Origin of the sequence: Bacillus sp. FSL K6-1033 (assembly GCF_038630765.1) — a bacterium.
In the GTDB taxonomy this organism is placed as follows: Bacteria; Bacillota; Bacilli; order Bacillales; family Bacillaceae; genus Bacillus; species Bacillus altitudinis.
Genome location: NZ_CP152041.1, coordinates 1 through 57,671 on the forward strand (window position 1 = coordinate 1; position 57,671 = coordinate 57,671).

Genomic DNA, 57,671 nt, shown 5'->3' on the forward strand with positions numbered 1-57,671 from the left:
ATGGAAAATATTTTGGATCTGTGGAATAAAGCACTTCAAAAAATAGAGACAAAATTGAGCAAACCTAGTTTTGAAACATGGATGAAGTCCACTAAAGCCCATTCTCTTCAAGGAGATACGCTGACTATTACTGCACCTAATGAATTTGCGAGGGACTGGCTCGAGTCAAGATACCTTCACTTAATTGCAGATACCATCTATGAACTGACAGGCGAAGAGCTCAGCATCAAATTTATCATTCCTCAAAATCAGGACGAAGAGGAAGCCATGCCAAAATCTCCAATCAAAAAAATGTCGAAAGAAGAACCCGTTGAAATTCCACAAAATATGCTGAATCCAAAATATACATTTGATACTTTTGTTATTGGTTCAGGCAACCGTTTTGCTCATGCAGCTTCACTTGCAGTCGCAGAAGCACCAGCAAAAGCATATAACCCGCTTTTTATTTATGGGGGCGTTGGTTTAGGAAAGACTCACTTAATGCATGCGATCGGTCATTACGTCATCGACCATAATCCATCAGCAAAAGTGGTCTATCTATCATCTGAAAAATTTACAAATGAATTTATCAACTCAATCCGGGACAACAAAGCAGTCGATTTCCGTAATCGCTATCGGAATGTAGATGTGCTTTTGATAGATGATATTCAATTTTTAGCAGGAAAAGAACAAACACAAGAAGAGTTTTTCCATACATTCAACACACTTCACGAAGAAAGTAAGCAAATCGTCATTTCTAGTGACCGGCCGCCAAAGGAAATTCCGACACTTGAAGACAGATTACGCTCTCGATTCGAATGGGGCTTAATTACAGACATTACCCCGCCAGATCTAGAAACGCGTATTGCGATCTTACGTAAAAAAGCAAAAGCAGAAGGTTTAGACATTCCGAATGAAGTCATGCTTTATATTGCCAATCAAATCGACAGCAACATTCGGGAACTGGAAGGTGCTTTGATTCGTGTTGTTGCTTACTCTTCTTTAATTAATAAAGACATCAATGCAGATCTAGCAGCTGAAGCCCTAAAGGACATCATTCCTTCATCAAAACCTAAGGTGATTACAATTAAAGATATTCAAAGAATTGTAGGGCAGCAATTTAATATTCGATTAGAAGATTTCAAAGCGAAGAAACGTACGAAGTCAGTTGCTTATCCAAGACAAATTGCCATGTATCTCTCTAGAGAAATGACCGACTCCTCTCTGCCTAAAATAGGAGAAGAATTTGGAGGTCGTGATCATACGACTGTCATTCATGCTCATGAGAAGATTTCGAAATTAATGGTTGAGGATGAACAGCTTCAGCAGCATGTCAAAGAAATAAAAGAACAATTAAAATAACCTAGCTGATATAATAAGTACGGGAAAATGTGAATAACTAGAGCATAGTCATACACAGTCTGTCCACATGTGGATAGGCTGTCTTTCCTTTCTTTCTACTGACTTATCCACATATTCACAAGCCCTACTAGTACTTCTACGATTTTTATTAAATAAATATATATACATGTCATTAAGAAAAATTAGGAGGACCACTATGAAATTCACGATTCAAAAAGATCGTCTTGTTGAAAGTGTCCAAGATGTATTAAAGGCCGTATCCTCTAGAACAACGATTCCTATTTTGACAGGGATTAAAATTGTTGCATCTGATGAAGGGGTTTCTCTCACAGGGAGTGATTCTGATATCTCAATCGAATCTTTTATTCCTCAAAGAGATGGAGATTTAGAAGTCATTACAATTGATCGACCAGGAAGTATTGTGCTGCAAGCCCGCTTCTTTAGCGAAATCGTTAAGAAACTGCCTATGTCTACAGTCGAAATTGAGGTAGAACAAAATCATCTGACCATCATCCGCTCTGGTTCAGCAGAATTTAATTTAAACGGCTTAGATGCTGAAGAATATCCGCATCTGCCACAAATTGAAGAGCATCATGCTTTTCAAATTCCAACAGATTTGCTTAAAAACCTTATCCGTCAAACGGTTTTCGCAGTGTCCACCTCAGAAACACGACCTATCTTGACAGGTGTAAACTGGAAGGTTGAAAAAGGTCAATTAATATGCACAGCAACGGATAGCCATCGTCTTGCTTTAAGAAAAGCGAAGTTGGATATTAACGAGGAAAGCTCGTACAATGTTGTCATTCCAGGAAAGAGTTTAACAGAGCTAAGTAAAATTCTTGATGATGGACAAGATCTTGTGAGCATCGTCATTACGGAGACACAGGTTCTCTTTAAAGCACAGAACGTGCTATTCTTCTCAAGATTGCTGGATGGTAATTACCCAGATACAGCTCGCCTCATTCCGCAAGAAAGTAAAACGGATGTAGTGGTGAATACGAAAGAATTCCTTCAAGCGATTGATCGCGCGTCACTTTTAGCAAGAGAAGGGCGTAACAACGTTGTGAAGCTTTCTGCTGATCCTGCGCAAAGCCTTGAAATCTCTTCTAATTCGCCTGAAATCGGTAAAGTAGTTGAAACGGTGCAAGCAGATGACATTAAAGGGGAGGATCTCAAAATCTCTTTCAGCCCGAAATATATGCTTGATGCTTTAAAAGTATTAGAGGGAACAGAGATTCATGTCAGTTTCACTGGCGCAATGAGACCATTCCTATTACGCACGCCAAATGATGATTCCATTTTGCAATTGATTCTTCCAGTTAGAACGTATTAATTTGGTCTAAAATGGCTGCTGTGTGAGCGCACAGCAGCTTTTTTCCTCGTTTTCTCAGCTTTCTTTCATCCCAGTTCGCTTTCCCCCTTTCCTTCTTGTCTTGTTTTTTAGTACAATTAGATATTAGTGATATTGAAAGAGGTCGATACAATGCCTAATCTGATAACGATTGAAACAGAAATGATTACATTAGGGCAGTTTTTGAAATTAGCGGAAGTCATTCAATCTGGTGGAATGGCGAAGTGGTTTTTAAGTGAACATGAGGTGTTCATCAATCAAGAGCCAGATAATAGACGGGGACGCAAATTATACCCAGGTGATGTTGTCGAGATAGAAGGTCACGGCACATTTCAAGTTGTGAATTAGAAACGGGTGACAATACATGTACATTCAAAGTCTGGCGTTAACTTCGTACCGAAACTATGAACACACCGAGCTTCAATTCGACAATAAGGTGAATGTGATGATTGGTGAGAACGCCCAAGGTAAAACGAACCTGATGGAAGCGATCTATGTATTGTCGATGGCAAAGTCTCATCGTACGTCAAATGATAAAGAACTTATCCGATGGGACGAAGACTATGCTAAAATAGAAGGTAGAGTCATCAAAAAAAATGGTCCACTCCCCATGCAGCTCGTGATCTCAAAAAAAGGAAAAAAGGGCAAGGTCAATCACATTGAACAACAGAAACTCAGTCATTATGTTGGTGCCTTGAACACCATCATGTTTGCACCAGAGGATCTCAGCCTTGTGAAAGGTAGCCCGCAAATCCGCAGAAGATTCCTCGACATGGAGATTGGACAAGTGTCTGCTGTCTACTTGCATGATTTATCGCTCTATCAAAAAATCCTCACTCAGCGAAATCATTACTTGAAACAATTGCAAACAAGAAAGCAAACGGATCAAGCGATGCTGGAGATTTTAACAGAGCAGTTGATTGATGCGGCAGCGAAGGTTGTCAAAAGACGACTGACTTTTACGAAACAGCTCGAAAAATGGGCGCAGCCGCTGCATTTTGGGATTTCAAGAGAGCTGGAAACGCTCACGCTCCAATACCAGACGGCCATAGAGGTATCAGAAGCGTCAGACTTGTCGAAAATAAAAAATAGCTATGAAGAATCGTTTCAGAAACTAAGAGACAGAGAAATAGACCGAGGGGTGACGCTATGGGGGCCTCACAGAGATGATCTTCTTTTCTTTGTGAATGGTCGGGATGTTCAGACATATGGCTCTCAAGGGCAGCAAAGAACAACAGCTCTTTCACTAAAGCTGGCAGAAATTGATCTGATTCATGAAGAAATCGGTGAATACCCAATTCTTCTACTCGATGATGTTTTATCTGAACTTGATGATTACAGACAGTCTCATTTGCTCCATACCATTCAGGGACGTGTACAGACCTTCGTCACCACAACAAGTGTTGAAGGCATCGATCACGCCACCTTGAAAGAAGCGGAAATTTTCAGAGTAGCCAGTGGAAAAGTAATTGACTGATAAATGAGGTGTGGGTCTTGTATATTCATTTAGGTGATGATTGTGTTGTTTCTACACGAGAGATTGTCGCAATTGTTGATTACAAAATGAGGTCATCTTCTGTTGTAGAGGAATTTCTTCAAAAACAAGAAGAACAAATCATTTCGTTGTCACAAGGGACACCCAAATCCATCGTCGTCACAACTGAATCCGTGTATTACTCTCCTCTTTCCTCAAGCACGCTCAAAAAACGTGCTTCATTTGTGATTGAAATTGAAGTCTAAAAGCTCAATTCATATAAATATATCGTTTAAGAAAAGTGTAGGTGAATGTACGTGGCAATGGAACAGCAACATAATAGTTATGATGAAAATCAGATACAGGTGCTCGAAGGACTAGAAGCGGTTAGAAAACGTCCAGGAATGTACATTGGGTCAACCAGTGCAAAAGGACTTCACCATCTTGTATGGGAAATTGTCGACAACAGTATTGATGAGGCTTTAGCTGGTTATTGTACAGACATTACAGTGCAAATTGAAAAAGATAATAGCATCACAGTGAAAGATAACGGCCGCGGAATTCCTGTTGGGATTCATGAGAAAATGGGACGTCCTGCTGTAGAAGTGATTATGACGGTTCTTCACGCTGGTGGTAAATTTGACGGCAGCGGTTATAAAGTATCTGGCGGTTTGCATGGCGTAGGGGCATCTGTTGTTAATGCGTTATCTACGACCTTAGACGTGACTGTATATCGTGATGGGAAAATTCATTATCAACAATTCAAACGCGGTGTTCCAGTTGGAGATTTAGAGATCATTGGTGAAACAGATGTAACAGGGACAACCACTCATTTTGTGCCAGATCCAGAAATTTTCACTGAAACCATTGAATTTGATTACGACACACTTGCTAACCGTGTACGTGAGTTAGCTTTCTTAACAAAAGGCGTCAACATCATCATTGAAGACTTACGCGAAGGTAAAGAGCGAAGAAACGAATACTGCTATGAAGGCGGTATTAAGAGCTATGTAGAACATTTGAATCGCTCGAAGGAAGTCGTTCATGAAGAACCTGTTTACATCGAAGGCGAAAAAGACGGAATCACGGTTGAAGTGGCATTACAATATAACGATTCCTATACAAGCAACATCTATTCCTTCGCTAACAATATCAACACGTATGAAGGCGGAACACATGAAGCAGGCTTTAAAACAGGTCTGACGCGTGTGATCAATGATTATGCTCGTAAAAATGGCGTATTCAAAGATGGTGACTCGAATTTGAGCGGTGAAGATGTACGAGAAGGCTTAACAGCCATTATCTCTATCAAACATCCAGACCCTCAATTCGAAGGACAAACGAAGACAAAGCTCGGTAACTCAGAAGCAAGAACCATTACCGACTCCCTCTTCTCCGAAGCACTTGAGAAATTCCTCCTAGAGAACCCTGATGCTGCAAAGAAAATTGTGGAGAAAGGTGTGATGGCAGCTCGTGCAAGAATGGCTGCCAAAAAGGCACGTGAGCTGACAAGACGTAAAAGTGCACTGGAAGTCTCTAGCTTGCCTGGGAAACTGGCAGACTGTTCTTCTAAAGATCCTTCCATCTCTGAGCTTTATATCGTAGAGGGAGATTCTGCGGGCGGATCTGCTAAGCAAGGTCGTGATCGACATTTCCAAGCGATCTTACCGTTAAGAGGGAAGATCCTAAACGTTGAAAAAGCCCGACTAGATAAAATTTTATCCAACAACGAGGTTCGTTCAATGATTACAGCGCTAGGGACTGGAATCGGAGAAGACTTCACTTTAGAGAAAGCACGTTATCACAAAATTGTGATCATGACTGATGCTGATGTTGATGGAGCGCATATTCGGACGCTACTCCTAACATTCTTCTATCGCTACATGCGTGAAATCATTGAAAACGGTTATGTGTATATTGCACAGCCGCCTTTATATAAAGTGCAACAAGGAAAGCGTGTTGAATACGTGTATAACGATAAACAGCTTGATGAACTGTTAAAAACACTGCCTCAAACACCGAAACCTGGACTTCAGCGTTATAAAGGTCTTGGAGAGATGAATGCTACTCAGCTTTGGGAAACAACAATGGATCCTGATGCGAGAACACTTCTTCAAGTGACACTTGAGGATGCAATCGATGCTGATGAGACTTTTGAAATGCTAATGGGAGATAAAGTAGAGCCGAGACGTAACTTTATCGAAGAAAATGCACAATACGTAAAAAATCTTGATATTTAGATAGGTATTCCCCCTTGAGAGCAACCTTATTTCTTGTTTGGAATAAGGTTGTTTTTCAAGAAACAGGGGCGTGAAACGAATGTCCTGGTTTTCTGCGTTTCGTTGATTTTCTAGTAAATAAATGTGTATAAAGGCAAGATTATTGATATAATGGAGAATAGTCTTGTGAAGATAAATACATATTTTACTCCCACATAATTTATTTCATGTGATACGTAAAGGGAGGTTCTTATAGTGAGTGAACAACATACACCAAATGTACGCGAAGTGAATATTAGCCATGAAATGCGTACGTCCTTTTTAGATTATGCAATGAGTGTTATTGTTTCGCGTGCATTACCAGATGTGCGAGACGGATTGAAGCCCGTGCATCGAAGAATTTTGTATGCGATGAATGACCTAGGTATGACAAGTGATAAACCATTTAAGAAATCTGCACGTATCGTTGGGGAAGTTATCGGTAAGTACCACCCTCACGGTGATAGCGCTGTATATGAAGCGATGGTTCGAATGGCGCAAGATTTCAACTATCGTAATATGCTGGTTGAAGGGCACGGGAACTTTGGTTCTGTCGATGGAGACGGTGCAGCAGCCATGCGTTATACCGAGGCACGTCTTTCTAAAATTTCGATGGAGATCCTGCGTGATATCACAAAGGACACCATTGATTATCAAGATAACTACGATGGCAGTGAAAGAGAGCCAGTCGTTATGCCTGCTAGGTTCCCGAACTTATTAGTGAACGGGGCAACTGGAATCGCTGTAGGGATGGCAACGAATATCCCGCCTCACCAACTAGGTGAAGTGATTGATGGGGTATTGGCAATTAGTCAAAATCCTGATATGACGACACAGGAACTAATGGACATCATTCCAGGTCCAGACTTCCCAACTGCGGGACAAATCATTGGCCGAAGCGGTATTCGTAAAGCGTATGAAACAGGACGCGGCTCTATTACATTACGTGCAAAGTCAAATATCGAAGAAACATCTAGTGGTAAGCAGCGCATTATCATCAACGAGATTCCTTACCAGGTTAATAAAGCTCGTTTGATCGAAAAAATCGCTGATCTTGTCCGTGATAAAAAGATTGATGGCATTACAGATCTTCGTGATGAATCTGACCGTAATGGAATGAGAATTGTCATTGAACTACGAAGAGACGCAAACGTCCATGTTCTATTAAACAATCTTTATAAACAAACGACACTTCAAACGTCCTTCGGTATTAACTTGCTTGCACTTGTTGATGGACAGCCGAAAGTGTTGTCTCTCAAACAATGTCTTGAATATTACCTTGAGCATCAGAAAGTGATCATTCGTCGAAGAACGGCGTATGAATTGCGTAAAGCGGAAGCAAGAGCTCATATTTTAGAAGGCTTAAGAATTGCGCTTGATCACTTAGATGAGGTCATTGCCTTAATTAGAGGCTCTCAAACTGCTGAAATTGCAAGAAATGGTTTGATGGAAAACTATAGCTTGTCTGAAAAACAAGCACAGGCCATTCTCGATATGCGACTCCAGCGTTTGACTGGTTTAGAAAGAGAGAAAATAGAAGATGAATACAAAGGGCTTGTTGAATTGATTGCTGAATTGAAAGCCATTCTAGCAGACAATGAGAAAGTTCTAGAAATCATTAGAGAAGAATTAACAGAAATCAAAGAACGCTTCAATGATACGCGCCGCACAGAAATTGTGACAGCGGGTATAGAAACAATCGAAGACGAAGATTTGATTCCTGTTGAAAATATAGTGATCACACTGACTCATAATGGTTATATTAAGCGCCTGCCTGCATCAACATACCGCAGTCAAAAAAGAGGCGGTAAAGGTGTACAAGGAATGGGAACCAACGAAGATGATTTCGTTGAACAGCTGATCTCAACATCTACGCACGATACGATTCTCTTCTTCTCTAATAAAGGGAAGGTCTATCGAGCGAAGGGCTATGAGATCCCTGAATTTGGACGAACAGCGAAAGGGATTCCGATTATTAACCTTCTTGAAGTAGAAAAGGGAGAGTGGATAAACGCCATTATTCCAGTCAGCGAATTTGATGAAGATTCGTATCTCTTCTTTACAACAAGACACGGTGTATCGAAACGAACGTCATTGTCTCAATTTGCAAACATCCGTAACAACGGTTTGATTGCACTCAGCCTGCGTGATGAAGATGAATTGATGGCTGTTCGTTTAACCAATGGTGAAAAACAAATCATCATCGGAACGAAAAAAGGAATGCTCATTCGTTTCGACGAGACAGATGTTCGTGAAATGGGACGTACAGCAGCTGGAGTTAAAGGGATCACACTTTCTGAGGATGACATCGTCGTTGGAATGGAAATCCTTGAGCCAGATGCAAACGTATTGATCGTAACTGAAAAAGGTTATGGTAAATTAACGCCTGAAAAAGAATATCGTGTCCAAAGCCGTGGTGGTAAAGGTCTGAAAACTTGCAAGATCACTGACAACAACGGTCCGCTTGTTGCAGTGAAGGCGACTAACGCTGAAGCTGAAGAAGACTTGATGATTATCACAGGCAGTGGTGTCATCATCCGTATGGCCGTTTCAGATATCTCCACAACAGGCCGAGTCACTCAAGGTGTCCGCCTGATCCGTCTAGGTGATGATGAACATGTCGCTACAGTGGCATTAGTAGAACAATCACCAGGAGACGATGAAGAGAATAGTGAAGAAAACGTAGAAAATGTAGAGTCAGATCAAGAGCAATCTGAGTAAAGATAAAGCCGGTTTTTCACCGGCTTTATTTTTTTTTGAAAAAACATGATTTTTTTTGAAGTTTATAATGCTTTTTTCATAGATATGTGTTAATCTTTCAAAGGAGCAAAAAGAGGCTCTATTTTTTATCTCTTTCATAACAAAAACTTCTTAAAAAAATAAAATGTTTTTCAAGAAAAATGTTGACTATTGATAGAGATATATGATATATTTAAGTGGTCGCTTTGAGAGAGTGACAAACAAGTTCTTTGAAAACTAAACAAGACAAAACGTACCTGTTAATTCGAGTTTTTATAAAAAAATCCTATGATACATCATAGGTAGTCAGTCAAACTGGCGAAAAGCAAAACTTCGGTTTTGTACTTTTTCGGAGAGTTTGATCCTGGCTCAGGACGAACGCTGGCGGCGTGCCTAATACATGCAAGTCGAGCGGACAGAAGGGAGCTTGCTCCCGGATGTTAGCGGCGGACGGGTGAGTAACACGTGGGTAACCTGCCTGTAAGACTGGGATAACTCCGGGAAACCGGAGCTAATACCGGATAGTTCCTTGAACCGCATGGTTCAAGGATGAAAGACGGTTTCGGCTGTCACTTACAGATGGACCCGCGGCGCATTAGCTAGTTGGTGAGGTAACGGCTCACCAAGGCGACGATGCGTAGCCGACCTGAGAGGGTGATCGGCCACACTGGGACTGAGACACGGCCCAGACTCCTACGGGAGGCAGCAGTAGGGAATCTTCCGCAATGGACGAAAGTCTGACGGAGCAACGCCGCGTGAGTGATGAAGGTTTTCGGATCGTAAAGCTCTGTTGTTAGGGAAGAACAAGTGCAAGAGTAACTGCTTGCACCTTGACGGTACCTAACCAGAAAGCCACGGCTAACTACGTGCCAGCAGCCGCGGTAATACGTAGGTGGCAAGCGTTGTCCGGAATTATTGGGCGTAAAGGGCTCGCAGGCGGTTTCTTAAGTCTGATGTGAAAGCCCCCGGCTCAACCGGGGAGGGTCATTGGAAACTGGGAAACTTGAGTGCAGAAGAGGAGAGTGGAATTCCACGTGTAGCGGTGAAATGCGTAGAGATGTGGAGGAACACCAGTGGCGAAGGCGACTCTCTGGTCTGTAACTGACGCTGAGGAGCGAAAGCGTGGGGAGCGAACAGGATTAGATACCCTGGTAGTCCACGCCGTAAACGATGAGTGCTAAGTGTTAGGGGGTTTCCGCCCCTTAGTGCTGCAGCTAACGCATTAAGCACTCCGCCTGGGGAGTACGGTCGCAAGACTGAAACTCAAAGGAATTGACGGGGGCCCGCACAAGCGGTGGAGCATGTGGTTTAATTCGAAGCAACGCGAAGAACCTTACCAGGTCTTGACATCCTCTGACAACCCTAGAGATAGGGCTTTCCCTTCGGGGACAGAGTGACAGGTGGTGCATGGTTGTCGTCAGCTCGTGTCGTGAGATGTTGGGTTAAGTCCCGCAACGAGCGCAACCCTTGATCTTAGTTGCCAGCATTTAGTTGGGCACTCTAAGGTGACTGCCGGTGACAAACCGGAGGAAGGTGGGGATGACGTCAAATCATCATGCCCCTTATGACCTGGGCTACACACGTGCTACAATGGACAGAACAAAGGGCTGCGAGACCGCAAGGTTTAGCCAATCCCACAAATCTGTTCTCAGTTCGGATCGCAGTCTGCAACTCGACTGCGTGAAGCTGGAATCGCTAGTAATCGCGGATCAGCATGCCGCGGTGAATACGTTCCCGGGCCTTGTACACACCGCCCGTCACACCACGAGAGTTTGCAACACCCGAAGTCGGTGAGGTAACCTTTATGGAGCCAGCCGCCGAAGGTGGGGCAGATGATTGGGGTGAAGTCGTAACAAGGTAGCCGTATCGGAAGGTGCGGCTGGATCACCTCCTTTCTAAGGATATATGGAGCAGCGTACGTTTTTCGTCTTGTTTAGTTTTGAAGGAACTTGCAAAAGATCCTACAACATCATATCTTCGATATGAAAGATGGGCCTGTAGCTCAGCTGGTTAGAGCGCACGCCTGATAAGCGTGAGGTCGGTGGTTCGAGTCCACTCAGGCCCACCATCTTCTATTAAATCGGGGCCTTAGCTCAGCTGGGAGAGCGCCTGCCTTGCACGCAGGAGGTCAGCGGTTCGATCCCGCTAGGCTCCACCAACGTGTTCTTTGAAAACTAGATAACAATAAGTAATACATTCACATTGAATGCAATGCAAAGTTCATCACACATAGTGATTCTTTCTAAAGTAAGAAATGGTTAAGTTAGAAAGGGCGCACGGTGGATGCCTTGGCACTAGGAGCCGATGAAGGACGGGACGAACACCGATATGCTTCGGGGAGCTGTAAGCAAGCTTTGATCCGGAGATTTCCGAATGGGGAAACCCACTGCTCGTAATGGAGTAGTATCCATACTTGAATACATAGAGTATGAGAAGGCATACCCGGGGAACTGAAACATCTAAGTACCCGGAGGAAGAGAAAGCAAATGCGATTCCCTGAGTAGCGGCGAGCGAAACGGGAACAGCCCAAACCAAGAGGCTTGCCTCTTGGGGTTGTAGGACACTCTATACGGAGTTACAAAGGAACGATATAAGCGAAGAGGTCTGGAAAGGCCCGCCAAAGAAGGTAACAGCCCTGTAACTGAAATGTTGTTCTCTCCAGAGTGGATCCTGAGTACGGCGGAACACGTGAAATTCCGTCGGAATCCGGGAGGACCATCTCCCAAGGCTAAATACTCCCTAGTGACCGATAGTGAACCAGTACCGTGAGGGAAAGGTGAAAAGCACCCCGGAAGGGGAGTGAAATAGATCCTGAAACCGTGTGCCTACAAGTAGTCAGAGCCCGTTAACGGGTGATGGCGTGCCTTTTGTAGAATGAACCGGCGAGTTACGATCCCGTGCAAGGTTAAGCAGAAGATGCGGAGCCGCAGCGAAAGCGAGTCTGAATAGGGCGCATGAGTACGTGGTCGTAGACCCGAAACCAGGTGATCTACCCATGTCCAGGGTGAAGTTCAGGTAACACTGAATGGAGGCCCGAACCCACGCACGTTGAAAAGTGCGGGGATGAGGTGTGGGTAGGGGTGAAATGCCAATCGAACCTGGAGATAGCTGGTTCTCTCCGAAATAGCTTTAGGGCTAGCCTCAAGGTAAGAGTCTCGGAGGTAGAGCACTGATTGGACTAGGGGCCCCTACCGGGTTACCGAATTCAGTCAAACTCCGAATGCCGATGACTTATCCTTGGGAGTCAGACTGCGAGTGATAAGATCCGTAGTCGAAAGGGAAACAGCCCAGACCGCCAGCTAAGGTCCCAAAGTATACGTTAAGTGGAAAAGGATGTGGAGTTGCTTAGACAACCAGGATGTTGGCTTAGAAGCAGCCACCATTTAAAGAGTGCGTAATAGCTCACTGGTCGAGTGACTCTGCGCCGAAAATGTACCGGGGCTAAACGTATCACCGAAGCTGCGGACTGTTCTTACGAACAGTGGTAGGAGAGCGTTCTAAGTGCAGTGAAGTCAGACCGGAAGGACTGGTGGAGCGCTTAGAAGTGAGAATGCCGGTATGAGTAGCGAAAGACGGGTGAGAATCCCGTCCACCGAATGCCTAAGGTTTCCTGAGGAAGGCTCGTCCGCTCAGGGTTAGTCGGGACCTAAGCCGAGGCCGAAAGGCGTAGGCGATGGACAACAGGTTGATATTCCTGTACCACCTCCTCACCATTTGAGCAATGGGGGGACGCAGGAGGATAGGGTAAGCGCGGTATTGGATATCCGCGTCCAAGCAGTTAGGCTGGGAAATAGGCAAATCCGTTTCCCGTGAAGGCTGAGCTGTGATGGCGAGCGAAATTTAGTAGCGAAGTTCCTGATTCCACACTGCCAAGAAAAGCCTCTAGCGAGGTGAGAGGTGCCCGTACCGCAAACCGACACAGGTAGGCGAGGAGAGAATCCTAAGGTGATCGAGAGAACTCTCGTTAAGGAACTCGGCAAAATGACCCCGTAACTTCGGGAGAAGGGGTGCTTCTTAGGGTGTTAAAGCCCCGAGAAGCCGCAGTGAATAGGCCCAGGCGACTGTTTAGCAAAAACACAGGTCTCTGCGAAGCCGTAAGGCGAAGTATAGGGGCTGACGCCTGCCCGGTGCTGGAAGGTTAAGAGGAGCGCTTAGCGTAAGCGAAGGTGCGAATTGAAGCCCCAGTAAACGGCGGCCGTAACTATAACGGTCCTAAGGTAGCGAAATTCCTTGTCGGGTAAGTTCCGACCCGCACGAAAGGCGCAACGATCTGGGCACTGTCTCAACGAGAGACTCGGTGAAATTATAGTACCTGTGAAGATGCAGGTTACCCGCGACAGGACGGAAAGACCCCGTGGAGCTTTACTGCAGCCTGATATTGAATGTTGGTACAGCTTGTACAGGATAGGTAGGAGCCTTGGAAACCGGAGCGCTAGCTTCGGTGGAGGCATCGGTGGGATACTACCCTGGCTGTATTGACCTTCTAACCCGCTGCCCTTATCGGGCAGGGAGACAGTGTCAGGTGGGCAGTTTGACTGGGGCGGTCGCCTCCTAAAATGTAACGGAGGCGCCCAAAGGTTCCCTCAGAATGGTTGGAAATCATTCGCAGAGTGTAAAGGCACAAGGGAGCTTGACTGCGAGACCTACAAGTCGAGCAGGGACGAAAGTCGGGCTTAGTGATCCGGTGGTTCCGCATGGAAGGGCCATCGCTCAACGGATAAAAGCTACCCCGGGGATAACAGGCTTATCTCCCCCAAGAGTCCACATCGACGGGGAGGTTTGGCACCTCGATGTCGGCTCATCGCATCCTGGGGCTGTAGTCGGTCCCAAGGGTTGGGCTGTTCGCCCATTAAAGCGGTACGCGAGCTGGGTTCAGAACGTCGTGAGACAGTTCGGTCCCTATCCGTCGCGGGCGCAGGAAATTTGAGAGGAGCTGTCCTTAGTACGAGAGGACCGGGATGGACGCACCGCTGGTGTACCAGTTGTTCTGCCAAGGGCATCGCTGGGTAGCTATGTGCGGACGGGATAAGTGCTGAAAGCATCTAAGCATGAAGCCCCCCTCAAGATGAGATTTCCCATTCCGCAAGGAAGTAAGATCCCTGAAAGATGATCAGGTTGATAGGTCTGAGGTGGAAGCGTGGTGACACGTGGAGCTGACAGATACTAATAGATCGAGGACTTAACCTATATTCTAATGTGAAAAATGAACATTGTTATCTAGTTTTGAGAGAACATTCTCTCCATCAGGTTTGGTGGCGATAGCGAAGAGGTCACACCCGTTCCCATACCGAACACGGAAGTTAAGCTCTTCAGCGCCGATGGTAGTTGGGGGTTTCCCCCTGTGAGAGTAGGACGCCGCCAAGCTTTTCAAAGGATCAGTTCCAATCGGAACTGGTCTTTTTTGTGTTTTCTTCTAGCAGCATCATGATATAAGCCGGAAACTTGTCCTCGGCAATCTCCATATAACGTTCAATCATGACATAATCATCACTAATGTATTGAGATAAAAGCTCGTACCACCATTCTGTTTCGTAGCGGGCAATCATACTGAGATTATACATTAACAAGTAATGGCTGATGATCTCAGGAATCCCTAAAAAGGCATCTCGCGTTGATGGAATGAACCATTGATTCATTTCTAAATCATAATGAAGATGAGTAGCAAGAGCAGGGTTTTCTTCTGAAAATACATCAAATGTTAGTTTTTTAGCTTCTCGTTGCTTAAGCTTCCAAGTTGTATGGAACTCAAAATATTCAATAAAACGTTCGGCAGACATGTTATAGAGCAAGGGAATATGATCTTGAATCAACATGCCATTTGCTTGTTCTATTTTCACTAAAGTAGAGGGTTGTTTTTGAAACTCCAGAATATGACCCATTTCAGGTATTTTTGAAAGGAGATTGATCATCGTAAATCGTTCATCTTCAAGACCATTTAAATGAAATAAGTGCTTTAATACATGCATACATAATCCGTTTCGCTGAATCTTGACTTCATCCTCACTAAAACGATAATGTTGCTTCTTTCTTTTTCTTGAGGTGACACCATGAGCTAAGACAGAGGTTTGAGAAGGATAGTCGGGATCCACTGTCAGCAAACATGCCTTTAACAGCTGTGCCATTCCATAAAACAATAAAATCGGTTTTAGTTCAAGCGGAGCTGATGCGGCTTGGTCATAAAATGTATGACCGTGCTTTAAAAAGTAAATAAATCGTTCACAGTTTTTATAGGCCTGCTGGTTTGCCTCCTGAATGTTCCGTTTCTCGTACTGTTGAAATAGAAACTTTTGGGAAGTTTCAAGTGAGTAAAAACGTTTTAAATCCTTCCATCCTGAACTTTTCATCTTCTTCCTCAACTCTCTTTATATTTTCTAAAAATTGCAACTGTTTGTTGCTTCCTTGACATGCTGTTTCCTAGTTGATAATCTACATATAATATTTTGCCGAAAAGAGGGGGATTTACTAATGTGGGAAAGTAAATTTTCAAAAGAAGGTTTGACGTTTGACGATGTGTTGCTTGTTCCAGCAAAGTCTGAGGTGCTTCCGCGTGATGTCAATTTATCAGTTGAGTTAACAAGCACTTTAAAGCTGAACATTCCAATTATTAGTGCAGGAATGGATACTGTGACGGAATCGCAAATGGCGATTGCAATGGCACGTCAAGGTGGTCTTGGAATCATCCATAAGAACATGTCTATTGAGCAGCAAGCTGAACAAGTGGACAAAGTAAAACGTTCAGAGCGTGGTGTTATTACAAATCCATTTTTCTTAACACCGGATCATCAAGTATTCGATGCAGAACATTTAATGGGTAAATATCGTATTTCTGGTGTACCGATTGTTAATAACGAACAAGATCAAAAGCTTGTTGGGATTATTACGAACCGTGACCTTCGTTTTATTTCGGATTATTCAATGAAGATTAGCGACGTGATGACAAAAGAGGAACTTGTGACAGCTTCTGTTGGAACAACATTAGAAGAAGCTGAAAAAATCCTTCAGCAATATAAAATTGAAAAATTACCTCTTTTAGATGACGAAGGAACATTAAAAGGTCTCATCACCATCAAAGATATTGAAAAAGTGATTGAATTCCCTAACTCCTCTAAAGATGCACATGGCCGTTTAATTGTTGGTGCCGCTGTAGGTGTCACTGGCGATACAATGACTCGTGTGAAAAAATTAGTAGAAGCCAATGTTGATGTGATCGTCATTGATACAGCACACGGTCATTCTCAAGGTGTTCTAGACACTGTATCGAAAATCCGTGAAACGTATCCTTCTCTTAACATCATTGCTGGTAACGTTGCAACAGCTGAAGCAACAAAAGCATTGTTTGAAGCTGGAGCAGATATTGTAAAAGTGGGTATTGGACCAGGATCGATTTGTACAACACGTGTTGTTGCAGGGGTCGGTGTACCACAAATCACAGCGATTTATGACTGTGCAACAGAAGCAAGAAAACATGGTAAATCTATTATTGCAGATGGTGGAATTAAATATTCAGGTGATATCGTGAAAGCATTAGCTTCTGGTGGACATGCTGTTATGCTGGGAAGCCTTCTTGCTGGTACATCTGAAAGCCCAGGAGAAACAGAAATTTTCCAAGGTAGACGTTTCAAAGTATATCGTGGTATGGGTTCTGTTGCTGCAATGGAAAAAGGAAGTAAAGATCGTTACTTCCAAGAAGATAATAAAAAATTCGTTCCAGAAGGTATCGAAGGACGTACACCGTATAAAGGACCAGTTGTTGACACTGTTTATCAACTTGTTGGCGGTATTCGCTCTGGTATGGGCTACTGTGGAACACAGGACTTACGTACTCTTAGAGAAGAAGCACAATTCATTCGCATGACAGGTGCAGGTCTTCGTGAGAGCCATCCACATGATGTACAAATTACAAAAGAATCACCAAACTACACAATTTCTTGATAAATTGTGACAATCAAATTACATTTGACAGGGTCTATGACTCTGTCTATTTTTTTTGTCTTTATTGTGATAAAATTTATACTGTTGTGTCGAAATAAGCCCTTGTGGATTAAATATATATGAAAAACGTCGAAAAAAGATGAATACGGAGGTATGACGATTGAACAGCAAGATGTTGAAACAGCTTATGGTCTCTATCCTTGCATTGGCATTGATTGTTACTGCATTTACCCCAATGTCCAAAGCAAAAGCGGCTGAAGATCCATTCAATGTGAATGCGAAAGCAGCCATCCTTATTGAAGCTTCTACAGGTAAAATTCTTTATAGTAAAAACGCAGAACAAAGACTGCCTATTGCAAGTATGGCAAAGATGATGACAGAGTATCTATTACTAGAGGCAATTGCTGAAGGCAAAGTGAAATGGGATCAAACATATACGCCAGATGATTACGTGTACGAAATTTCTCAGGACCGCAGTTTATCCAATGTTCCATTGAGAAAAGATGGTTCGTATACTGTCAAAGAACTTTATCAAGCAACGGCTATTTATTCAGCAAATGCAGCAGCAATTGGTCTAGCAGAGGTAATCGCTGGATCAGAATCAAAGTTTGTTGAAAAAATGAATGCAAAAGCAAAAGAACTTGGCTTAACCAATTACAAATTCGTGAATGCAACTGGATTAGAAAATAAAGACTTACATGGCAAACAGCCTAAAGGTACGGGACCTGATGAAGAAAGCGAAGTTTCCGCAAAGGATATGGCTTTGCTTGCACAGCATCTCATCAAAGATCATCCAGAAATTCTTGAAACAGCAAGCATCGCGAAAACAAAGTTCAGAGAAGGCACAGATGACGAAATGGACATGCCAAACTGGAACTTTATGCTTAAAGGACTTGTGAAAGAATATGAAGGCGTAGACGGTCTGAAAACGGGATCTACTGATTCAGCTGGTTCTAGCTTCACAGGTACAGCAAAACGTGGTGACATGCGTGTGATCGCAGTTGTCCTGAATGCTAAAGGAAATCTTCATACAGCTCGTTTTGATGTGGCGAAAAAATTGTTCGATTATGCCTTTAAAAACTTCACGATGAAAGAAATGTACAAAAAAGGCCAACAAATCAAGGGACATGAAAACATCGAAGTCGATAAAGGGAAAGATAAAGAAGTACCCGTCGTGACGAAAGAAGCTTTCTCTGTACCGGTTAAAAATGGTGACGAGAAGAGCTATAAAGCGAAAGTAAATATTGATAAAAAGAACCTAGAAGCTCCTATTAAAAAAGGAACAAAGGTTGGCATGCTGACGACTTCTTATTCTGGTGATGAGAAGGACTACGGCTATTTGAGTAAAGACCAATCAGGTGTTGAGCTTGTGACGAAAACAGGTGATGAAAAAGCAAACTGGTTCATCCTTGCAATGCGTGGTGTAGGTGGATTCTTCGCTGGCATTTGGGGCGGAATCGTCGACACAGTAAAAGGTTGGTTCTAATAAAAAAACTGCTCTCTATATATGAGAGCAGTTTTTTTATCGTTAAAAGAAAAGAGATTGTTTGTGGTTTTGAGGTGAAGACAATGCCTGCTGAAAAATACCACATAACTTTTCCATACCTTCCGTCAGTGCCTTTTCATTCACATAAGAAAAACTGAGACGTATATAATTCTGCTTCGGCTCCCCAGGATAGCAGACAGAGCCAGGCAGGAAGGTGATTTGTTGCTTCCGTGCCTCATGTAATAGGGCACGTGTATCGACCCAGGAAGGAAAGCTAAGCCACAAATTGAGCCCGCCCTGTGGGATTTGCCACGTGACGTCCTTTGGCGCATGCTTTGTCAACACATCCATCATCAAATCGCGTCTCACCTTCAAGGCAGTTCTTAATTTTTTCGTATGATCGATCATTTTCTTGGAAGTGAGAAACGGTAAGATCGCTTTTTGAGTGAGAAGTGGGCTCCCTAAATCATTATTGGCTTTTGCAGCTAATAAACGGTTAAATATAGAGCCTGACGCTGTAATAATTCCAATTCTGCATCCTGGAGCCAGTGTCTTGCTTAATCCTCGTAAATAAATGACGTGTCCATCGTGATCTAGGCTTTTAATGGGTGCCGGCGGTTTCTTTTCAAAATAAAGCTCACGATAAGGATCATCTTCTACAATGAGACAATCAATGCTTTGTGCCAGTAAAAGCAGCTGTTTTCTTCGTTTCATCGACATACTAGCACCTGTAGGACTGTGAAAAGTAGGAATGGTATAGATGAGCTTTGGTTTATATTTATCACAAATGCTTTGAAGCTGTTTCATGTTCATTCCTTCATGATCGACAGGAACCGTAATAATTCGTGCCCCCCTCCCCATAAAGACATCAATTGCGCCTGGATAAGTGGGCGCCTCCATGACAACTACATCATCCGGCCCGATAAATGTACGTGCCACTAAATCAAGTCCTTGCTGAGAACCGCTAGTGACAAGGATATTTTCAGGAGTAGAAGGAACATCTAATTTTTCTAGAAATGATTGAATGACCTGACGAAGCTGAAGGTCACCTTGGATTTCACCGTATTTTGACATGATTTGAGGATGCCGGGCTAGGACATGCTGCATTTCTTTTTCTAAATACCGGTTAGGTAAAAGACCAGGATCAATCATAGAGGAAGAAAGATTAATGGCTTCTTCGACATAGTGATACTGAGCGAATTGAGACCTCGGTAAATAATCTGGGATCGATAACTGCCAATCGTAAGAAGTAGATGATTGAACCGGGATGTCGGTTTGCTCATGCTGCTTATTCACAAATGTACCTTTCCCTTGTACAGTCGTTAAAAATCCGTCGTCCTTAAGCCGTGTATATGCTTTTGCTGCTGTGACAAGACTTACATTCAGCTGTTTCGCTAGATCACGTACAGTCGGCAGCTTATCGCCTTGCTGAAGCAGACCTGATTGAATGTGATCAACGATGGAAAAGTAAATCTGATTCGAAAGAGATGTATCTGAATGTCGATGGATATCAATATGCATGAAAATCCTCCAATGGGTGTGGAATTGTTATAGATGGTTTCAGATTGTTATAGATGTATTATAACATGTTAATAACACTTAAAAGAGGGAGTGATGCTTTTTTAACTATGAAACCTTGATATATAAGGGTTTCTTCTTTTTTATGAGCTAATTGAATTGTTATACTATTCTCTTTATTGTTATACTCTATCGCTTGTATGATAAAGGTGTTGAATCAATCGAATAGACAAATGGGAGGAAACAATTGTGAGCAATAAGGGAACTGAACGAGTAAAACGTGGAATGGCAGAAATGCAAAAAGGTGGCGTCATTATGGATGTCGTCAATGCTGAGCAGGCAAAAATCGCAGAAGAAGCAGGCGCAGTGGCAGTAATGGCACTAGAACGGGTACCAGCTGATATCCGTGCAGCAGGCGGTGTTGCCCGTATGGCAGATCCAAGAATCGTAGAAGAAGTACAAAATGCAGTAACGATTCCAGTCATGGCAAAAGCACGTATCGGCCACATCGTGGAAGCTCGTGTTCTTGAAGCACTTGGTGTTGATTATATTGATGAGAGTGAAGTGCTGACGCCCGCAGATGAGGAATTCCATTTAAATAAAAATGAATACACGGTTCCTTTCGTATGTGGCTGCCGTGATCTAGGTGAAGCGACTCGTCGTATTGCAGAAGGTGCATCTATGTTGCGTACAAAAGGTGAGCCTGGTACAGGAAATATTGTAGAAGCTGTTCGTCATATGAGAAAGGTCAATGCTCAAATTCGTAAAGTGGCGGCAATGAGTGAAGATGAATTGATGACAGAAGCCAAAAATTTAGGCGCACCTTATGAATTATTGCTTCAAATTAAAAAAGAAGGCAAATTGCCAGTTGTAAACTTTGCTGCTGGAGGTGTTGCGACACCAGCAGATGCAGCATTAATGATGCAGCTTGGAGCAGATGGTGTATTTGTCGGCTCTGGTATCTTCAAATCAGACAATCCAGCTAAATTTGCAAAAGCGATTGTAGAAGCAACGACTCATTTCACAGATTACCGTCTAATTGCAGAGCTTTCTAAAGAGCTTGGAACAGCGATGAAAGGAATTGAAATTTCAAATCTATTGCCAGAAGAGCGTATGCAAGAGCGTGGCTGGTAATTAAGGGAGCGCAAACGAACATGCTAACAATTGGTGTACTAGGGCTTCAAGGAGCGGTGAGAGAGCATATTCAATCGATTGAAGCTTGTGGCGCAGCGGGAAAGATCATCAAGCGGGTAGAGGAGTTAGAAATTGTTGACGGTCTCATTATCCCTGGTGGTGAAAGTACGACGATGAGAAGACTCATGGATACGTACCAATTCATTGAACCGATTAAAGCGTTCGCTGCTCAAGGTAAACCGATATTTGGGACTTGTGCCGGTTTGATTATGCTGGCAAAGCATATAGAAGATCGAGAAGATGCTCATCTTGGACTGTTAAATGTATCTGTTGCACGTAATTCGTTTGGCAGACAGGTAGACAGCTTTGAAGCAGATGTAGAAGTGAAAGGACTGGATGCGCCGTTTACAGGAGTGTTCATCCGTGCGCCTCATATCATCAGCGCAGATGAGAGCGTAGAGGTCATGGCTGAGTATGACGGCAGGATTGTGATGGCGAAAGAAAACAATATCTTAGGTTGTTCTTTTCATCCAGAGCTGACAGACGACCATCGGTTAACACAGCTGTTTGTTGAGATGGTGGAGTCCTATAAAACGAAGCTTGCTGTATAAAACGGTTGAAAAGAGATAAAACTTATAGTACATTAAAATCACAATCAAAGATCGAAAAAGCGTTGACGGGAAATAGTAAGAAGCCCCTCTTTCTCAGAGAGCCGATGGTTGGTGAGAATCGGTGAAAGATGCATTCTGAATCCATCCTTGAGCGAAATGCTGAAACACGAAGTAAGCATTTACGGTGATGCCGTTACAGAGGAAAGAGGAAAGCATGCTTTTGGCGTGTTTTCAATCAGGGTGGCAACGCGAGAGCTCTCGTCCCTTTCATGGGATGAGGGCTCTTTTTATTTTTCGATAAAAAAGGAGTGTTACACATGCTGGATATTAAACAACTGCGCACGGATTTTGATCAAATCAAAGAAAAATTAGCCCATCGAGGCGAAGATTTAGCGGATTTTGATAAGTTTGGTGAACTGGATCAAAAAAGAAGAGAATTAATCGGCAAAACAGAAGTATTAAAGAGCCGAAGAAATGAAGTATCACAGCAAGTGGCTGTTCTAAAAAGAGAAAAGAAAGAAGCCGATCACATTATTCAAGAAATGCGTGAGGTAGGCGATGAGATTAAGAAGTTAGATGATGAATTAAGAACAGTAGAGGAAAGCCTGCAAACCATCCTATTCTCAATTCCAAACATCCCTCATGACTCTGTACCAGTCGGTGAAACAGAAGATGACAACATTGAAGTGAGAAAATGGGGCGAACAGCCAGCCTTCTCATTTGAACCAAAGCCGCATTGGGATGTAGCGGATGAACTGAAAATTTTGGATTTTGAACGTGCAGGAAAAGTGACAGGAAGCCGTTTCGTTTTTTATAAAGGGCTAGGAGCACGGCTAGAGCGTGCACTTTATAACTTTATGCTGGATTTACACGTAGATGAATTTGGTTTTACTGAAGTACTACCACCTTATATGGTCAACAGAGCAAGCATGACAGGAACTGGACAGCTTCCAAAGTTTGAAGAGGATGCTTTTAAAATTCGAGAAGAAGATTATTTCCTCATTCCAACGGCTGAAGTGCCAATTACGAATATGCACCGTGACGAAATTCTTGAAGGAGAGCAGCTGCCAATCAATTATGCAGCGTTTAGTGCTTGCTTTAGATCAGAAGCTGGTTCTGCTGGCAGAGATACGCGCGGACTCATCCGTCAGCACCAATTTAACAAAGTAGAGCTTGTGAAATTTGTCAGACCAGAAGATTCTTATGAAGAATTAGAAAAACTAACAAACCAAGCAGAAAAAGTTCTTCAATTATTGAACCTGCCATACCGTGTCATGAGCATGTGTACAGGAGATTTAGGCTTTACGGCTGCGAAGAAATACGATATCGAAGTATGGATTCCAAGCCAAAATACGTATCGTGAAATTTCTTCTTGCAGTAACTTTGAAGCGTTCCAAGCGAGACGAGCAAACATTCGTTTCCGCCCTGAGCCTAAAGCCAAGCCAGAACATGTGCACACATTAAATGGATCTGGTTTAGCAGTAGGAAGAACTGTTGCAGCCATTTTAGAAAACTATCAACAAGAGGATGGAACAGTGATCATTCCTGAGGTGTTACGTCCTTATATGGGAAATAAAGAAGTGATAAAATAAGATGCCGTCATGGCATCTTATTCTTTTTACCTAAACTTCTACAGCTTTTCTAAAATAAGCCGATAAAAGAACTAAAAGCATCTAGGAAAGAAGGAATAACCTTGAATAGGCTTGACTATTATGTTGAAATGGCTCAATTACTCAGAAAAGTTCTAGATGAAAGTGTTCTTTTCGGCATCACTGATACAGAAAAGGTACTTTGCTATTATCCATCGACCACAGTAGATTTTGGCATTAAAGTAGGGGACGCTTTAAACCCAGAGGACCAAAACGTGGCGACGACATTAAGAGGACAAGAATATGATGGGCATTTGCCAGAGTCTTTATATGGTTATGAAATTGCTGTAAAAGGTTATCCGATTTTTGATGAAGATAGAAAAGTGATTGGCTCTTTTTTAGTGGCTTTTTCACATCATCGTGAGAAGAAATTAAGCGGCTATATGGAACATATCAATAAAGTAGCGAAAGAATTACAAGGTGGAATCGAGCAAATTGCTGCTCATTCTCAAGAACTGGCTGCGACAAGCTTAGAAATTAGTGAGCAGGCCGGAAGAGCAGAAGAGAAATCCGCAAACATTGAAGAAGTCGTCAAAACCATTGGCGGTATTGCGAGACAAACAAACCTGTTAGGACTCAATGCTGCAATTGAAGCGGCAAGAGCAGGTGAAAATGGAAAAGGCTTTGCTGTTGTTGCAGACGAGGTACGTAAGTTATCAGATGGATCAAAGGAAGCAGCTGAAACCATTAATGCATTTTTAAAAGAAATCCAAGACAGCATTGGCACTTTATCTGAAAATATCTCACAAATCAGCAGTTCAACAAACGAACAAGCTAAACAAGTGACAGACTTTACAAAGATTATTGAGTCATTAAATGATTTTAAAGAAGAGATGAATCTTTTTATAGAAGAAATTAGACAGGATACGTAATAGATGAAGAGCAGCCGATAATCGGCTGCTTTTTATAGGCTAAACATCATACCAAAATCAAATGTTGAAAATTTTTTCGAAAAGATGTTGACTTAAAATAAGATGATATGATATATTAATTCTTGTCGATACGGAGGAATACCCAAGTCCGGCTGAAGGGATCGGTCTTGAAAACCGACAGGGGTGTCAAAGCCCGCGGGGGTTCGAATCCCTCTTCCTCCGCCATATTGATTTTACCTTAGTTGAATTGAAACGCATAAAAATTGGAAATTGTCAAACCGCTGCATTCGAGAAATGCAGCGGTTTTTTTTATTTTGTGTTAGAGCGATTTTTTTGAATAACAGAAGCAATTTCATGAAGAATTGGATCAAGTGAGCTTTCATCATGAAGTAAGTCATAATCTTCAATATTAATTTTAATCACAGGGCACAGATCAAATTGTTCAATCCATTCTGTATATCGAGTGTACATTTCTTCCCAATATGCTCGATCGGTTTGAGTTTCCATCTCTCTCCCGCGCTCTTCTATACGATGTAATATATGATCTAAATCCCCATGTAAGTAAATGAGGACATCTGGGTGAGGGAAGTAAGGTGTCATCACCATCGCCTCAAATAGACTCGTATACGTTTCATAGTCCACCTCTGACATGGTACCTTTGTCTGCGTGCATTTTAGCAAAAATACCAGTGTCCTCATAAATGGACCGATCTTGTACATAACCTCCACCAGACTCGAAGATTCGTTTCTGCTCCTTAAAACGTTCAGCTAGAAAATAGACCTGTAAATGAAAGCTCCATCTTTGGAAATCTGAATAAAAAGGCTCTAAGTATGGATTATCATCTACTTTTTCGAGAGAAGTTTGAAATCCTAGCTTGTCCGCTATTGTTTTCGTCATGGTCGATTTTCCGACACCAACTGTCCCTGCAATTGTAATGACAGCATCCTTTGGTATTTCAATATTTTTCATAGTACTTGCTCCTTTATGTTCTGTACAATTTGCTGGTAATCTTGCTGTGAGGAAACGAAGTCTGTATGATCGCCTTCAATTGTAATGATAGAAAGACCTGGGTCAGTTTGTTTTAAATGCTCGATGGCTAACTCATAATCTTCAATCAGGGTTTTTAAATATGCTGGATCAATGTCTTCTTCAAAAGATCGGCCTCTCATCTTTATTCTATCAAGTAAGGTGGGAAGGCTGGCTTTTATATAGATCATGGCATTTGGTTTAGGAAGATCATCTGTCAGCAAGTGATAGATCTTTCTGTATTTATCCATGTGCTTTTTAGATAAGGTTCTTTCTGCAAAGATCATATTTTTATAGACATGATAATCAGTGACAATCGGCTGCTGTTTTTTGACATAGTTCTCTTCAATAGATTCTAACTGTTTAAACCGATTGCATAGAAAGAACATCTCAAGCTGAAAGCTCCATTGTTCCATATCTTCATAAAATTTATCTAAGAATGGATTTTCTTCTACAATTTCTTTTACTAAAGGAAATTGAAATTCCTTTGAAAGCATTGTAGCCAAGGTTGTTTTTCCGGCTCCAATTGGGCCTTCCACTGCAATAAAAGGGGCAGGATACATAGGCGTTCTCCTCTATCTATAAAGTTGTCAAACCAATGTATATTGTACCATACCCCTTCTGAGAGATAGAGCGTATGAATTACGATGTCGTTCTTTTTTCAATATTAAATTGATCTGATAACAACAACCAGTTTTGTGGGAAGGATAGACCTAATTTCCAGTAAGCAATTCCATTTAGGTTTAACTCTTTAATGAGATTAAATTTGGCTTGAATGGATCTTGCATCTTCAAACCAAACCTCGTGTTCTTTGTTGTTAGCATCTGTATAACGGAAATAAGGTGCTTGTGCTGTTTCGTCATATAAAATGGATACATTATTCTCTCTAGCAATGGCGATCGCTTGTTGAGGGCTGACGGCTTTGGCGATAGGGCCTCCTTGAACATAAGGGAGTGTCCAATCATATCCATATAAATTCTGCCCCATCACAATTTTATTGGCAGGTATGACAGTCAGTGCATATTCAATGACTTGGCGGACAGGGCCGATCGGAGAGACGGCTTGTGCAGGCCCGCCGCTGTAGCCCCACTCATAAGTCATTAGCACAACATGATCAACAATCTTTCCAATTGCTTCATAGTCATGCGCCTCATACCATTTTCCTTTCTGTTCACTGCTTGTTTTAGGAGCGAGTGCCACAGAAATAGTCCAACCCTGTTGATGAAAACGAGTTGTTGCTTCTCTTAAAAATTGAAGGTAGGCTTCTTTATCAACTGGGCGTAAATATTCAAAGTCAAAATGGATTTCTTTTAATTGATACTTTTGAGCAACGCGGACGATTTCATTTAATAATGTCGTTTTGACAGATTGATTTGTTAAAAGGATTCGCCCGAGTTCATCACTAAATTTATCATTCTCTAGATTTGTGACTACCATGGATAAAACCGTTCTGCTTTGAGCGGCAATCTGAGGCAATTGATCTAATGGTGGCTCGCGAAGTGTTCCGTCTCTTTGCGCTTGAAAACTAAAAGCGCCGAGATGTGTTAAGTATGGAGATGCCTCTCTGGCTGCTTGCTTTAAATTTTCGCTGACTTGGTTTCCGCGTGGTTCTATATAAGCATTAGAATTAATATTTCTTTTCGGTCTTTGTGGAATATAAAGCAAGAAGCGAATAGGCAATATAGCTTCAGGTCGAATCCGATTCACACGTGCCAATTCTTCTACCGAAATTTGAAATTTTCTTCCAATTTGATAAAGTGTATCATTTTGTTTGACCTCATAAAATTGACCTCTAATAGGGATGACAATTGTTTGTCCAACGACTAGTTGATTTGGTGTTTCGATGTCGTTGGTCCGAATGATTTCATTTACCGTTGTTTTAAAACGCATGGCAATCTCATTTAACGTATCTCCTCTTTTGACAACATAAATTTGAATGGTCAACGCCCCCTTTGTTATTGCTAACAATTTATGAGGGTGTTGGATAAATCATGTTTGATTTTCATCCGTGATCTCTTTAGTGATTGTGATTTTGGCGAGAAGAACGTTCTCCATCATCGTTAAAGCGTACTCGTTGTCCCTATCATCATTTGAAGCAATACAATCTTTAGGTACAGTGAGGTTGTACTCTCGCATGTAAGCGTCATTTGCAGTGAACAGGACACAGATGTTTCCGGCAATTCCAGTTAAAATAAGTTCTTGCACACCTAATTCATTTAGGAGTGTCTCTAGTGCTGTTCCGTAAAAAGCAGAGTGCTTAGGTTTAATTAAGAAGTAATCATCTTTAGATGGTGCCATTTGCTCTAAAATAGGGGCACTTCTTTCGTTTTTACATGTTTCCATAACAGCTTTGATATCAGCCTTCCAGAGTCCATAGTGGTCGTTGATATAGATAATTGGCCAATTTTTCTTGAAAGCGTGTTGTTTAAGGGCTAAAATTTTATTGGTCATTTGCTCTGTTTTTTCAGCGAGCACATGTCCCATTTCGAAATCAAAATTATTGATCATGTCAATAATAAGCAGTGCCTTTGGTTGTTTTGGCAAATCAAGACCCCCTTTAAAAGATTGTGATAATATGTTAACCTCAATATCCTTTAAAAAAACATGAAAAGAGAGCCGTGCTATGACGAAAGATGAACAGTTTATGCAAGAAGCTATTTCTGAAGCTTTGAAAGCAAAACAAATAGGAGAAGTTCCAATCGGTGCCGTCATCGTTGTTGATGATCAAATTGTAAGCCGTGCTCACAATTTAAGGGAAAGTGAACAGCGATCAATTGCTCATGCGGAATTACTTGCTATTGATGAAGCGTGTAAAATGACTGGTAGCTGGCGTTTAGAAGATGCTGTACTTTATGTTACACTCGAACCGTGCCCAATGTGTGCAGGCGCTATTGTACTTTCAAGAGTGAAAAAGGTCGTTTTTGGTGCCTATGATCCTAAAGGTGGATGTGCTGGTACTTTAATGAATTTATTGGACGATGAGCGGTTCAATCATCAGTCTGAAGTCATTGGCGGTGTGCTTGAAAATGAGTGTGGTGAGCTGTTAAGTCAGTTCTTTCGAGACCTCCGTCAGCGGAAGAAGCAAGCGAAAAGTAAATGAATGGATGTCGTTTGCAATTTTATCACTTAGAAGGTATACTTATGTCTGCGTCACCAACAATTTAATATTCATTTTGCCGTGCTAAGCGGGGAGGTAGCGGTGCCCTGTACTCGCAATCCGCTCTAGCGAGGCCGAATCCCTTCTCAAGGTTCGTTTACTTCAAGGTCTGCCTTAAATAAGTGGTGTTGACGTCTGGGTCCTGCGCAATGGGAATTCATGAACCATGTCAGGTCCGGAAGGAAGCAGCATTAAGTGAAACCTCTCATGTGCCGCAGGGTTGCCTGGGCCGAGCTAACTGTTTAAGTAACGCTTGGGGTAGCGAATCGACAGAAGGTGCACGGTAAATCAATATTAAATGTAACTCATCTAGTTTATCTAGGTGAGTTTTTTGTTGCTATTGAAAGAATATATCAGTTGTTTTGTTTATACAAATAGCAAAAAAGCCATTTTCAGGGTGAGTTTTTTTGAATTAATTCATAGAGGGAATGAATGTTCTTGTTGATCTGACAGACATTTTCAGAAAGCAGGAAAACACGTTTTTTAATCAAGAAAAGTAAAAAGTTTTTAAAGGAAATGCCCTTTTTCGTTTATTAGAAAATAAAGGTGTACTTTTGAATTGATCGTTGCATCATGTATAATGAACATGATGATAAATGGAGGAGGGCGTATTTGTGAGTTATCAAGCTTTATACCGAGTGTTCAGACCTCAAGTTTTTGAGGATGTTGTTGGACAAGAACACATCACAAAAACGTTGCAAAATGCCCTTTTGCAGAAAAAGTTTTCTCATGCTTACTTATTTTCAGGTCCTAGAGGAACAGGTAAAACAAGTGCTGCCAAGATTTTTGCGAAAGCAGTGAACTGTGAAAAGTCACCTGTTAGTGAGCCGTGTAATGAGTGTGATGCCTGTAGAGGGATTACGACCGGTTCGATTTCAGACGTGATTGAAATAGATGCTGCCTCAAATAACGGGGTAGATGAAATTCGGGATATACGTGATAAAGTGAAATTTGCTCCTTCAGCGGTTACATATAAGGTTTATATTATAGATGAGGTACATATGCTCTCTATCGGGGCATTTAATGCACTTCTTAAAACGCTAGAGGAACCACCTGCTCATTGTATCTTTATTTTGGCTACCACAGAGCCTCATAAGATTCCTCTTACCATCATATCAAGATGTCAGAGATTTGATTTTAAACGGATCACGACAAAAGATATTGTTGGACGAATGGAGAAAATTGTAGATGCAGAAAGCCTAAATATACAAGAGGGTTCACTCGAGATTATCGCTAGTGCGGCAGATGGAGGCATGCGTGACGCACTCAGTCTCCTTGACCAAGCGATCTCATTTAGTGGTGAACAGCTCACAATTGATGATGCACTGCTCATTACAGGTGCTGTATCTCAGCATTTCATTAGTCAGCTTGCTGAAGCCATTTTTGAGCAAAATATTGCGATAGCGCTGGATACGTTAAATGAATTGCTTCAACAGGGGAAAGATGCCGCAAAATTAATAGAGGATATGATCTTCTACTTTAGAGATATGCTTCTTTACAAAACAGCACCGGATCTTGAAGGTGTCCTTGAAAAAGTCAAAGTCGACGATAAGTTTGTGGCTCTTTCAGAACGTGTGGCACCTCAGTTTCTTTATGAAACGATTGAAGTGCTGAATAAAAGCCATCAGGAAATGAAATGGACAAACCATCCTAGAATTTTCTTTGAAGTAGCTGTGGTTAAGCTCTGTCAGTCAACGGCTGGTGCTGTATCATCTCCGGCTGATTCCGACCTAACAGCGTTAACGAATAAAATAGACAGGCTGGAACAGGAGCTATCTAGGCTAAAAGCTGAGGGTGTTCCAATGACTCAGTCTCAGAGTCCTCAAGCCAAAACGGAAGCACCTCGACCTCAAACGAGTAATAAAAATGGTTATCGTACACCTGTCGGTCGAATTCATGAGATTTTAAAAGAAGCGAAGCGACCGGAACTAGAAAAAATAAAAGGCAAATGGGGAGAGCTTCTTGCCCAATTAAAACAGCAAAATAAGGTATCTCACGCTGCGCTATTAACAGATAGTGAACCAGTTGCGGCGGCAACTCATGCCTTTGTTTTAAAATTCAAATTTGAAATACATTGTAAGATGGTGGCCGAAGATAAAAGTGGTGTTCGAACCAATCTTGAGCAACTGCTAGAATCTATGCTAGGAAAAAGAGTGGAATTAGTTGGCGTTCCTGACGCTCAATGGGGTAAAATAAGAGAAGAATTTTTAAGAGATCATCAGCCTGAAGAACAAGCAGATGGTCAGGCAGCTTCTGCTGAAGAAGATCCATTAATTGCAGAAGCAAAGAAGTTAGTAGGAACCGATTTAATTGAAATTAAAGATTAACAATTTGAAAGAGAGTGGTGTTCATATGCGCGGTGGAATGGGAAATATGCAAAAAATGATGAAACAAATGCAAAAAATGCAGAAGGATATGGCTAAGGCTCAAGAAGAGCTTGCAGAAAAAGTCCTTGAAGGTACGGCAGGTGGCGGCATGGTCACTGTAAAAGTAAATGGACAAAAAGAAGTCGTTGATGTGGCGATTAATGAAGAAGTTGTTGATCCTGAAGACATCGATATGCTTCAAGATCTTGTACTTGCAGCAACAAATGATGCATTGAAAAAAGTTGATGAACTAACAAATGAAACAATGGGTCAATTCACAAAAGGAATGAACATGCCAGGTTTATTCTAGGAGGAATAACTGAAGATGCAATATCCTGAACCAATATCAAAGCTGATTGATAGCTTTATGAAATTGCCAGGAATCGGACCTAAAACTGCGGTCCGTCTGGCTTTTTTTGTTCTTAGTATGCAAGAAGATGTCGTGCTGGATTTTGCGAAGGCACTTGTTAATGCAAAGCGTAATTTAACTTATTGTTCTGTTTGCGGACATATCACCGATCAGGATCCTTGTTATATTTGTGAAGATACAAGAAGAGATCAATCTGTGATCTGTGTGGTGCAGGATCCAAAAGATGTGATCGCAATGGAAAAAATGAAAGAATACAACGGCTTATATCATGTGCTTCATGGTGCTATTTCACCAATGGACGGAATTGGACCAGAGGATATTAAAATTCCTGACCTATTAAAAAGATTGCAAGACGATCAAGTCACAGAGGTCATTCTTGCAACCAACCCAAACATTGAGGGTGAAGCGACAGCTATGTATATCTCTAGATTGTTGAAACCATCAGGAATTAAACTCTCTCGCATTGCTCACGGACTCCCAGTAGGTGGAGACTTAGAGTATGCGGATGAAGTCACACTTTCTAAGGCTCTAGAAGGCAGACGTGAGATGTAGGAAGGAGAAGTACGGTACATGGGTTTTCTTCGCAGAAAATCAATTCGAAAAGAATTCGATGAGATATTAATTCAACAGCTTTTTAAGCAAAAGGAAGAATGGAACAGACAAAAAAAGCTTGTCGCAAATAGCGTTGAGCCTTCACCGGACATTCTATTCGAATTAAAGCTTGCTCAAGCGAAGTACTTTTTCTATCTGAGAGAAGCGAAAAAGAGAAATTTACGTTTAAACAACTGGAGATAGCAGGTCTATTTTCCATAATCCTCTCATATGCTTGTACTATTCATATGAAGAGGAGATGAGAGGATTATGGAACCTGTTATTGTGATTGGTTCAATTTTGTTAGCTGTTTTATTGTTGTTTATGTCGGGTGTTCAAGCGAATCCATTCAAATGGTTAGGGCTTATCGGAATAAAATTTGTCGCAGGTGCTCTTTTTTTATTTTGTCTCAATTTATTCGGCGAGAGTTTAGGGCTTCATGTTTCCATTAACCCTGTAACGAGCGGAATTAGTGGTTTGTTGGGCATTCCAGGTGTAGCAGCTTTAGTCGTAATTGAAAAGTTTATTATTTAATGCAAAATATTGTTGACTTTGATTATATATGGTGGTAAATTAATATACGTCGCTGATGACGAAGAAACGAAAAAACATAATAACAAAAAAGTTGTTGACACTAACAACTTGGATGTGATAAGATGTTCTAGTCGCTTCTGAAGCGGTAAACAAGTTCTTTGAAAACTAAACAAGACAAAACGTACCTGTTAATTCGAGTTTTTATAAAAAAATCCTATGATACATCATAGGTAGTCAGTCAAACTGGCGAAAAGCAAAACTTCGGTTTTGTACTTTTTCGGAGAGTTTGATCCTGGCTCAGGACGAACGCTGGCGGCGTGCCTAATACATGCAAGTCGAGCGGACAGAAGGGAGCTTGCTCCCGGATGTTAGCGGCGGACGGGTGAGTAACACGTGGGTAACCTGCCTGTAAGACTGGGATAACTCCGGGAAACCGGAGCTAATACCGGATAGTTCCTTGAACCGCATGGTTCAAGGATGAAAGACGGTTTCGGCTGTCACTTACAGATGGACCCGCGGCGCATTAGCTAGTTGGTGAGGTAACGGCTCACCAAGGCGACGATGCGTAGCCGACCTGAGAGGGTGATCGGCCACACTGGGACTGAGACACGGCCCAGACTCCTACGGGAGGCAGCAGTAGGGAATCTTCCGCAATGGACGAAAGTCTGACGGAGCAACGCCGCGTGAGTGATGAAGGTTTTCGGATCGTAAAGCTCTGTTGTTAGGGAAGAACAAGTGCAAGAGTAACTGCTTGCACCTTGACGGTACCTAACCAGAAAGCCACGGCTAACTACGTGCCAGCAGCCGCGGTAATACGTAGGTGGCAAGCGTTGTCCGGAATTATTGGGCGTAAAGGGCTCGCAGGCGGTTTCTTAAGTCTGATGTGAAAGCCCCCGGCTCAACCGGGGAGGGTCATTGGAAACTGGGAAACTTGAGTGCAGAAGAGGAGAGTGGAATTCCACGTGTAGCGGTGAAATGCGTAGAGATGTGGAGGAACACCAGTGGCGAAGGCGACTCTCTGGTCTGTAACTGACGCTGAGGAGCGAAAGCGTGGGGAGCGAACAGGATTAGATACCCTGGTAGTCCACGCCGTAAACGATGAGTGCTAAGTGTTAGGGGGTTTCCGCCCCTTAGTGCTGCAGCTAACGCATTAAGCACTCCGCCTGGGGAGTACGGTCGCAAGACTGAAACTCAAAGGAATTGACGGGGGCCCGCACAAGCGGTGGAGCATGTGGTTTAATTCGAAGCAACGCGAAGAACCTTACCAGGTCTTGACATCCTCTGACAACCCTAGAGATAGGGCTTTCCCTTCGGGGACAGAGTGACAGGTGGTGCATGGTTGTCGTCAGCTCGTGTCGTGAGATGTTGGGTTAAGTCCCGCAACGAGCGCAACCCTTGATCTTAGTTGCCAGCATTTAGTTGGGCACTCTAAGGTGACTGCCGGTGACAAACCGGAGGAAGGTGGGGATGACGTCAAATCATCATGCCCCTTATGACCTGGGCTACACACGTGCTACAATGGACAGAACAAAGGGCTGCGAGACCGCAAGGTTTAGCCAATCCCACAAATCTGTTCTCAGTTCGGATCGCAGTCTGCAACTCGACTGCGTGAAGCTGGAATCGCTAGTAATCGCGGATCAGCATGCCGCGGTGAATACGTTCCCGGGCCTTGTACACACCGCCCGTCACACCACGAGAGTTTGCAACACCCGAAGTCGGTGAGGTAACCTTTATGGAGCCAGCCGCCGAAGGTGGGGCAGATGATTGGGGTGAAGTCGTAACAAGGTAGCCGTATCGGAAGGTGCGGCTGGATCACCTCCTTTCTAAGGATATATGGAGCAGCGTACGTTTTTCGTCTTGTTTAGTTTTGAAGGAACTTGCAAAAGATCCTACAACATCATATCTTCGATATGAAAGATGGGCCTGTAGCTCAGCTGGTTAGAGCGCACGCCTGATAAGCGTGAGGTCGGTGGTTCGAGTCCACTCAGGCCCACCATCTTCTATTAAATCGGGGCCTTAGCTCAGCTGGGAGAGCGCCTGCCTTGCACGCAGGAGGTCAGCGGTTCGATCCCGCTAGGCTCCACCAACGTGTTCTTTGAAAACTAGATAACAATAAGTAATACATTCACATTGAATGCAATGCAAAGTTCATCACACATAGTGATTCTTTCTAAAGTAAGAAATGGTTAAGTTAGAAAGGGCGCACGGTGGATGCCTTGGCACTAGGAGCCGATGAAGGACGGGACGAACACCGATATGCTTCGGGGAGCTGTAAGCAAGCTTTGATCCGGAGATTTCCGAATGGGGAAACCCACTGCTCGTAATGGAGTAGTATCCATACTTGAATACATAGAGTATGAGAAGGCATACCCGGGGAACTGAAACATCTAAGTACCCGGAGGAAGAGAAAGCAAATGCGATTCCCTGAGTAGCGGCGAGCGAAACGGGAACAGCCCAAACCAAGAGGCTTGCCTCTTGGGGTTGTAGGACACTCTATACGGAGTTACAAAGGAACGATATAAGCGAAGAGGTCTGGAAAGGCCCGCCAAAGAAGGTAACAGCCCTGTAACTGAAATGTTGTTCTCTCCAGAGTGGATCCTGAGTACGGCGGAACACGTGAAATTCCGTCGGAATCCGGGAGGACCATCTCCCAAGGCTAAATACTCCCTAGTGACCGATAGTGAACCAGTACCGTGAGGGAAAGGTGAAAAGCACCCCGGAAGGGGAGTGAAATAGATCCTGAAACCGTGTGCCTACAAGTAGTCAGAGCCCGTTAACGGGTGATGGCGTGCCTTTTGTAGAATGAACCGGCGAGTTACGATCCCGTGCAAGGTTAAGCAGAAGATGCGGAGCCGCAGCGAAAGCGAGTCTGAATAGGGCGCATGAGTACGTGGTCGTAGACCCGAAACCAGGTGATCTACCCATGTCCAGGGTGAAGTTCAGGTAACACTGAATGGAGGCCCGAACCCACGCACGTTGAAAAGTGCGGGGATGAGGTGTGGGTAGGGGTGAAATGCCAATCGAACCTGGAGATAGCTGGTTCTCTCCGAAATAGCTTTAGGGCTAGCCTCAAGGTAAGAGTCTCGGAGGTAGAGCACTGATTGGACTAGGGGCCCCTACCGGGTTACCGAATTCAGTCAAACTCCGAATGCCGATGACTTATCCTTGGGAGTCAGACTGCGAGTGATAAGATCCGTAGTCGAAAGGGAAACAGCCCAGACCGCCAGCTAAGGTCCCAAAGTATACGTTAAGTGGAAAAGGATGTGGAGTTGCTTAGACAACCAGGATGTTGGCTTAGAAGCAGCCACCATTTAAAGAGTGCGTAATAGCTCACTGGTCGAGTGACTCTGCGCCGAAAATGTACCGGGGCTAAACGTATCACCGAAGCTGCGGACTGTTCTTACGAACAGTGGTAGGAGAGCGTTCTAAGTGCAGTGAAGTCAGACCGGAAGGACTGGTGGAGCGCTTAGAAGTGAGAATGCCGGTATGAGTAGCGAAAGACGGGTGAGAATCCCGTCCACCGAATGCCTAAGGTTTCCTGAGGAAGGCTCGTCCGCTCAGGGTTAGTCGGGACCTAAGCCGAGGCCGAAAGGCGTAGGCGATGGACAACAGGTTGATATTCCTGTACCACCTCCTCACCATTTGAGCAATGGGGGGACGCAGGAGGATAGGGTAAGCGCGGTATTGGATATCCGCGTCCAAGCAGTTAGGCTGGGAAATAGGCAAATCCGTTTCCCGTGAAGGCTGAGCTGTGATGGCGAGCGAAATTTAGTAGCGAAGTTCCTGATTCCACACTGCCAAGAAAAGCCTCTAGCGAGGTGAGAGGTGCCCGTACCGCAAACCGACACAGGTAGGCGAGGAGAGAATCCTAAGGTGATCGAGAGAACTCTCGTTAAGGAACTCGGCAAAATGACCCCGTAACTTCGGGAGAAGGGGTGCTTCTTAGGGTGTTAAAGCCCCGAGAAGCCGCAGTGAATAGGCCCAGGCGACTGTTTAGCAAAAACACAGGTCTCTGCGAAGCCGTAAGGCGAAGTATAGGGGCTGACGCCTGCCCGGTGCTGGAAGGTTAAGAGGAGCGCTTAGCGTAAGCGAAGGTGCGAATTGAAGCCCCAGTAAACGGCGGCCGTAACTATAACGGTCCTAAGGTAGCGAAATTCCTTGTCGGGTAAGTTCCGACCCGCACGAAAGGCGCAACGATCTGGGCACTGTCTCAACGAGAGACTCGGTGAAATTATAGTACCTGTGAAGATGCAGGTTACCCGCGACAGGACGGAAAGACCCCGTGGAGCTTTACTGCAGCCTGATATTGAATGTTGGTACAGCTTGTACAGGATAGGTAGGAGCCTTGGAAACCGGAGCGCTAGCTTCGGTGGAGGCATCGGTGGGATACTACCCTGGCTGTATTGACCTTCTAACCCGCTGCCCTTATCGGGCAGGGAGACAGTGTCAGGTGGGCAGTTTGACTGGGGCGGTCGCCTCCTAAAATGTAACGGAGGCGCCCAAAGGTTCCCTCAGAATGGTTGGAAATCATTCGCAGAGTGTAAAGGCACAAGGGAGCTTGACTGCGAGACCTACAAGTCGAGCAGGGACGAAAGTCGGGCTTAGTGATCCGGTGGTTCCGCATGGAAGGGCCATCGCTCAACGGATAAAAGCTACCCCGGGGATAACAGGCTTATCTCCCCCAAGAGTCCACATCGACGGGGAGGTTTGGCACCTCGATGTCGGCTCATCGCATCCTGGGGCTGTAGTCGGTCCCAAGGGTTGGGCTGTTCGCCCATTAAAGCGGTACGCGAGCTGGGTTCAGAACGTCGTGAGACAGTTCGGTCCCTATCCGTCGCGGGCGCAGGAAATTTGAGAGGAGCTGTCCTTAGTACGAGAGGACCGGGATGGACGCACCGCTGGTGTACCAGTTGTTCTGCCAAGGGCATCGCTGGGTAGCTATGTGCGGACGGGATAAGTGCTGAAAGCATCTAAGCATGAAGCCCCCCTCAAGATGAGATTTCCCATTCCGCAAGGAAGTAAGATCCCTGAAAGATGATCAGGTTGATAGGTCTGAGGTGGAAGCGTGGTGACACGTGGAGCTGACAGATACTAATAGATCGAGGACTTAACCTATATTCTAATGTGAAAAATGAACATTGTTATCTAGTTTTGAGAGAACATTCTCTCCATCAGGTTTGGTGGCGATAGCGAAGAGGTCACACCCGTTCCCATACCGAACACGGAAGTTAAGCTCTTCAGCGCCGATGGTAGTTGGGGGTTTCCCCCTGTGAGAGTAGGACGCCGCCAAGCTTTTCAAAGGACCAGTTCCAATCGGAATTGGTCTTTTTTGTATTTTAAAAAAGGAACAAACACTCGATCTGGCATGGATACATATACTAAACTATCATCTAAAACATTCTTAATTTTGTATACAATTGAAAGCGCTAGGGCATACTGAAGCTATAAGTGGAGGTGTCACAATGAGCAAAAAAGAGCGAGAAGCAATTTGTTTGATTTGTGAAGAGAAAAAAACAAAGGGAATTTATTTATATCATCAGTTTTTATGCCGAGATTGTGAACGGAAGTTAATTTCTACATCAACCTCGGATCCTAGTTATGCTGATTATGTAAGAAAGCTTAAAAATCTTCATACGCCGCCTTTGTATTCATAGACCATTAGATGGTCTTTTTTTATGGGCAATCGGGGATTGGGCCTGTTTTTTGGAACTTAGTTTGGACTTCAACCGTAATAAATAATAAGATAAACAGAGAGCCTGATTATTCATAGGAGTCGATGAACATGAAATCAATTTTTTACACATTTGTATGGGCCGTTCTCTCTACTCTTTTTTCGCTGGTGATTTTAACTGTCAGTATTGGTGTTTTCCATCATCATGTTGGATTGTCGATACTGTATGCGATGATTGGGTGGGGTGTGATGTTTGCAGGAAGCCGATGGGCTGCCTTCCAGTTGTTTTTGAAGAAACACGGACTGTCTCGCAGTGATTATGTATATATTAAACAGCACTTAAAAGAAGCCGCGCAAAAGCTGGTTCGTTTGAAGAAAGCTTTATTTGCTGTGAAGAACGTACAGACGATCAAGCATAATTATGAAATTCTTCGGCTTGCCAGACGCATCTATACGATAACAAAAAAGGAACCGAACCGGTTTTATGATGCACAGCGGTTTTATTTTGAGAGTTTGGATTCTGTTGTTGAATTAACTGAGAAATATGCACTGCTGTATAATCAGCCGAATCGTAGCCATGAGCTTGAAATGACATTAAGCCAAACTCGAGTCACGCTGACTGAACTGCAAAAGCAATTAACGAATGATTTACAGCAAGTTTTAGGAAGAGATATAGAAGCACTTCATATTGAACTTGAAGTGGCCGATAAAATGATTAAAAAATAGATATGAAAGGAGTCAAACTCGATGAAACCAGAAGATCCAGTCATACCACCAGCCCCATCTACTACAGATCTTCCGTTTCGGGTGTTTGATACCTTATCTGATGAGGAAAAGCAGGAGGCGCTACAGCGAGCTGAGAAGATCCCTGACCATCCACAAAAACTGCTTTTCTATGGCACACGTGTGCAGGAACGATTGTTAGAACAATCAAAACAAATGATGCAATATGTGGAGAAAAAAGATATTGACCAAATCGGAGACGTTCTAGAAGCTTTTTTACAGCAACTGCATTTAGTGGAGCCAGAGGATTTATTGCCAAAGAAGCGAGGCTTTTTTTTAAGGTTATTTCAGCGAGAAAAGCGTTCTACTCAGGAGATCATATCTCGTTTTAAACAAGCAGAAGCACAGATAGAGAGATTGTCAGCAAGGCTTCGTTACGCAAGAGGCGTGTTAATTTCGGACCATAAGTTATTGGAGCGTTTATTTGAAGAAAATCAATCATACTTTCAAGAGATGACGTTACAGGTTGCAGCAGTTGAAGCAAAATTGTCGCTGTTAGAGCAACATGCAGAATCACAGTCACATGATCGGACATTAGAGGAACAATTGATGAGTCGGGAAGTCGATGAAGAAGAATATATGGAGAGATTAAAAGAACGGAAGTATGATTTGTTGTTGAGCCGTCAAATCGCACTGCAATGTAATGCCCAAATTCGAATGATTCAGCATACAAACCATACATTAGCCAATCATATTCAATCAACTGTTTCCGCATCAATTCCTTTATGGATCAACCAAATGTCGATTGCGTTCAATCATATTCAGCAGCGAGCCAATTCAGCGCTTGAGCAGCGTATCCAGCAAACATATGAACAGGTATCGAAGCAGCAAGGACAGCTGCTTGAAGATGCATCCTTAACGCCTATAGATACGTTGAAAAAGCTTCAGCACCAATTGGCCGAAACATTGCAGGAAACGTTGCAGGTAAAAGAACATGGGAGCCAAGAACGAGCTCAATTAAAAAGTAGCATGCATGAGGCAGAGCAGAAGCTGGTGAATCATAAACCAATAAAGGAATGAGAATCCACCTTTCAGTTCACTTGTTTGAACGTTATAATAGATATAAGATATCGTTTAAGTGAAAAGGGTCGATTTGTTTGAAAACACCTTTATATACAGCATTATCACAACATGCGGAAAAGAAGCCCTATTCTTTTCACGTTCCGGGACATCACAATGGAGATGTCTTTTTTGATGAGGCACGGTCCTATTATGCATCCATTCTTCAGCTGGATGTGACAGAACTTGAAGGTCTAGATGATCTTCACCATCCGACTGGGGTGATTCAAGAGGCAGAGGATTTATTGGCAAAGCTATATGGAGCTAAACAAAGTTTTTTCCTTGTGAATGGCACAACCGTTGGCAATTTGGCGATGGTGATGTCTGCGTGTCAGGCTGGGGAGGGCATTTTCGTTCAGCGAAATTGTCATAAGTCTGTGTTCCATGCGATTGAGCTTGCGGGAGCGACGCCTATTATGTTAGAAACTGAGAGTGATCCGCACTTGCACGTCCCAACTCATGTGACGGAGGAAACAGTCAAACAAGCTATGGCGACACATCCTAACTGCCGGGCAATCGTTTTGACATATCCGAACTACTACGGACATGCAGCTGATTTATCAGGACTCATTCAAATGTGTCATGAAGCTGGCATCATTGTATTAGTTGATGAGGCACATGGTGCTCATTTTGTATTAGGCGGTGCCTTTCCTCCATCTGCCCTTTCCTATGGAGCAGACGTGGTGGTACAATCAGCACATAAAACCCTTCCGGCAATGACAATGGGGTCTTATCTCCATCTTCAAGGAGACCGAATTGATATGAAGCGGATAAAGACGTTATTAACGATGCTTCAAAGCAGTTCACCTTCCTATCCAATTATGGCTTCGTTAGATGTGGCGAGAGCTTATGTGGAGGAGTTGAAGGGAAAAGGGTTAATGGACGAAATCCTGAGAGACTTGGCAAAGCTGAAAGCACAGTTCAATATGATCTCCAATCTCGAAGTGGTTGAGTCTGACTCTTTACCTATGGATCCATTAAAATGTGTCATTCGTTCAACAAAAGGGCTGACAGGCTATGAACTCAAAAAGGTGCTTGAGTCGGTGGAGGTTCACCCAGAACTTGCGGATGAACATCAAGTCTTACTCGTTTTTGGTCTAAGGCAGACAAAGGACGTTCCTTTTACAGCTATAGAGCAGGCTCTTCAGCAAAGTGATTCATTGCTTGTAAAAAAAGAGCCTCGAACGAGATCGCTCTTCTTAGAGGACGATCAGCAAAAGCGAGATGTAGAAGCTGTTCCATTCGAAAAAGCAGCTGGCCGGATTAGTGCAGAATCGGTCATTCCCTATCCGCCTGGTATTCCTTTGATGATTAAAGGAGAACCGATTGAATCAGATCAAATTGCGACGTTAAGCCGTTTGCTTGGGCATCAAGTTCATGTGCAAGCAAGTCAGGTGATTCACCAGAGAAAATTATATGTTTATATAGAAGAGGAGACACTATGAGCGGTATGTTTATTACGTTTGAAGGGCCTGAGGGTGCTGGAAAAACGACAGTGATTCGAAAAGTGTACGAAGAAATGGAACGTCAAGGCTATGCAGTGATGGCGACACGTGAGCCTGGAGGCATTGACATTGCAGAGCAAATTCGTGAAGTCATTTTAAATGAAAAAAATACAAAAATGGACGCAAAAACAGAGGCATTGCTTTATGCAGCAGCTAGAAGGCAGCATTTGGCTGAAAAAGTAGAACCGGCATTGAAGCGGGGGGAAACTGTTTTATGTGATCGTTTTGTCGACAGCTCCCTTGCTTATCAGGGCTATGCGAGAGGGCTTGGGATTGAAGAAGTCAAATCCATTAATGATTTTGCCATTGATGGCACGATGCCGCAAATGACCATTTACTTTTCCATTACACCAGAGGAAGGTCTAAAGCGAATTGATGCCAATCAAGGAAGAGAAAAAAATCGATTAGACATGGAAACACTGAATTTTCATCAAATGGTCAGAGAAGGATATGAGCTGCTGATTGCGCAATCACCAGAACGATTCCGTGTAGTAGATGCGTCTCAGCCTGTTCAGGATGTCTTTAATGAAGTGTTTCAGCTGATTCAGGACACATTAAAGAAAAATCAAATATGACCTCATTCCCAATCGTTGTTATAATATAGAGGAAGACATCGGCATGTCACCTGTGCCTAAAATGAAGGAGGCCAATCAAATGAAATTAATTGTTGCCGTTGTACAGGATCAAGATAGCAGCAAGTTATTGAAAATATTGACCGAACATCAATTCGGCGTGACAAAATTAGCTTCGACTGGTGGATTTCTAAAGTCTGGGAATACGACTTTTATCATTGGTTGCGATGATGTCCGAGTGGATAAAGCGTTACAGCTAATCAAGGAAAATTGCCGTAAACGAGATCAAATGATCGCGCCTGTATCACCAATGGGTGGAAATGCAGATTCATATGTACCATACCCTGTTGAGGTTGAAGTTGGTGGAGCTACCGTCTTTATTCTGCCAGTTGAACAATTTCATCAATTTTAAGGATGGGTTGCTGTGAAAATTAATCAAGATATGCGGCTGCTTTTAGAAAAGCGTGAACTTCAAGCGATGAAAGGAAGCCAAACTTCAGCATCGTTTAAATCATCGATGGAGACACAAAGTGGAAAAATGCGTTTAGAGCAGCTGACAGTCATGCTGAGCGATATCGAAGTCTTCGGCAAAAAACTGACAAAGTCACGAAACCTTAAAGATTTGGCTAGGTTTAAAGGACTTGTGAAACGCTTTGTAAAAGAAACAGTCGATAATGGATTAAATATAGAGACATCAAGGAGCTTTGACATTTATGGCAACACACGAACACTCGCTTTAGTCAAAGCATTAGATGAAAAGCTGATTGAGTTAACAGAGGATATGATGAATCAAGAGAAACCCTCGATTGATTTGCTTGAACGTATTGGAGAAATAAAAGGTTTATTGATTAACCTTTACACATAGAGAGTGATAACATGGCAATTAGCTGGGATGACATGAATGATCTACAGCCGCGCGTCATGCGGCTGATTTTTAATAGTATTGATAAAGACCGACTGGCTCATGCTTACTTATTTGAAGGAAAAAAAGGGACAGGAAAGCTAGATGCTGCGATGCTTTTAGCGAAGAGCTTTTTTTGTTTGGAAGCAGGAGTGAAACCATGCGAGTCCTGTCAAAACTGCAAAAGAATTCAGTCTGGCAACCATCCAGATTTACATCTAGTGCAGCCTGACGGTCAATCAATTAAGAAGGCGCAAGTGCAGGCCTTGCAGGAGGAATTTACAAAAGCAGGCGTAGAATCGCATCGGAAAATGTATATCATTCTCCATGCGGACAAAATGACGGTCAATGCTGCGAACAGTTTATTAAAGTTCCTAGAGGAGCCCAACCGGGAAACGATGGCAGTTTTAATCACTGAACAATCGCATAAAATGCTGGATACGATTATTTCAAGATGTCAGATGCTTAGCTTTCAGCCGCTGCAGCCGCAATCTTTGGAGCAGCAGCTTTTACAAGAAGGCGTGTCTCAGGATCTCGCAAGGCTTTTGTCGAATTTAACCAATAATTTAGCAGAAGCACTCGAATTAAGTCGAAATGATCAGTTTGCAGAGTCTAGAGCGAAAGTGATAAAATTGTATGAAGTCTTACACCAGCGAAAGGAACATGCATTTTTTTATATACAAGATCAATGGATGCCTTTTTTCAAAGAGAAAGACCTTCAAGAAACTGGTCTTGATATGCTTTTATTTATATATCGTGATGTATTGTCGATTCAAATAGGAAATGAAGATAAAGTCATTTATCAAGACTTATTCCAGACAATGAAGCAGCACGCGCTGCATTCCACACAGCAAATGGTGACGAATCAGATCCTTGCTGTATTAGAAGCGAAAAAGAGACTTCAATCCAACGTGAATGCCCAAGGGCTAATGGAGCAATTGGTGTTGATGTTGCAGGAGGGATAAGCTTGTACAACGTAATTGGTGTTCGCTTTAAAAAAGCGGGCAAAATCTATTATTTCGATCCTAATGGATTTCATATAGAAAATGATAGTTGTGTCATTGTAGAAACGGTTAGAGGTGTTGAGTACGGGCAAGTGGTCATCGCCAATAAAAAAGTAGATGAACACGATGTGGTTCTCCCTTTGCGTAAGGTGATTCGCGTCGCAGACGAACGAGACCGGCTCATCGTTGAGGAGAACAAAGAAGCAGCGATGGCAGCCTTTGACACATGTCTTCAGAAAGTAAGTGAACACGGCCTGGAAATGAAACTGGTCGATGTCGAATTTACATTCGACCGCAACAAGGTCATCTTCTATTTTACAGCGGATGGCAGAGTAGATTTCCGTGAGCTGGTCAAGGATCTTGCATCTATCTTCAAGACGAGAATTGAACTTCGTCAAATCGGTGTAAGAGACGAGGCGAAAATGCTAGGCGGCATTGGTCCGTGTGGACGTATGCTTTGCTGTTCAACTTTCTTAGGAGATTTTGAACCTGTGTCCATTAAAATGGCAAAAGATCAAAACCTCTCGTTAAACCCTACCAAAATTTCAGGGCTTTGCGGCCGTTTAATGTGCTGCTTGAAATATGAGAATGATGAGTACGAAACAGCAAAAGAGCAATTACCGGACATCGGTGAAACGATTCAGACGTCTAATGGCTCTGCAAAGGTAGTAGGGCTTAATATTTTAGAACGAATTTTGCAAGTTGAATTAACCGGGCAAGAAAAAGTGATAGAATATACTTGGGAAGAATTAATACAAGAAGGCGTTGTATCTGCACAAACAACTGAGTAACGAGGTGTGCCACCTTGGATAAAAAGGAACTATTTGATACGGTGATTAATTTAGAAGAACAAATCGGTTCTCTTTATCGCCAGCTAGGTGATTTGAAAAATCATATCGGTGAAGTGATTGAAGAAAATCATCAGCTGCAGATGGAGAATCAGCACTTGCGTGAACGTCTGGATCAATCCGATCGAGATAAATCGTCTGAGGCAGAGCATGATTCTGCCCAGAAGCCAAGTCATTCTGATATAGGAGAAGGTCATGATAACCTAGCTCGTTTATATCAGGAGGGCTTCCATATTTGTAATGTACATTATGGGAGCATTCGGAAAGAGGGAGACTGTTTGTTCTGTCTGTCATTTTTAAATAAAAAATGAGAAAAGGCTTCCGCTGAATCGGGAGCCTTTTTCACAGGAAAAGAAAGGATACATCATGGTTTCGTTAAGAGAAGATGAACGTTTAGACTACTTGCTTGCAGAAGATATGAAAATTATTCAAAGTAAAACGGTGTTCGCCTTTTCATTGGATGCAGTGTTATTAGCAAAATTTGCGTATGTGCCGATTCAAAAAGGGGAGATTATTGATCTTTGTACGGGAAATGGCATCGTTCCATTGCTGCTTTCGACGAGATCTAAAGCCTCTATTACAGGAGTTGAAATTCAAGAACGCCTGTTTGATATGGCAAAGAGAAGTGTGGCGCATAATCAACTGGAGCAGCAGATTGAGTTGATCCATGGTGATTTAAATGATATGCCTAAACGGTACGGAAACCACAAAGTAGACGTGATTACTTGTAATCCGCCATATTTTAAGACTCCTTCTAAGGATGAAATCAATGAAAATGAGTATTTGGCGATTGCACGTCATGAGATTCATTGTACATTAGAAGATGTCATTCGTGTTTCTTCCACTTTGTTAAAGCAAGGAGGCAAACTGGCAATGGTTCACCGCCCTGGACGTTTGCTTGAGATTGTTGAAATGATGAAGAAATACCGAATTGAGCCAAAACGAATTCAATTTGTATATCCGAAACAGGGAAAAGAAGCGAATACCATTTTAGTGGAAGGGATGAAAGATGGAAAGCCGGATTTGAAAATCCTCCCGCCGCTTTTTGTTTATGGAGAAGACCAAGAGTATACAAAAGAAATCAGGACGATACTGTATGGAGAAGCATAGTCATTATTTCTATGTATTGAAATGTGCAGATGGCAGTTTGTACGCTGGGTATACAAATAACTTACAAAAAAGGCTGACTGCCCATAATAGTGGGAAGGGTGCAAAGTATACGAGAGCTAGACGGCCGGTGGAACTCTATTACCACGAATGCTTTTTCACCAAAAGAGAAGCCATGCAACAGGAATATCGTTTCAAAACGTGGACACGTCGAAAAAAGGACATGTATATAGAAGAAAAGCGAATCAAAAAGGAGGCGGCACATGAAAAAGACACAGAAAAGCTTTGATGGTCAATCAGAAATGGGTATTCTTTATCTCGTACCAACCCCGATTGGAAACTTAGAAGATATGACGTTTCGAGCGATACAAACGTTAAAAGATGTAGACTATATTGCCGCAGAAGATACGAGACAAACGAAAAAGCTTTGCCATGTCTATGAAATTGATACCCCATTAACGAGTTATCATGAACATAACAAAGATAGCAGTGGTCACAAGTTAATCGAATGGTTAAAAGAAGGAAAGAACATTGCACTCGTGAGCGATGCCGGTTTACCGACGATCTCTGATCCAGGAGCCGAAGTGGTTCGCGACTTTACGAACATCGGAGGCTATGTCATTCCGTTACCTGGTGCAAATGCAGCACTTACGGCGCTCATTGCGTCAGGAATCGCACCTCAGCCATTTTTCTTTTACGGTTTTCTTGATCGTCAAAAAAAGGAAAAGAAAAAACAGCTGGAAGCATTGAAGAAACGCCAAGAAACAATTATTTTCTATGAAGCGCCCCATCGGTTAAAAGAAACGCTGACTGTGATGAAAGAAGTGTGGGGGAACCGGAATATTGCCATTACGAGAGAACTGACAAAGAAATTTGAAGAGTTTATTCGTGGAGATTTAGAATATGCGCTGACTTGGGTGACAGAACAACAAATCCGTGGTGAGTTCTGTCTCGTTGTACAAGGAAATGATCAGGATGAAGAAGAACTGAATGAAGAAGCTTGGTGGAATTCTTTATCTGAAAAAGAGCATGTGATCCATTACATAGAGGAAGGGTTAACGTCAAAAGAGGCTATTAAACGTACTGCGGTCGAACGTGGTGTGCCAAAGCGAACGATCTATGATGCGTATCATATTGAACAATAAAGAAAGGTTCTTGCAAACGGTGCAAGAACCTTTTTATATAAAACTTATTTTTGTGATTGAAGTTGGTTTTGGATTTCGTTAATGATTTGCTCTGCACCTTCACGGCTAAGAACTAATTTACCATTAGCAAGTTTAAGGTTATCGTCTGATACTTCACCTGTTACTTGGCAAGTCATGTTTGGTTTATATTTTTTTAGGATAATTTTTTCATCATCAACATAAATTTCCAAAGCGTCTTTTTCTGCGATTCCTAACGTACGGCGAAGCTCGATTGGAATCACCACGCGTCCTAATTCGTCAACTTTACGTACAATACCTGTAGATTTCATCTTCATTCTCCTCCCAAAAAGTTCTTATTCTTAATATAATATTATCTTCGTCATTATTCGACAAATTCCTTACATTCCTAGCATAACAAGGTTTCCATAAATCGTCAATCATTTTGTTTACTATTGTTTGTAAAATATGACTCTTAAAGTCAAAGGACCTTGAAACTACCGGTGTATAAGGATTTTTCAGAATTTATCTATAAAAATATGAAAAATGACGATAACAGATTAACAAGACTTTTGCCCTAATTTAGCCAATTGTAAATCTGAAAATAGATTTCATACGACAATATTCGACAAAATGTCGAGCGGTTTGTCGTTTTTTTCGAAAAACTCATCTTTTTCGTTCATTTCAATCTGTTCTATGTATATATGCTTGATCTTAAAGGCTAAGATGGTATCATAGAGAAAGCACAAGTGCAAAACATAATGAAATGATCTGACACATTTTAATGAAGTATGATGACCGCTCTCGTCCATTGGGCGGGAGTTTTTGACATTTACACACAAGCAGGAGGTTCCGACATGCCGGAAAAGAAAAAAACGTTTTATCTGACTACACCAATTTACTATCCGAGCGGAAAATTACATATTGGACATGCTTATACGACAGTGGCAGGGGATGCCATGGCTCGATATAAACGTCTGCAAGGCTATGATGTGATGTATTTAACGGGTACAGATGAGCACGGACAAAAAATTCAGCAAAAAGCTGAAGAACAAAATATTACACCGATTGAGTATTTAGATCCGGTCGTTGCTGACATTAAATCATTATGGAAGAAACTCGACATTTCCAACGATGATTTCATTCGTACAACGGAAAAAAGACATACGAAAATCATTGAACAAGTCTTCCAAAAGCTGCTTGATCAAGGAGATATTTATTTAGATCAATATGAGGGCTGGTACAGTATTCCTGATGAAACATTCTATACGGAAACACAGCTTGTTGATGTTGAGCGAAATGAGAAAGGGGAAGTCATTGGAGGGAAAAGCCCAGACAGTGGACACCCTGTTGAATTGATTAAAGAGGAATCATATTTCTTCCGTATGAGTAAGTATGCTGACCGCTTACTAGACTATTACGAAAAGAACCCGTCGTTCATTCAGCCTGAATCAAGAAAGAATGAAATGATTAATAACTTCATTAAACCGGGGTTAGAGGATTTAGCTGTATCAAGAACAACCTTTGATTGGGGCATTAAAGTACCTAATAATCCGAAGCACGTCATCTATGTATGGATTGATGCGTTATTCAACTACTTAACAGCGATTGGCTACGGAACCGATCAAGATGAAAAATATAAAAAATATTGGCCTGCCAACGTACACCTAGTCGGGAAAGAAATTGTACGATTCCATACAATTTACTGGCCAATTATGCTGATGGCACTTGAGCTGCCGTTGCCAAAACAAATTTTTGCACATGGCTGGCTGCTCATGAAAGATGGCAAAATGTCTAAATCAAAAGGGAACGTAGTAGATCCTGTTACGTTAATTGATCGCTATGGTCTTGATGCTCTTCGTTATTACCTGCTACGCGAAGTACCATTTGGTGCAGACGGTGTGTTTACACCAGAAGGATTCGTGGAACGTGTAAACTATGACCTTGCCAACGATTTAGGGAACTTACTTAACCGTACAGTGGCGATGGTGCAAAAATATTTCGACGGTACATTAAGCAGCTATAAGGGTCCAGTCAATGAGTTTGATGAGGAACTAAAAGCTGTAGCTGAACAAACGGTGAAAGCTTATGAAGAAGCGATGGAGAACCTCGAATTCTCCGTGGCTCTTTCAAATGTTTGGACATTAATCAGCAGAACGAATAAATATATTGATCAAACAGCTCCATGGGTGTTAGCAAAGGATGAAACAAAACGAAAAGAACTGCATTCTGTGATGTACCATTTAGCAGAATCACTCCGAATCACAGCTGTATTGTTAACGCCATTCTTAACAAAAACACCTGAGAAAATCTTCTTCCAGCTTGGAATTGAAGAAGAGAAACTCAAAAGCTGGGAAAGCATTCTTTCTTTCGGTGCGATTCAAAAAGCGACGGTACAAAAAGGTGAGCCGTTGTTCCCTCGTTTAGAGGTTGAAGAAGAAGTGGCATACATTAAAGAGAAGATGCAAGGAAGTGCGCCTAAGGTAGAAGAAGAGTCAGTTGAAATAGAAGAAACTGAATTACCTGAACTGGGTGCCGAAATTGCCTTCGATGATTTTTCGAAAGTTGACCTTCGTGTAGCACAAGTATTGGAAGCAGCACCAGTGAAAAAAGCTGACCGTCTCTTAAAGCTTCAGCTTGATTTTGGATTTGAAAAGAGACAAATTGTCTCAGGGATTGCCAAGCATTATCAACCAGAAGAATTGGTAGGGAAGAAGCTCGTCTGCGTAGCGAATCTCACACCAGTTAAACTAAGAGGGGAAATTTCCCAGGGAATGATTTTAACTGGAGAAACTGGTGGTAAATTGCAGGTTCTTGAAGTAGATCAATCTCTAGCAAATGGAACAAAAATTTTATAATTTAACAAAGGTGTTCCACGTGTAACATTTCGTCGAACACCTTTTGTTTTTCAGAAGAATTGTCGAAAGGAGCCATCAACCATGTTATTTGATACACATGCCCATTTAAATGCTGAACAATATAATGAAGACTTAGAGCAGGTGATTGAAAGAGCCAAAAGTGAAAAGGTAGAGAAGATTGTGGTGGTCGGGTTTGATCGCCCAACCATTACGAGAGCGATGGAGCTAATTGAAGCATATGATTTTATGTATGCAGCCATCGGCTGGCATCCTGTTGATGCCATTGATATGACAGATGAAGATTTGGCTTGGATCAAAGAATTATCTCAGCATGAAAAGGTTGTTGCCATTGGAGAAATGGGTCTAGATTACTATTGGGACAAGTCGCCTAAAGATGTGCAAAAAGAAGTCTTTAGACGTCAAATTGCTCTTGCAAAAGAAGTGAATCTGCCAATTATCATTCATAACCGTGACGCTACGGAAGATGTAGTGACGATCTTAAAAGAAGAAGGAGCGGCAGAAGTCGGAGGAATTATGCACTGCTTTACTGGCAGCCTCGAAATTGCAAAAGCGTGTATGGAAATGAACTTTTATATCTCATTCGGTGGACCTGTGACATTTAAAAATGCGAAAAAACCGAAAGAAGTTGTAAAGGATATTCCAAGTGAGCGTCTTCTGATTGAGACAGACTGCCCGTATTTAACTCCAGCGCCATTTAGAGGGAAACGAAATGAGCCGAGCTATGTGAAATATATCGCAGAACAAATTGCTGAATTGCGAGAAATGAGCTTTGAAGAGCTTGCTGCATTGACAACAGAAAACGCGAAAAAAGTTTTCCGTATAAACTGACAGTATATGATGTCAATCCTTGTTTAAGCTTGTCCAATTGTGAAACATAACGAAAAAGTTCTACACGTTTGCGCCTCCTCATAGGATAAGTTGTCGATAAGTCTTTCTTCCCTTCCTTCCAAAAATCTCCCATAATAGGTTTACAATCGAGCATTTTTGTACAGTGGGTGGAAGGGTTGACAGGTTTTGAGATACTCTATATAATCTCTCCGAGGAGAAGGAGGCGTTTTTCATCGTACAAAAAATGAAAAATCTGTTTTCTGTCAAGCTAGGAAAAGGCAAGGTTTTATTTCTAGTCGCTTGCTTGCTTTTAGCTGGAACTGGGACGGCTTACGGTGCGCATGAGCTCACTAAGCAGTCTATTACCATTTCAATCAATGGCAAAGAGAAGACAATTCGTACACATGAAGAGACAGTAGCACAGCTGCTTTCAGACCTTGGAATAAGGACCAGGGCGGAGGATCATATCTCTCCAAGTCTAAATACAAAGATTCAAGACAACATGAACATTGTGTATGATGCGGCTATACCGGTTCATCTCACCCTAGATGGGAAAGAGAAAACGATATGGACAACAGATCAGACGGTTGGAGCATTATTGAAGAATGAGAAGATAGATATTGGGAAGCACGATCAAGTAACTCCAGGAAAGAATGACAAGATTAAAAAGAATATGGATCTTGTGGTTCAGCAGGCCTTCCAGGTCAGCTTAAACGATGGAGGAAAGGATAAGAAAGTGTGGACCACTTCGACTACGGTCGCTGACTTTTTAAAGCAACAAGAGCTGAAGCTCAAGAAGCACGATAAGATCAAACCTGCGTTACATAGTCACCTTTCTAAAAAAAGCGCAGATGTGAAGATCACTCGGGTGGAAAAAGTCACCGATGTAGTGGAAGAGAAAATTGCTTTTGATACCAAACATAAAAAGGATCGATCTCTTGAAAAAGGAAAAGAGAAGGTGCTTGAAAAAGGTGAAGAAGGTAAATTAAAGAAGCACTATGCCATTGTGAAAGAAAACGGCAAAGTGGTGTCTAAAGAATTAATTAAAGAGGTTACTGCAAAAGACAGTAAGGATCGTTTAGTGGCCGTTGGTACACAAGTGTCCAAGAAAGAACCTAAAGCGTCCCCTGCGGTTTCAAGAAGTAATGAATCGTCAGGAAAAGAGTTCTATGTGACGTCCACAGCCTATACAGCGGGCTGTGCTGGATGTACGGGTAGAACGTCTACAGGCTTTAATTTAAAAGCAAATCCGGGTGCAAAGGTCATAGCAGTAGATCCGAGTGTCATTCCGCTGGGCTCTAAAGTGTATGTGGAAGGCTATGGGTATGCCGTTGCATCAGACACTGGATCTGCTATAAAAGGGAATAAAATTGATGTGTTCGTCCCAAGTAAGTCGGCAGCTTATCAATGGGGAAATAAACGAGTGAAAATTAGAGTGCTCAAATAAACACATCAAATCATTTATATGAACAGAGGGCTTTGCGCACCCTCTGTTTTTTTGGTTATAATAGAAGCACTGTTTTCTAATTAATTAGACGCAAAAACAGCATGGAAGGTTTCATTTTTTGACAAAAAAATGTAGATTGTTTTTGCAAGCGGAGGAATACATGAAAATCAAAGAAATCATTGTGGTGGAGGGTCGTGACGACACTGCTAGAGTAAAGATGGCAGTTGATGCAGATACGATTGAAACGAATGGATCTGCCATTGGCGATACAGTCATTCAACAAGTGCGTCTTGCTCAGGAGACGAGGGGGGTTATCATTTTAACTGATCCTGATTTCCCTGGGGAAAAGATCCGTAAAACCATCGCAGAGGCTGTCCCTGGCTGTAAGCACGCCTTTTTACCAAAACACCTTGCGAAAGCGAAGCGGGACAAAGGAATTGGTGTCGAGCATGCTTCCTTGGATAGTATTCGAGAATGCCTTGCTCATGTCCATGAGGAAATGGAAGAATCAGAAAGCGAGATTACGTTAGACGATTTATTTGACGCAGGCCTTATCGGAGGCGAAGCATCAAAACGCCGCCGCGAACGATTAGGTGTGCTATTAAATATAGGATATACAAATGCGAAGCAGCTGCAAAAGCGTCTTCACATGTTCCAAATAACGAAAGAGGATTTTATTGCGGCCTTAAAGACCGTCATCCAGGAGGAAGCCGATGAATAAAGATATTGCGACGCCCATCAGAACGAAGGAAATACTGAAGAAGTACGGTTTCTCTTTTAAAAAGAGCTTAGGGCAAAACTTTTTAATTGATACGAATATTTTAGATCGCATTGTCGATCATGCAGAGATAACGGATGAGACCGGTGTGATTGAAATTGGCCCTGGTATCGGTGCGTTGACTGAACAGCTCGCCAAACGGGCAAAGAAAGTCACGGCTTTTGAAATCGACCAGCGCCTATTGCCGATTTTAAACGATACGCTTTCTCCATATGATAATGTCACCATTATTCATCAAGACGTATTGAAGGCAGATGTAAGAAAGGTGATTGAAGAACAGTTTGCTGACTGTAAAGAAGTAATGGTCGTAGCAAACCTTCCTTATTATGTGACGACACCAATTATTATGAAATTGCTTGAAGAAAACCTTCCATTGAAAGGAATCGTTGTCATGCTGCAAAAAGAAGTAGCAGATCGCATGGCTGCTGTTCCTTCATCAAAAGAATACAACTCTTTGTCGATTGCAGTGCAATTTTATACAGAAGCGAAGACGGTCATGGTTGTGCCGAAAACGGTTTTCGTCCCACAACCAAATGTGGATTCAGCGGTGATCAAACTAACTGTTCGTGAAACACCTGCGGTCTCAGTAGACAATGATACGTTTTTCTTTCAACTGATTCGTGCGAGTTTTGGCCAGCGCCGGAAGACATTGATGAATAACTTGATGAACAATCTGCCAGATGGTAAGAAACATAAAGCTATCATTGAAGAAGCCCTTGTAACAGCTGAGGTTGATGGGAAACGCCGCGGTGAATCATTGTCAATCGATGAATTTGCCCGTTTGTCCAATGTTTTACACAAAGCCCTCTCATAAGGGCTTTTCAGCGCGTGTAAACAAACCCTCGCATTCGGTGTCAGTCCTGCGCGCTGGTGCTCACGAATGTCAAATTCGCTCCGTGCCAGTGCTCGTTCTTCCTAGACTACAAAGGTTTTCTATCACGCTGAAAAGAAGACAAAGCCCTTTCATAAGGGCTTTTTTCTTTTGGTTTTCACCACTTCACCTGTTCAGGCATAGGCTAGAAAGAACAACACACCTGAAAGAAGAACAAGTGTAGCGTAAGACGATACCAACAGGATAAGAGCCTGATTGTGGAGTGAAAAGCATGCAATTTCAAATAGGAGATATGGTGACGAGGGCATCCTATCAGATGGATATTATGTTTCGTATCATTCGAATTGATGAGACAGACCAGCACGAAGCCACCGCCATTTTGCATGGGAATGAAGTGAGGCTGATCGCCGATGCGAAGATGTCAGATTTGGTCTTGATTCAAAAAGAGGAGCAACTGACAAGAGAGAAGGACGATGAACGGAAAATTAACGAATCGCTCGACTTACTCAGGCAAGATTATCAGCTGCTTCGTGAAAAACAAGAGTATTATACGTCTGGACAATATCAGCATCAGGAGCAGTATTTTCATATGCCCGGAAAGGTTCTGCATTTAGATGGAGATGCTTCATACTTAAAGAAATGCTTAGATGTATATGAAAGAATCGGTGTACCTGTGTATGGTGTGCATTGCCACGAGAAGAAAATGCCAAGCATGATTGATTCATTAATTGATCAATACCGGCCTGATATTTTGGTCATCACAGGACATGATGCGTATTCTAAACAAAAGGGCGGTGTACACGATATCGGTGCATATCGTCATTCTCGTCATTTCGTTGAAACGGTTCAAAAGGCAAGAAGGAAGGTTCCGCATTTAGATCAGCTCGTGATCTTTGCAGGTGCCTGCCAATCTCATTTTGAATCATTAATTCAAGCAGGTGCTAATTTTGCAAGCTCACCCTCACGTGTCAACATTCATGCACTTGACCCCGTCTATATTGTTGCCAAGATCAGCTTCACTCCATTTGTAGATCGAATCAACGTGTGGGATGTGCTCCGAAATACGCTGACGAGAGAAAAAGGTCTCGGAGGGATTGAAACAAGGGGTGTTTTAAGGGTAGGTATGCCATATAAAAGAGACCATGAATCGACATAACCCGACTGATTTCAGTCTGGTTTTTTTTATGCTCAAAAAGAAATTTCATATGAATACATAATTCACCGGAATTTGAGAAAAATAGGGAGGAGAAAAGGTAGAAGTTTGTCAAAATTATTTTGTTGACAATGGCTCGTGTTGGTTGATATAATTTAATTTTTATTTGACAAAAATGGGCCGTTGTTGTATAATTATCTCAGTGAGGTGGATGCAATGGCGAAGACTTTGTCCGACATCAAAAGATCGCTTGATGGTAACTTAGGTAAACGTTTGACGTTAAAGGCTAACGGAGGCCGCCGAAAAACAATTGAGCGTTCGGGCATTTTAGCTGAAACGTACCCTTCTGTTTTTGTGATTCAATTAGATCAAGATGAGAATTCGTTTGAAAGAGTTTCTTACAGTTATGCAGATATACTGACTGAGACGGTCGAATTAACGTTCGATGATACCGCTAGCTCAGTCGCCTATTAATGGGCAGTGAACTTTTTGTTTACTGCTTTTTGTTTTGCCTTTTTTCTGTATGGGAGGCTGTCCATTATTTGAAAGGGGTAAAAGGCAGGAATCGATGCAAAATAAGAAAGCCACAAATGAGTGGCGATGATTCGAATTCTCGACCAAAGGGGCTGTTTCGTTTGGGTAGACGCCGAGGCATTATGTCAGATGAGTTCAAATACGAGCTGGCGAAGGATCTTGGATTTTATGATACCGTCAAAAATGGAGGCTGGGGAGAGATTCGTGCGCGTGACGCAGGAAATATGGTCAAACGTGCCATTGAATTAGCTCAACAGCACATGGCTCAAGAAGAGAATCAACGATAAAGAAATGATCAGGGATACCTCGGGTGTCTCTGGTCTTTTTTGCTTGAAAAAGTGAGTGTGCTGGGGGCAAAAGCCAATATTCATCAGATCCATCAAATGTGATACAATATTGATACTTATGTTTAGATGGAGAAGTAGGTGAAATGTTTGCGTATTTTAGAAAAAGCACCGGCAAAAATTAATCTCTCACTTGATGTTCATGGAAAAAGACCGGATGGATATCACGAAGTGGAGATGGTGATGACAACAATAGATCTTGCAGATCGACTAGAGCTGACGGAGCTGGACAAAGACGAAATCCGTGTATCATCTCATAATCGTTTTGTGCCAGATGATCAACGGAATTTGGCTTATCAGGCAGCTAAATTATTAAAAACAAGATTCGGTATTCAAAAAGGCGTATCGATTGTCATCACAAAAGCAATTCCCGTCGCAGCAGGTTTAGCTGGAGGCAGCAGTGATGCCGCAGCAGCGCTTCGCGGCTTAAACCGTTTGTGGAAGTTAAATCTCACGTTAGATGAACTAGCTGAGCTTGGAGCGGAGATCGGCTCAGATGTCTCTTTTTGTGTACACGGAGGGACAGCGCTAGCGACAGGACGTGGAGAGAAACTAAAGCATATTGCGACACCGCCGCATTGCTGGGTGATTTTAGCGAAGCCGGTGATTGGGGTATCTACAGCTGAGGTCTACAGACAATATGACGCAAGCAAAGTAGAACACCCAAATGTACAGCGTATGATTGAAGCAATTGAAGCGAAAGATTATAAAGAGATGTGCGGCTCACTCGGTAACGTGTTGGAATCTGTGACATTAAAGATGTATCCGGAAGTCGATATGATTAAGAGACAGATGAAGCGTTTCGGAGCAGATGCTGTATTAATGAGCGGCAGCGGGCCAACTGTATTTGGTTTGATTCAATATGAATCGAAGGTACAAAGAATATATAACGGACTGAGAGGATTTTGTGATCAGGTTTACGCTGTCCGCATGATCGGCGAACAAAATACCCTTGATTAAATCCGTATATTAAGTTATATTATTCATAAATTATTCGGGTTCTGGGGGTAAGTTCATGAAGTTTCGTCGAAGCGGCAGATTGGTGGACTTAACAAATTATTTGTTAACCCACCCGCACGTACTAGTACCTTTAACTTTTTTTGCAGAGCGATATCAATCTGCGAAGTCCTCTATTAGTGAAGACTTAACGATTATCAAACAGACCTTCGAACAGCAGGGAATAGGGACTTTACTTACTGTACCTGGCGCTGCTGGCGGAGTGAAATATATTCCAAAGATTCATCTAAAAGAAGCAGACGAAGTCGTCAACGATATCGGAGAGGCATTATCAACTCCTGAACGTGTGCTTCCTGGCGGCTATTTATATTTAACTGATGTTTTAGGCAATCCATCGATTCTTGCGAAAATCGGTAAGCTTTTTGCGACCATTTTTTCGGATCGACCGATTGATGTTGTCATGACTGTTGCGACGAAAGGTATTCCGATTGCCTATTCTGTTGCAGGTTATTTAAATGTGCCTGTTGTGATCGTTAGAAAAGATAATAAGGTAACTGAAGGATCAACTGTGAGTATTAATTATGCATCAGGTTCTTCTAACCGAATTCAAACCATGTCACTTGCAAAGCGGAGCTTAGATAAAGGATCCAATGTGTTGATTATTGATGACTTTATGAAAGCAGGCGGAACCATTAATGGCATGATGAATCTTCTAGAGGAATTTAATGCAAATGTTGCAGGGATCGGTGTTTTATTAGAAGATGAAGGCGTAGATGAACGTCTTGTCGATGAATATGTATCACTTTTAAAGCTTTCAACCATTGATATGAAGCAGAAAATCATTGAGATCAATGAAGGTAATTTCCACGAGTTTTTTCATTCGAAAGCTTAAGCTTTGATCAAACATGTATTTGAATG

General features: G+C 42.5%; 49 protein-coding genes, 5 tRNA genes, 6 rRNA genes, 1 other RNA gene and 1 other annotated feature. Of the genes, 54 read left to right on the top strand and 7 right to left on the bottom strand.

All coding sequences use genetic code 11. The features are described from left to right. From dnaA to rrf (MHH31_RS00060), 12 genes are all read left to right on the top strand, one after another. A complete protein-coding gene (dnaA, locus tag MHH31_RS00005) occupies window positions 1-1,341 on the top strand; it encodes a chromosomal replication initiator protein DnaA (RefSeq protein WP_024718426.1) in 1,341 nt (446 codons plus the stop codon). 196 nt (window positions 1,342-1,537) lie between these two features. Beyond that, a complete protein-coding gene (gene dnaN, locus MHH31_RS00010) occupies window positions 1,538-2,674 on the top strand; it encodes a DNA polymerase III subunit beta (protein WP_039169040.1) in 1,137 nt (378 codons plus the stop codon). Between the two features lie 150 nt (window positions 2,675-2,824). Further along, window positions 2,825-3,040 carry a S4 domain-containing protein YaaA gene (gene yaaA / locus MHH31_RS00015; protein ID WP_008347598.1) on the top strand — a complete coding sequence of 72 codons (216 nt, stop codon included), beginning with the start codon at window positions 2,825-2,827 and terminating at the stop codon, window positions 3,038-3,040. A 16-nt stretch (window positions 3,041-3,056) separates the two neighbouring features. After that, window positions 3,057-4,169, top strand: a complete 1,113-nt coding sequence (gene recF, locus MHH31_RS00020) for a DNA replication/repair protein RecF (protein ID WP_007497487.1) — start codon at window positions 3,057-3,059, stop codon at window positions 4,167-4,169. A 17-nt stretch (window positions 4,170-4,186) separates the two neighbouring features. Next, window positions 4,187-4,432 carry an extracellular matrix/biofilm biosynthesis regulator RemA family protein gene (locus MHH31_RS00025; RefSeq protein ID WP_008360920.1) on the top strand — a complete coding sequence of 82 codons (246 nt, stop codon included), beginning with the start codon at window positions 4,187-4,189 and terminating at the stop codon, window positions 4,430-4,432. Window positions 4,433-4,489: 57 nt separating this feature from the next. Further along, window positions 4,490-6,406 (top strand): DNA topoisomerase (ATP-hydrolyzing) subunit B, encoded by a 1,917-nt coding sequence (gene gyrB, locus MHH31_RS00030; protein WP_024718422.1) that lies wholly within the window; start codon window positions 4,490-4,492, stop codon window positions 6,404-6,406. A 234-nt stretch (window positions 6,407-6,640) separates the two neighbouring features. Further along, a complete protein-coding gene (gene gyrA / locus MHH31_RS00035; protein WP_173407664.1) occupies window positions 6,641-9,145 on the top strand; it encodes a DNA gyrase subunit A in 2,505 nt (834 codons plus the stop codon). A 364-nt stretch (window positions 9,146-9,509) separates the two neighbouring features. Beyond that, window positions 9,510-11,058: ribosomal RNA gene (locus MHH31_RS00040) — 16S ribosomal RNA — on the top strand. 96 nt (window positions 11,059-11,154) lie between these two features. Beyond that, window positions 11,155-11,231 (top strand) — tRNA-Ile (locus MHH31_RS00045). A 14-nt stretch (window positions 11,232-11,245) separates the two neighbouring features. After that, a tRNA-Ala gene (locus tag MHH31_RS00050) sits at window positions 11,246-11,321 on the top strand. A 98-nt stretch (window positions 11,322-11,419) separates the two neighbouring features. Continuing rightward, a 23S ribosomal RNA gene (locus MHH31_RS00055) occupies window positions 11,420-14,350 on the top strand. A 61-nt stretch (window positions 14,351-14,411) separates the two neighbouring features. Then, window positions 14,412-14,527, top strand: a 5S ribosomal RNA gene (rrf, locus tag MHH31_RS00060). The 16S, 23S and 5S rRNA genes sit together here with 2 tRNA genes alongside, the layout of an rRNA operon. Before the next feature lie 11 nt (window positions 14,528-14,538). Here the strand turns inward: rrf (MHH31_RS00060) and MHH31_RS00065 are convergent. Next, window positions 14,539-15,507, bottom strand: a complete 969-nt coding sequence (locus tag MHH31_RS00065; protein WP_144668620.1) for a YaaC family protein — start codon at window positions 15,505-15,507, stop codon at window positions 14,539-14,541. Between the two features lie 121 nt (window positions 15,508-15,628). On the opposite strand from MHH31_RS00065, the gene guaB reads away from it, so the two are divergent. Both guaB and MHH31_RS00075 read left to right on the top strand, forming a co-directional pair. Beyond that, the gene (gene guaB, locus MHH31_RS00070; protein ID WP_008342039.1) at window positions 15,629-17,095 is read left to right on the top strand and encodes an IMP dehydrogenase; all 1,467 of its coding nucleotides are present in this window, start codon (window positions 15,629-15,631) and stop codon (window positions 17,093-17,095) included. A 160-nt stretch (window positions 17,096-17,255) separates the two neighbouring features. Next, entirely contained in the window at window positions 17,256-18,581 is a 1,326-nt protein-coding gene (locus tag MHH31_RS00075; RefSeq protein WP_008342036.1) for a D-alanyl-D-alanine carboxypeptidase family protein, read from the top strand. A 42-nt stretch (window positions 18,582-18,623) separates the two neighbouring features. Here MHH31_RS00075 and MHH31_RS00080 read toward each other — a convergent pair whose 3' ends face one another. After that, entirely contained in the window at window positions 18,624-20,102 is a 1,479-nt protein-coding gene (locus MHH31_RS00080; RefSeq protein WP_277687468.1) for a PLP-dependent aminotransferase family protein, read from the bottom strand. Between the two features lie 246 nt (window positions 20,103-20,348). On the opposite strand from MHH31_RS00080, the gene pdxS reads away from it, so the two are divergent. The 5 genes from pdxS to MHH31_RS00105 all read left to right on the top strand — a co-directional run bounded on the left by pdxS (window position 20,349) and on the right by MHH31_RS00105 (window position 24,590). Beyond that, the gene (gene pdxS / locus MHH31_RS00085; protein WP_008342033.1) at window positions 20,349-21,233 is read left to right on the top strand and encodes a pyridoxal 5'-phosphate synthase lyase subunit PdxS; all 885 of its coding nucleotides are present in this window, start codon (window positions 20,349-20,351) and stop codon (window positions 21,231-21,233) included. A gap of 20 nt (window positions 21,234-21,253) precedes the next feature. Further along, on the top strand, window positions 21,254-21,844 hold the full coding sequence (pdxT, locus tag MHH31_RS00090; RefSeq protein WP_008342030.1) for a pyridoxal 5'-phosphate synthase glutaminase subunit PdxT: 591 nt from the start codon (window positions 21,254-21,256) through the stop codon (window positions 21,842-21,844). A 53-nt stretch (window positions 21,845-21,897) separates the two neighbouring features. Next, window positions 21,898-22,113 (top strand) — a binding site (T-box leader). A gap of 48 nt (window positions 22,114-22,161) precedes the next feature. Beyond that, entirely contained in the window at window positions 22,162-23,436 is a 1,275-nt protein-coding gene (gene serS, locus MHH31_RS00095; protein WP_096880875.1) for a serine--tRNA ligase, read from the top strand. A 101-nt stretch (window positions 23,437-23,537) separates the two neighbouring features. Further along, window positions 23,538-24,365 (top strand): methyl-accepting chemotaxis protein, encoded by an 828-nt coding sequence (locus MHH31_RS00100; protein ID WP_008342025.1) that lies wholly within the window; start codon window positions 23,538-23,540, stop codon window positions 24,363-24,365. Window positions 24,366-24,497: 132 nt separating this feature from the next. Continuing rightward, window positions 24,498-24,590, top strand: a tRNA-Ser gene (locus tag MHH31_RS00105). Between the two features lie 84 nt (window positions 24,591-24,674). Here MHH31_RS00105 and MHH31_RS00110 read toward each other — a convergent pair. The 4 genes from MHH31_RS00110 to MHH31_RS00125 form a co-directional block, all read right to left on the bottom strand. Beyond that, window positions 24,675-25,334 (bottom strand): deoxynucleoside kinase, encoded by a 660-nt coding sequence (locus tag MHH31_RS00110; protein ID WP_024719578.1) that lies wholly within the window; start codon window positions 25,332-25,334, stop codon window positions 24,675-24,677. After that, the gene (locus tag MHH31_RS00115) at window positions 25,331-25,954 is read right to left on the bottom strand and encodes a deoxynucleoside kinase (RefSeq protein WP_342495137.1); all 624 of its coding nucleotides are present in this window, start codon (window positions 25,952-25,954) and stop codon (window positions 25,331-25,333) included. Before MHH31_RS00115 ends, MHH31_RS00110 begins: the two co-directional genes overlap by 4 nt. Window positions 25,955-26,033: 79 nt before the next feature. After that, window positions 26,034-27,335, bottom strand: coding sequence for a glycoside hydrolase family 18 protein (locus MHH31_RS00120; RefSeq protein ID WP_342462161.1), 1,302 nt, complete (start codon window positions 27,333-27,335; stop codon window positions 26,034-26,036). A gap of 45 nt (window positions 27,336-27,380) precedes the next feature. Then, entirely contained in the window at window positions 27,381-27,935 is a 555-nt protein-coding gene (locus MHH31_RS00125; protein ID WP_342495138.1) for an isochorismatase family cysteine hydrolase, read from the bottom strand. A gap of 79 nt (window positions 27,936-28,014) precedes the next feature. Between MHH31_RS00125 and tadA the strand changes: the two genes are divergently transcribed. From tadA to rsmI, 25 genes are all read left to right on the top strand, one after another. Then, the gene (gene tadA / locus MHH31_RS00130) at window positions 28,015-28,491 is read left to right on the top strand and encodes a tRNA adenosine(34) deaminase TadA (RefSeq protein WP_008342015.1); all 477 of its coding nucleotides are present in this window, start codon (window positions 28,015-28,017) and stop codon (window positions 28,489-28,491) included. 76 nt (window positions 28,492-28,567) lie between these two features. Continuing rightward, window positions 28,568-28,832, top strand: an RNA gene (ffs, locus tag MHH31_RS00135) — signal recognition particle sRNA large type. A 330-nt stretch (window positions 28,833-29,162) separates the two neighbouring features. Continuing rightward, window positions 29,163-30,875 (top strand): DNA polymerase III subunit gamma/tau, encoded by a 1,713-nt coding sequence (gene dnaX, locus MHH31_RS00140; RefSeq protein WP_342495139.1) that lies wholly within the window; start codon window positions 29,163-29,165, stop codon window positions 30,873-30,875. Between the two features lie 25 nt (window positions 30,876-30,900). After that, window positions 30,901-31,224 (top strand): YbaB/EbfC family nucleoid-associated protein, encoded by a 324-nt coding sequence (locus MHH31_RS00145; RefSeq protein ID WP_008342011.1) that lies wholly within the window; start codon window positions 30,901-30,903, stop codon window positions 31,222-31,224. 15 nt (window positions 31,225-31,239) lie between these two features. Further along, the gene (gene recR / locus MHH31_RS00150) at window positions 31,240-31,836 is read left to right on the top strand and encodes a recombination protein RecR (protein ID WP_003218094.1); all 597 of its coding nucleotides are present in this window, start codon (window positions 31,240-31,242) and stop codon (window positions 31,834-31,836) included. A gap of 18 nt (window positions 31,837-31,854) precedes the next feature. Then, entirely contained in the window at window positions 31,855-32,079 is a 225-nt protein-coding gene (locus tag MHH31_RS00155) for a YaaL family protein (protein WP_008342008.1), read from the top strand. 66 nt (window positions 32,080-32,145) lie between these two features. Next, entirely contained in the window at window positions 32,146-32,409 is a 264-nt protein-coding gene (locus MHH31_RS00160) for a pro-sigmaK processing inhibitor BofA family protein (protein ID WP_012009068.1), read from the top strand. 274 nt (window positions 32,410-32,683) lie between these two features. Beyond that, window positions 32,684-34,232, top strand: a 16S ribosomal RNA gene (locus tag MHH31_RS00165). Between the two features lie 96 nt (window positions 34,233-34,328). Continuing rightward, window positions 34,329-34,405, top strand: a tRNA-Ile gene (locus MHH31_RS00170). A gap of 14 nt (window positions 34,406-34,419) precedes the next feature. Next, window positions 34,420-34,495, top strand: a tRNA-Ala gene (locus MHH31_RS00175). 98 nt (window positions 34,496-34,593) lie between these two features. Next, window positions 34,594-37,524 (top strand): 23S ribosomal RNA (locus MHH31_RS00180). 61 nt (window positions 37,525-37,585) lie between these two features. Then, window positions 37,586-37,701: ribosomal RNA gene (rrf, locus tag MHH31_RS00185) — 5S ribosomal RNA — on the top strand. Window positions 37,702-37,871: 170 nt separating this feature from the next. Further along, window positions 37,872-38,063, top strand: coding sequence for a sigma factor G inhibitor Gin (locus MHH31_RS00190; RefSeq protein WP_017359334.1), 192 nt, complete (start codon window positions 37,872-37,874; stop codon window positions 38,061-38,063). Window positions 38,064-38,191: 128 nt separating this feature from the next. After that, window positions 38,192-38,806 carry a 5-bromo-4-chloroindolyl phosphate hydrolysis family protein gene (locus MHH31_RS00195; protein WP_039170309.1) on the top strand — a complete coding sequence of 205 codons (615 nt, stop codon included), beginning with the start codon at window positions 38,192-38,194 and terminating at the stop codon, window positions 38,804-38,806. Window positions 38,807-38,827: 21 nt separating this feature from the next. Continuing rightward, window positions 38,828-39,883 carry a toxic anion resistance protein gene (locus MHH31_RS00200; RefSeq protein ID WP_342495140.1) on the top strand — a complete coding sequence of 352 codons (1,056 nt, stop codon included), beginning with the start codon at window positions 38,828-38,830 and terminating at the stop codon, window positions 39,881-39,883. 77 nt (window positions 39,884-39,960) lie between these two features. Then, window positions 39,961-41,367 (top strand): aminotransferase class I/II-fold pyridoxal phosphate-dependent enzyme, encoded by a 1,407-nt coding sequence (locus MHH31_RS00205; protein ID WP_342495141.1) that lies wholly within the window; start codon window positions 39,961-39,963, stop codon window positions 41,365-41,367. Then, window positions 41,364-42,002: a dTMP kinase gene (gene tmk, locus MHH31_RS00210; RefSeq protein WP_007496237.1), complete on the top strand. Its 639-nt coding sequence runs from the start codon at window positions 41,364-41,366 to the stop codon at window positions 42,000-42,002. The genes MHH31_RS00205 and tmk overlap by 4 nt, the downstream gene beginning before the upstream one ends. A 79-nt stretch (window positions 42,003-42,081) precedes the next feature. Next, the gene (locus MHH31_RS00215) at window positions 42,082-42,411 is read left to right on the top strand and encodes a cyclic-di-AMP receptor (RefSeq protein WP_012008640.1); all 330 of its coding nucleotides are present in this window, start codon (window positions 42,082-42,084) and stop codon (window positions 42,409-42,411) included. A 12-nt stretch (window positions 42,412-42,423) separates the two neighbouring features. Continuing rightward, window positions 42,424-42,864: a YaaR family protein gene (locus tag MHH31_RS00220; RefSeq protein ID WP_008341898.1), complete on the top strand. Its 441-nt coding sequence runs from the start codon at window positions 42,424-42,426 to the stop codon at window positions 42,862-42,864. 11 nt (window positions 42,865-42,875) lie between these two features. Next, entirely contained in the window at window positions 42,876-43,865 is a 990-nt protein-coding gene (gene holB, locus MHH31_RS00225) for a DNA polymerase III subunit delta' (RefSeq protein ID WP_024719351.1), read from the top strand. A gap of 2 nt (window positions 43,866-43,867) precedes the next feature. After that, a complete protein-coding gene (locus MHH31_RS00230) occupies window positions 43,868-44,695 on the top strand; it encodes a stage 0 sporulation family protein (protein WP_024719352.1) in 828 nt (275 codons plus the stop codon). Between the two features lie 14 nt (window positions 44,696-44,709). Beyond that, window positions 44,710-45,063, top strand: coding sequence for a DNA replication initiation control protein YabA (yabA, locus tag MHH31_RS00235; RefSeq protein ID WP_007496228.1), 354 nt, complete (start codon window positions 44,710-44,712; stop codon window positions 45,061-45,063). A 55-nt stretch (window positions 45,064-45,118) separates the two neighbouring features. Continuing rightward, entirely contained in the window at window positions 45,119-45,862 is a 744-nt protein-coding gene (locus MHH31_RS00240; protein ID WP_017359328.1) for a tRNA1(Val) (adenine(37)-N6)-methyltransferase, read from the top strand. Next, a complete protein-coding gene (locus MHH31_RS00245) occupies window positions 45,849-46,148 on the top strand; it encodes a GIY-YIG nuclease family protein (RefSeq protein ID WP_159145300.1) in 300 nt (99 codons plus the stop codon). Before MHH31_RS00240 ends, MHH31_RS00245 begins: the two co-directional genes overlap by 14 nt. Beyond that, the gene (gene rsmI / locus MHH31_RS00250; RefSeq protein ID WP_008341890.1) at window positions 46,123-47,004 is read left to right on the top strand and encodes a 16S rRNA (cytidine(1402)-2'-O)-methyltransferase; all 882 of its coding nucleotides are present in this window, start codon (window positions 46,123-46,125) and stop codon (window positions 47,002-47,004) included. Before MHH31_RS00245 ends, rsmI begins: the two co-directional genes overlap by 26 nt. Window positions 47,005-47,048: 44 nt before the next feature. Here rsmI and MHH31_RS00255 read toward each other — a convergent pair whose 3' ends face one another. After that, the gene (locus MHH31_RS00255) at window positions 47,049-47,339 is read right to left on the bottom strand and encodes an AbrB/MazE/SpoVT family DNA-binding domain-containing protein (protein WP_087975202.1); all 291 of its coding nucleotides are present in this window, start codon (window positions 47,337-47,339) and stop codon (window positions 47,049-47,051) included. A gap of 519 nt (window positions 47,340-47,858) precedes the next feature. Here MHH31_RS00255 and metG point away from each other — a divergent pair. The 10 genes from metG (at window position 47,859) to purR (ending at window position 57,645) form a co-directional block, all read left to right on the top strand. Further along, window positions 47,859-49,859 carry a methionine--tRNA ligase gene (gene metG / locus MHH31_RS00260; RefSeq protein WP_342495142.1) on the top strand — a complete coding sequence of 667 codons (2,001 nt, stop codon included), beginning with the start codon at window positions 47,859-47,861 and terminating at the stop codon, window positions 49,857-49,859. A gap of 81 nt (window positions 49,860-49,940) precedes the next feature. Beyond that, a complete protein-coding gene (locus MHH31_RS00265) occupies window positions 49,941-50,708 on the top strand; it encodes a TatD family hydrolase (protein ID WP_342495143.1) in 768 nt (255 codons plus the stop codon). A 244-nt stretch (window positions 50,709-50,952) separates the two neighbouring features. Next, on the top strand, window positions 50,953-52,155 hold the full coding sequence (locus tag MHH31_RS00270; protein WP_007496219.1) for a G5 and 3D domain-containing protein: 1,203 nt from the start codon (window positions 50,953-50,955) through the stop codon (window positions 52,153-52,155). A gap of 160 nt (window positions 52,156-52,315) precedes the next feature. After that, window positions 52,316-52,876: a ribonuclease M5 gene (gene rnmV / locus MHH31_RS00275; RefSeq protein WP_342495144.1), complete on the top strand. Its 561-nt coding sequence runs from the start codon at window positions 52,316-52,318 to the stop codon at window positions 52,874-52,876. Then, a complete protein-coding gene (gene rsmA, locus MHH31_RS00280) occupies window positions 52,869-53,747 on the top strand; it encodes a 16S rRNA (adenine(1518)-N(6)/adenine(1519)-N(6))-dimethyltransferase RsmA (protein WP_008341873.1) in 879 nt (292 codons plus the stop codon). Before rnmV ends, rsmA begins: the two co-directional genes overlap by 8 nt. A 289-nt stretch (window positions 53,748-54,036) precedes the next feature. Next, window positions 54,037-54,921, top strand: a complete 885-nt coding sequence (yabG, locus tag MHH31_RS00285; RefSeq protein WP_007496216.1) for a sporulation peptidase YabG — start codon at window positions 54,037-54,039, stop codon at window positions 54,919-54,921. 213 nt (window positions 54,922-55,134) lie between these two features. Next, entirely contained in the window at window positions 55,135-55,392 is a 258-nt protein-coding gene (locus MHH31_RS00290) for a Veg family protein (RefSeq protein WP_003217979.1), read from the top strand. Window positions 55,393-55,553: 161 nt separating this feature from the next. Next, the gene (locus MHH31_RS00295; RefSeq protein ID WP_017366434.1) at window positions 55,554-55,739 is read left to right on the top strand and encodes a small, acid-soluble spore protein, alpha/beta type; all 186 of its coding nucleotides are present in this window, start codon (window positions 55,554-55,556) and stop codon (window positions 55,737-55,739) included. 147 nt (window positions 55,740-55,886) lie between these two features. Next, entirely contained in the window at window positions 55,887-56,756 is an 870-nt protein-coding gene (ispE, locus tag MHH31_RS00300) for a 4-(cytidine 5'-diphospho)-2-C-methyl-D-erythritol kinase (protein WP_017359321.1), read from the top strand. A 55-nt stretch (window positions 56,757-56,811) separates the two neighbouring features. Then, window positions 56,812-57,645 carry a pur operon repressor gene (gene purR, locus MHH31_RS00305; RefSeq protein ID WP_007496210.1) on the top strand — a complete coding sequence of 278 codons (834 nt, stop codon included), beginning with the start codon at window positions 56,812-56,814 and terminating at the stop codon, window positions 57,643-57,645. The last annotated feature ends 26 nt before the right edge of the window (window positions 57,646-57,671 follow it).

Coding starts and splice junctions, on each gene's coding strand:
- yaaA (WP_008347598.1), top strand. CDS start 2,825: ATGCCTAATCTGATAACGATTGAAACAGAAATGATTACATTAGGGCAG.
- tadA (WP_008342015.1), top strand. CDS start 28,015: ATGACGAAAGATGAACAGTTTATGCAAGAAGCTATTTCTGAAGCTTTG.
- MHH31_RS00115 (WP_342495137.1), bottom strand. CDS start 25,954: ATGTATCCTGCCCCTTTTATTGCAGTGGAAGGCCCAATTGGAGCCGGA.
- yabG (WP_007496216.1), top strand. CDS start 54,037: ATGCAATTTCAAATAGGAGATATGGTGACGAGGGCATCCTATCAGATG.
- rsmI (WP_008341890.1), top strand. CDS start 46,123: ATGAAAAAGACACAGAAAAGCTTTGATGGTCAATCAGAAATGGGTATT.
- MHH31_RS00195 (WP_039170309.1), top strand. CDS start 38,192: ATGAAATCAATTTTTTACACATTTGTATGGGCCGTTCTCTCTACTCTT.
- rnmV (WP_342495144.1), top strand. CDS start 52,316: ATGAAAATCAAAGAAATCATTGTGGTGGAGGGTCGTGACGACACTGCT.
- MHH31_RS00155 (WP_008342008.1), top strand. CDS start 31,855: ATGGGTTTTCTTCGCAGAAAATCAATTCGAAAAGAATTCGATGAGATA.
- rsmA (WP_008341873.1), top strand. CDS start 52,869: ATGAATAAAGATATTGCGACGCCCATCAGAACGAAGGAAATACTGAAG.
- MHH31_RS00215 (WP_012008640.1), top strand. CDS start 42,082: ATGAAATTAATTGTTGCCGTTGTACAGGATCAAGATAGCAGCAAGTTA.
- MHH31_RS00265 (WP_342495143.1), top strand. CDS start 49,941: ATGTTATTTGATACACATGCCCATTTAAATGCTGAACAATATAATGAA.
- MHH31_RS00290 (WP_003217979.1), top strand. CDS start 55,135: ATGGCGAAGACTTTGTCCGACATCAAAAGATCGCTTGATGGTAACTTA.
- dnaA (WP_024718426.1), top strand. CDS start 1: ATGGAAAATATTTTGGATCTGTGGAATAAAGCACTTCAAAAAATAGAG.
- MHH31_RS00255 (WP_087975202.1), bottom strand. CDS start 47,339: ATGAAGATGAAATCTACAGGTATTGTACGTAAAGTTGACGAATTAGGA.
- dnaN (WP_039169040.1), top strand. CDS start 1,538: ATGAAATTCACGATTCAAAAAGATCGTCTTGTTGAAAGTGTCCAAGAT.
- MHH31_RS00240 (WP_017359328.1), top strand. CDS start 45,119: ATGGTTTCGTTAAGAGAAGATGAACGTTTAGACTACTTGCTTGCAGAA.
- MHH31_RS00270 (WP_007496219.1), top strand. CDS start 50,953: ATGAAAAATCTGTTTTCTGTCAAGCTAGGAAAAGGCAAGGTTTTATTT.
- holB (WP_024719351.1), top strand. CDS start 42,876: ATGGCAATTAGCTGGGATGACATGAATGATCTACAGCCGCGCGTCATG.
- MHH31_RS00245 (WP_159145300.1), top strand. CDS start 45,849: ATGGAGAAGCATAGTCATTATTTCTATGTATTGAAATGTGCAGATGGC.
- MHH31_RS00190 (WP_017359334.1), top strand. CDS start 37,872: ATGAGCAAAAAAGAGCGAGAAGCAATTTGTTTGATTTGTGAAGAGAAA.
- gyrB (WP_024718422.1), top strand. CDS start 4,490: ATGGAACAGCAACATAATAGTTATGATGAAAATCAGATACAGGTGCTC.
- purR (WP_007496210.1), top strand. CDS start 56,812: ATGAAGTTTCGTCGAAGCGGCAGATTGGTGGACTTAACAAATTATTTG.
- recF (WP_007497487.1), top strand. CDS start 3,057: ATGTACATTCAAAGTCTGGCGTTAACTTCGTACCGAAACTATGAACAC.
- MHH31_RS00145 (WP_008342011.1), top strand. CDS start 30,901: ATGCGCGGTGGAATGGGAAATATGCAAAAAATGATGAAACAAATGCAA.
- guaB (WP_008342039.1), top strand. CDS start 15,629: ATGTGGGAAAGTAAATTTTCAAAAGAAGGTTTGACGTTTGACGATGTG.
- recR (WP_003218094.1), top strand. CDS start 31,240: ATGCAATATCCTGAACCAATATCAAAGCTGATTGATAGCTTTATGAAA.
- tmk (WP_007496237.1), top strand. CDS start 41,364: ATGAGCGGTATGTTTATTACGTTTGAAGGGCCTGAGGGTGCTGGAAAA.
- serS (WP_096880875.1), top strand. CDS start 22,162: ATGCTGGATATTAAACAACTGCGCACGGATTTTGATCAAATCAAAGAA.
- metG (WP_342495142.1), top strand. CDS start 47,859: ATGCCGGAAAAGAAAAAAACGTTTTATCTGACTACACCAATTTACTAT.
- MHH31_RS00065 (WP_144668620.1), bottom strand. CDS start 15,507: ATGAAAAGTTCAGGATGGAAGGATTTAAAACGTTTTTACTCACTTGAA.
- MHH31_RS00110 (WP_024719578.1), bottom strand. CDS start 25,334: ATGAAAAATATTGAAATACCAAAGGATGCTGTCATTACAATTGCAGGG.
- MHH31_RS00080 (WP_277687468.1), bottom strand. CDS start 20,102: ATGCATATTGATATCCATCGACATTCAGATACATCTCTTTCGAATCAG.
- MHH31_RS00200 (WP_342495140.1), top strand. CDS start 38,828: ATGAAACCAGAAGATCCAGTCATACCACCAGCCCCATCTACTACAGAT.
- MHH31_RS00160 (WP_012009068.1), top strand. CDS start 32,146: ATGGAACCTGTTATTGTGATTGGTTCAATTTTGTTAGCTGTTTTATTG.
- pdxT (WP_008342030.1), top strand. CDS start 21,254: ATGCTAACAATTGGTGTACTAGGGCTTCAAGGAGCGGTGAGAGAGCAT.